This is a genomic window from Kocuria tytonis (genome assembly GCF_003226895.2).
Lineage (GTDB): Bacteria > Actinomycetota > Actinomycetes > Actinomycetales > Micrococcaceae > Kocuria > Kocuria tytonis.
In genome coordinates, this window is record NZ_PNJG02000004.1 from 172,686 (window position 1) to 219,874 (window position 47,189).

Annotated in this window: 46 protein-coding genes and 1 tRNA gene (1 of these 47 only partly in view); 21 read left to right on the plus strand and 26 right to left on the minus strand. The window is 71.9% G+C overall.

The window, feature by feature from the left end; genetic code table 11:
* Positions 1 to 73: the 3' end of a type 1 glutamine amidotransferase domain-containing protein gene (locus C1C97_RS10980; protein ID WP_121031835.1), read on the plus strand. Its footprint begins 482 nt before the window's first position; 73 of the gene's 555 nt are visible here — the last part of the coding sequence; the start codon falls outside the window, past its left edge; its stop codon occupies positions 71 to 73.
* A 210-nt stretch (positions 74 to 283) separates the two neighbouring features.
* Here the strand turns inward: C1C97_RS10980 and C1C97_RS10985 are convergent, their stop codons facing one another.
* From C1C97_RS10985 to C1C97_RS11020, 8 genes are all read right to left on the minus strand, one after another.
* Complete coding sequence (locus C1C97_RS10985) at positions 284 to 1,378, minus strand: pyridoxal-phosphate-dependent aminotransferase family protein (protein ID WP_110920691.1); 1,095 nt, start codon at positions 1,376 to 1,378, stop codon at positions 284 to 286.
* Positions 1,379 to 1,591: 213 nt separating this feature from the next.
* The gene (locus C1C97_RS10990) at positions 1,592 to 1,783 is read right to left on the minus strand and encodes a hypothetical protein (protein ID WP_121031837.1); all 192 of its coding nucleotides are present in this window, start codon (positions 1,781 to 1,783) and stop codon (positions 1,592 to 1,594) included.
* On the minus strand, positions 1,780 to 1,968 hold the full coding sequence (locus tag C1C97_RS10995) for a helix-turn-helix transcriptional regulator (RefSeq protein WP_110920689.1): 189 nt from the start codon (positions 1,966 to 1,968) through the stop codon (positions 1,780 to 1,782). The genes C1C97_RS10990 and C1C97_RS10995 overlap by 4 nt, the downstream gene beginning before the upstream one ends.
* Positions 1,969 to 2,096: 128 nt before the next feature.
* Positions 2,097 to 3,320: an MFS transporter gene (locus C1C97_RS11000; protein WP_233542903.1), complete on the minus strand. Its 1,224-nt coding sequence runs from the start codon at positions 3,318 to 3,320 to the stop codon at positions 2,097 to 2,099.
* A gap of 269 nt (positions 3,321 to 3,589) precedes the next feature.
* Positions 3,590 to 4,054 (minus strand): SRPBCC domain-containing protein, encoded by a 465-nt coding sequence (locus C1C97_RS11005; protein WP_121031838.1) that lies wholly within the window; start codon positions 4,052 to 4,054, stop codon positions 3,590 to 3,592.
* A 66-nt stretch (positions 4,055 to 4,120) separates the two neighbouring features.
* Positions 4,121 to 4,906 (minus strand): glycosyltransferase, encoded by a 786-nt coding sequence (locus C1C97_RS11010; RefSeq protein ID WP_121031840.1) that lies wholly within the window; start codon positions 4,904 to 4,906, stop codon positions 4,121 to 4,123.
* Complete coding sequence (locus C1C97_RS11015; protein WP_121031842.1) at positions 4,903 to 6,240, minus strand: bifunctional PIG-L family deacetylase/class I SAM-dependent methyltransferase; 1,338 nt, start codon at positions 6,238 to 6,240, stop codon at positions 4,903 to 4,905. The genes C1C97_RS11010 and C1C97_RS11015 overlap by 4 nt, the downstream gene beginning before the upstream one ends.
* Positions 6,234 to 7,535 (minus strand): acyl-CoA dehydrogenase family protein, encoded by a 1,302-nt coding sequence (locus C1C97_RS11020; RefSeq protein ID WP_233542904.1) that lies wholly within the window; start codon positions 7,533 to 7,535, stop codon positions 6,234 to 6,236. The genes C1C97_RS11015 and C1C97_RS11020 overlap by 7 nt, the downstream gene beginning before the upstream one ends.
* Before the next feature lie 97 nt (positions 7,536 to 7,632).
* On the opposite strand from C1C97_RS11020, the gene C1C97_RS11025 reads away from it, so the two are divergent.
* The 4 genes from C1C97_RS11025 (at position 7,633) to C1C97_RS11040 (ending at position 10,535) form a co-directional block, all read left to right on the plus strand.
* Positions 7,633 to 8,001, plus strand: a complete 369-nt coding sequence (locus tag C1C97_RS11025; protein ID WP_121031844.1) for a GntR family transcriptional regulator — start codon at positions 7,633 to 7,635, stop codon at positions 7,999 to 8,001.
* 126 nt (positions 8,002 to 8,127) lie between these two features.
* Complete coding sequence (locus tag C1C97_RS11030; protein WP_110920684.1) at positions 8,128 to 8,520, plus strand: hypothetical protein; 393 nt, start codon at positions 8,128 to 8,130, stop codon at positions 8,518 to 8,520.
* Positions 8,521 to 8,524: 4 nt separating this feature from the next.
* A complete protein-coding gene (mobA, locus tag C1C97_RS11035; RefSeq protein ID WP_121031846.1) occupies positions 8,525 to 9,121 on the plus strand; it encodes a molybdenum cofactor guanylyltransferase in 597 nt (198 codons plus the stop codon).
* A gap of 19 nt (positions 9,122 to 9,140) precedes the next feature.
* A complete protein-coding gene (locus tag C1C97_RS11040; RefSeq protein WP_233542905.1) occupies positions 9,141 to 10,535 on the plus strand; it encodes a molybdopterin molybdotransferase MoeA in 1,395 nt (464 codons plus the stop codon).
* A 123-nt stretch (positions 10,536 to 10,658) separates the two neighbouring features.
* Here the strand turns inward: C1C97_RS11040 and C1C97_RS11045 are convergent, their stop codons facing one another.
* Complete coding sequence (locus tag C1C97_RS11045; protein ID WP_121031848.1) at positions 10,659 to 11,159, minus strand: DUF456 domain-containing protein; 501 nt, start codon at positions 11,157 to 11,159, stop codon at positions 10,659 to 10,661.
* A 179-nt stretch (positions 11,160 to 11,338) separates the two neighbouring features.
* Positions 11,339 to 16,429, minus strand: coding sequence for an NAD-glutamate dehydrogenase (locus C1C97_RS11050; RefSeq protein ID WP_121031850.1), 5,091 nt, complete (start codon positions 16,427 to 16,429; stop codon positions 11,339 to 11,341).
* A gap of 334 nt (positions 16,430 to 16,763) precedes the next feature.
* On the opposite strand from C1C97_RS11050, the gene C1C97_RS11055 reads away from it, so the two are divergent.
* Complete coding sequence (locus C1C97_RS11055; protein WP_121031852.1) at positions 16,764 to 17,615, plus strand: formate/nitrite transporter family protein; 852 nt, start codon at positions 16,764 to 16,766, stop codon at positions 17,613 to 17,615.
* Positions 17,616 to 17,685: 70 nt separating this feature from the next.
* Here the strand turns inward: C1C97_RS11055 and C1C97_RS11060 are convergent, their stop codons facing one another.
* Together C1C97_RS11060 and C1C97_RS11065 are read right to left on the minus strand one after the other, a co-directional pair.
* On the minus strand, positions 17,686 to 18,231 hold the full coding sequence (locus C1C97_RS11060; protein ID WP_121031854.1) for a histidine phosphatase family protein: 546 nt from the start codon (positions 18,229 to 18,231) through the stop codon (positions 17,686 to 17,688).
* A gap of 239 nt (positions 18,232 to 18,470) precedes the next feature.
* Positions 18,471 to 18,917, minus strand: a complete 447-nt coding sequence (locus tag C1C97_RS11065; protein WP_121031856.1) for a YsnF/AvaK domain-containing protein — start codon at positions 18,915 to 18,917, stop codon at positions 18,471 to 18,473.
* A 108-nt stretch (positions 18,918 to 19,025) separates the two neighbouring features.
* Here C1C97_RS11065 and C1C97_RS11070 point away from each other — a divergent pair, with 108 nt between their 5' ends.
* The 3 genes from C1C97_RS11070 (at position 19,026) to C1C97_RS11080 (ending at position 21,282) form a co-directional block, all read left to right on the plus strand.
* Positions 19,026 to 19,661, plus strand: coding sequence for a tetratricopeptide repeat protein (locus tag C1C97_RS11070; protein ID WP_110919942.1), 636 nt, complete (start codon positions 19,026 to 19,028; stop codon positions 19,659 to 19,661).
* Positions 19,658 to 20,611 (plus strand): aldo/keto reductase, encoded by a 954-nt coding sequence (locus C1C97_RS11075; protein ID WP_233542906.1) that lies wholly within the window; start codon positions 19,658 to 19,660, stop codon positions 20,609 to 20,611. The genes C1C97_RS11070 and C1C97_RS11075 overlap by 4 nt, the downstream gene beginning before the upstream one ends.
* A gap of 125 nt (positions 20,612 to 20,736) precedes the next feature.
* Positions 20,737 to 21,282: a DUF2617 family protein gene (locus C1C97_RS11080; RefSeq protein WP_110919941.1), complete on the plus strand. Its 546-nt coding sequence runs from the start codon at positions 20,737 to 20,739 to the stop codon at positions 21,280 to 21,282.
* Positions 21,283 to 21,301: 19 nt separating this feature from the next.
* Here C1C97_RS11080 and C1C97_RS11085 read toward each other — a convergent pair whose 3' ends face one another.
* Positions 21,302 to 21,778, minus strand: a complete 477-nt coding sequence (locus C1C97_RS11085; RefSeq protein WP_110919940.1) for an acyl-CoA thioesterase — start codon at positions 21,776 to 21,778, stop codon at positions 21,302 to 21,304.
* A 117-nt stretch (positions 21,779 to 21,895) separates the two neighbouring features.
* On the opposite strand from C1C97_RS11085, the gene C1C97_RS11090 reads away from it, so the two are divergent.
* The 3 genes from C1C97_RS11090 (at position 21,896) to C1C97_RS11100 (ending at position 23,675) form a co-directional block, all read left to right on the plus strand.
* A complete protein-coding gene (locus tag C1C97_RS11090) occupies positions 21,896 to 22,534 on the plus strand; it encodes a YdcF family protein (protein ID WP_233542907.1) in 639 nt (212 codons plus the stop codon).
* A gap of 117 nt (positions 22,535 to 22,651) precedes the next feature.
* Complete coding sequence (locus C1C97_RS11095) at positions 22,652 to 23,503, plus strand: metal-dependent hydrolase (protein WP_110919939.1); 852 nt, start codon at positions 22,652 to 22,654, stop codon at positions 23,501 to 23,503.
* Between the two features lie 88 nt (positions 23,504 to 23,591).
* Positions 23,592 to 23,675: transfer RNA gene (locus C1C97_RS11100), tRNA-Leu, on the plus strand.
* A 155-nt stretch (positions 23,676 to 23,830) separates the two neighbouring features.
* Here the strand turns inward: C1C97_RS11100 and C1C97_RS11105 are convergent.
* Positions 23,831 to 24,319 carry an Lrp/AsnC family transcriptional regulator gene (locus C1C97_RS11105; protein ID WP_121031858.1) on the minus strand — a complete coding sequence of 163 codons (489 nt, stop codon included), beginning with the start codon at positions 24,317 to 24,319 and terminating at the stop codon, positions 23,831 to 23,833.
* 169 nt (positions 24,320 to 24,488) lie between these two features.
* On the opposite strand from C1C97_RS11105, the gene hisC reads away from it, so the two are divergent.
* Genes hisC through C1C97_RS11120 form a run of 3 tightly spaced genes read left to right on the plus strand, consistent with a single transcriptional unit; the run spans position 24,489 to position 28,780 of the window.
* Positions 24,489 to 25,622 carry a histidinol-phosphate transaminase gene (gene hisC, locus C1C97_RS11110; protein ID WP_199712251.1) on the plus strand — a complete coding sequence of 378 codons (1,134 nt, stop codon included), beginning with the start codon at positions 24,489 to 24,491 and terminating at the stop codon, positions 25,620 to 25,622.
* A 5-nt stretch (positions 25,623 to 25,627) separates the two neighbouring features.
* Positions 25,628 to 27,064, plus strand: a complete 1,437-nt coding sequence (locus tag C1C97_RS11115) for an amino acid permease (RefSeq protein WP_110919938.1) — start codon at positions 25,628 to 25,630, stop codon at positions 27,062 to 27,064.
* A 12-nt stretch (positions 27,065 to 27,076) separates the two neighbouring features.
* Complete coding sequence (locus C1C97_RS11120; RefSeq protein WP_121031862.1) at positions 27,077 to 28,780, plus strand: thiamine pyrophosphate-dependent enzyme; 1,704 nt, start codon at positions 27,077 to 27,079, stop codon at positions 28,778 to 28,780.
* Between the two features lie 258 nt (positions 28,781 to 29,038).
* Here the strand turns inward: C1C97_RS11120 and C1C97_RS12640 are convergent, their stop codons facing one another.
* The 3 genes from C1C97_RS12640 to C1C97_RS11130 all read right to left on the minus strand — a co-directional run bounded on the left by C1C97_RS12640 (position 29,039) and on the right by C1C97_RS11130 (position 31,479).
* Positions 29,039 to 29,617 carry an LGFP repeat-containing protein gene (locus C1C97_RS12640; RefSeq protein ID WP_233542908.1) on the minus strand — a complete coding sequence of 193 codons (579 nt, stop codon included), beginning with the start codon at positions 29,615 to 29,617 and terminating at the stop codon, positions 29,039 to 29,041.
* Between the two features lie 4 nt (positions 29,618 to 29,621).
* Positions 29,622 to 30,470, minus strand: a complete 849-nt coding sequence (locus C1C97_RS12645; RefSeq protein ID WP_233542909.1) for a hypothetical protein — start codon at positions 30,468 to 30,470, stop codon at positions 29,622 to 29,624.
* Positions 30,471 to 30,642: 172 nt separating this feature from the next.
* Positions 30,643 to 31,479, minus strand: coding sequence for an arylamine N-acetyltransferase family protein (locus tag C1C97_RS11130; protein WP_158591151.1), 837 nt, complete (start codon positions 31,477 to 31,479; stop codon positions 30,643 to 30,645).
* 189 nt (positions 31,480 to 31,668) lie between these two features.
* Here C1C97_RS11130 and C1C97_RS11135 point away from each other — a divergent pair, with 189 nt between their 5' ends.
* Positions 31,669 to 32,799, plus strand: coding sequence for a saccharopine dehydrogenase family protein (locus C1C97_RS11135; RefSeq protein ID WP_121031866.1), 1,131 nt, complete (start codon positions 31,669 to 31,671; stop codon positions 32,797 to 32,799).
* 130 nt (positions 32,800 to 32,929) lie between these two features.
* Here C1C97_RS11135 and C1C97_RS11140 read toward each other — a convergent pair whose 3' ends face one another.
* On the minus strand, positions 32,930 to 34,054 hold the full coding sequence (locus C1C97_RS11140; protein WP_121031868.1) for a DUF808 domain-containing protein: 1,125 nt from the start codon (positions 34,052 to 34,054) through the stop codon (positions 32,930 to 32,932).
* A gap of 57 nt (positions 34,055 to 34,111) precedes the next feature.
* The gene (locus tag C1C97_RS11145; protein ID WP_121031870.1) at positions 34,112 to 34,717 is read right to left on the minus strand and encodes a class I SAM-dependent methyltransferase; all 606 of its coding nucleotides are present in this window, start codon (positions 34,715 to 34,717) and stop codon (positions 34,112 to 34,114) included.
* A gap of 306 nt (positions 34,718 to 35,023) precedes the next feature.
* On the opposite strand from C1C97_RS11145, the gene C1C97_RS11155 reads away from it, so the two are divergent.
* From C1C97_RS11155 to C1C97_RS11165, 3 genes are all read left to right on the plus strand, one after another.
* A complete protein-coding gene (locus C1C97_RS11155) occupies positions 35,024 to 35,470 on the plus strand; it encodes a hypothetical protein (protein ID WP_147406076.1) in 447 nt (148 codons plus the stop codon).
* Between the two features lie 140 nt (positions 35,471 to 35,610).
* Positions 35,611 to 36,360, plus strand: a complete 750-nt coding sequence (locus C1C97_RS11160) for a sulfite exporter TauE/SafE family protein (protein ID WP_121031876.1) — start codon at positions 35,611 to 35,613, stop codon at positions 36,358 to 36,360.
* Positions 36,361 to 36,524: 164 nt separating this feature from the next.
* Positions 36,525 to 37,973 (plus strand): MFS transporter, encoded by a 1,449-nt coding sequence (locus C1C97_RS11165; protein WP_233542910.1) that lies wholly within the window; start codon positions 36,525 to 36,527, stop codon positions 37,971 to 37,973.
* Between the two features lie 71 nt (positions 37,974 to 38,044).
* Here C1C97_RS11165 and C1C97_RS11170 read toward each other — a convergent pair whose 3' ends face one another.
* Positions 38,045 to 39,271, minus strand: a complete 1,227-nt coding sequence (locus C1C97_RS11170) for an MFS transporter (RefSeq protein ID WP_121031878.1) — start codon at positions 39,269 to 39,271, stop codon at positions 38,045 to 38,047.
* Positions 39,272 to 39,626: 355 nt separating this feature from the next.
* Entirely contained in the window at positions 39,627 to 40,385 is a 759-nt protein-coding gene (locus tag C1C97_RS11175; RefSeq protein WP_121031880.1) for a rhomboid-like protein, read from the minus strand.
* A gap of 283 nt (positions 40,386 to 40,668) precedes the next feature.
* Here C1C97_RS11175 and C1C97_RS11180 point away from each other — a divergent pair, with 283 nt between their 5' ends.
* Positions 40,669 to 41,208: a gluconokinase gene (locus C1C97_RS11180; RefSeq protein ID WP_121031907.1), complete on the plus strand. Its 540-nt coding sequence runs from the start codon at positions 40,669 to 40,671 to the stop codon at positions 41,206 to 41,208.
* Positions 41,209 to 41,250: 42 nt separating this feature from the next.
* Here the strand turns inward: C1C97_RS11180 and rlmC are convergent, their stop codons facing one another.
* Positions 41,251 to 42,387: a 23S rRNA (uracil(747)-C(5))-methyltransferase RlmC gene (gene rlmC, locus C1C97_RS11185; RefSeq protein WP_121031882.1), complete on the minus strand. Its 1,137-nt coding sequence runs from the start codon at positions 42,385 to 42,387 to the stop codon at positions 41,251 to 41,253.
* A 229-nt stretch (positions 42,388 to 42,616) separates the two neighbouring features.
* On the opposite strand from rlmC, the gene C1C97_RS11190 reads away from it, so the two are divergent.
* Positions 42,617 to 43,528: a hypothetical protein gene (locus C1C97_RS11190; protein WP_233542911.1), complete on the plus strand. Its 912-nt coding sequence runs from the start codon at positions 42,617 to 42,619 to the stop codon at positions 43,526 to 43,528.
* A gap of 138 nt (positions 43,529 to 43,666) precedes the next feature.
* Here C1C97_RS11190 and C1C97_RS11195 read toward each other — a convergent pair whose 3' ends face one another.
* The 4 genes from C1C97_RS11195 to C1C97_RS11210 form a co-directional block, all read right to left on the minus strand.
* Positions 43,667 to 44,764 (minus strand): PrsW family intramembrane metalloprotease, encoded by a 1,098-nt coding sequence (locus C1C97_RS11195; RefSeq protein ID WP_110920523.1) that lies wholly within the window; start codon positions 44,762 to 44,764, stop codon positions 43,667 to 43,669.
* A gap of 104 nt (positions 44,765 to 44,868) precedes the next feature.
* Positions 44,869 to 45,288 (minus strand): hypothetical protein, encoded by a 420-nt coding sequence (locus C1C97_RS11200; RefSeq protein ID WP_147406077.1) that lies wholly within the window; start codon positions 45,286 to 45,288, stop codon positions 44,869 to 44,871.
* 107 nt (positions 45,289 to 45,395) lie between these two features.
* Positions 45,396 to 46,334, minus strand: coding sequence for a cation:proton antiporter domain-containing protein (locus tag C1C97_RS11205; protein WP_110920525.1), 939 nt, complete (start codon positions 46,332 to 46,334; stop codon positions 45,396 to 45,398).
* Positions 46,331 to 47,101 (minus strand): LssY C-terminal domain-containing protein, encoded by a 771-nt coding sequence (locus C1C97_RS11210; RefSeq protein WP_233542912.1) that lies wholly within the window; start codon positions 47,099 to 47,101, stop codon positions 46,331 to 46,333. The genes C1C97_RS11205 and C1C97_RS11210 overlap by 4 nt, the downstream gene beginning before the upstream one ends.
* Between the last annotated feature and the right edge of the window lie 88 nt (positions 47,102 to 47,189).

Below are 47,189 nucleotides of genomic sequence, written 5' to 3' on the forward strand. Positions count from 1 at the left end.
GCTCATCACGTCCCGCAACCCCGGTGACCTGGACGCGTTCGTGGGCGCCATCGAGGAGCAGCTCACCGCCTGATCCGCGCCCCTTCACACCGCACGACGACGGCGGGCCCCACCTTCCCGGTGGGGCCCGCCGTTCGCACGTGGTGCCGACGACGTGGTGCCGTGGCGCCCAGGTCGCCCGGGGTCCGACCCGCGCGCCGGCTGGCCGACGTCACGCACGGGCCGGCCGGGCGGCCGGCTGAAGGGCGCCCGGCCGGCGCGACCGCTCAGCCGCTGGGGGCGATCAGCGGCCCAGCACGTTCCTCAGCGCACCGAGGACGAGGGTCACGGACTCGGGGCACGCGTTGGGGCCCATGAGTCCGATGCGCCACACGGTGCTCGCGTACTCCTTCACACCGGGGCCGATCTCGATGTCGTAGGTCTCCAGCAGCTCCTTGCGCACGGCCGCGGAGTCCACACCCTCGGGGACCTTCACGGTGGTCAGCTCCGGCAGGCGGAACCCCTCCCGGGCGAAGAGCTCCAGGCCCATCTCCTGCAGGCCGTCCTGCAGCGCCCGGCCCGCGGCCTCGTGGCGCTCGCGGACGGCGTCCAGCCCCTCCGCCAGAATGCGGCGCAGCCCGGCCTCGAGCGAGGCGACCATCGCGACCGGCGCGGTGTGGTGGTAGGTGCGGGTGGCCCCGGACGCCTCCCCCACGTAGCCGCCGAGCATCCCGAGGTCCAGGTACCAGGAGCGTGGCTTCGCCACGCGGCGCTCCCACGCCCGCTCGGACACCGTGAACGGCGCCAGGCCGGGGGCCACGCCCAGGCACTTCTGGGTGCCGGCGTAGCCGATGTCGATGCCCCACTCGTCCGCCTTCAGTTCGATGCCGCCGATGGAGGTCACGGCATCCACGAGCAGCAGCGCATCCCCCTTGAGCGCGCCGAGAGCGGCGATGTCCGAGCGGACACCCGTGGAGGTCTCCGCGTGCACGGCGGCGATGATCTTCGGGGAGGGGTGCGCGGCGGCCACCTTCTCGGGGTCCACGGGCTCGCCGAACGGGAAGTCCACCCGGGTGACCTCGGCGCCGCAGCGGGCCGCGACGTCGCACATGCGCTCACCGAACAGGCCGTTGACCGCGATCACCACGGGGTCCCCCGGGTTCACGAAGTTCACGAACGCCGCCTCCATGCCGGCGGAACCGGTGGCTGAGAGCGGGAGCGTGCGGCGGTTCTCGGTGCCCCACACTTTCCGGAGGCCCTCGCAGGCGCTGTCCATGACGGTGAGGAACTGCGGGTCCAGGTGACCGAGCAGCGGGCGGGCCAGCGCCTCGGTGGCCTCCGGGTACGGGTTGGTGGGGCCGGGGCCGAACAGGTGGCGGACGGTGAGGATGTCGCTCATGGAAGGGTCTCCTGACTGCGCCGGCCGAACTCGCGTCCTCACGGGGCGGTGCCCGCGGGAGCACCGGCGGACGGCGGCGCGCGTTGGTGTGCGGGGCCGCCTCCAGCGTAGAGCCAGATCACACGAGGCGCGATCCCCGCGCGTGCCGGTGCAGGCAGGGCCGCGGCGTCGTCGCATCCCCCGCTCCGCAGGACCCGGGCGACGCCGCCGGGCTCAGTCCGTGAGCTCTGAGCGCCGCTGGCGCAACTCGCGTTCCGCGAATCGCAGGGGCGACCCGTGGAACGGCAGCGCCTCGAGGTCAACGGTGCTCGCCCCGTCGCCCCGTTCCAGTCGAGCCGCCAGCCGCCCGGCCTTGTAGACGTCCGCCGCGGGGACCGAGCGCAGGCGCTGCACATCGGCCGTCATGCCACGCTCACCCGCAGACCGAGCACACCGGCGGTGGCGACGAGGGCGGCCACCGTGGGATTGCCCCGTCCCGTCTCGATGGCGCGCGCCGTCCTCTCGGAGACGCCCGAGAGGTCCTTCTGGGTGAGTCCCGCCTCGCGACGGGCTCGCCGGATGGCCTCGCCCGGCTCCGCGATTCGCTGCATCCGTCTCTCCTCCGGCAAGAAGTTGCCGATTTCGGTGTATTGGACCCCATCCTGCCGCCCAACCCCATAGACCGGCAAGATGTTGCCTTTCTGGGTTCCACGGCGTCGTCGCACTCGTCCGAATCGACCTATCGGCAGGATGTTGCCGCTCGCGGCAGGAAGGTCAGTGCGAGCACCACGGCCGTTACGATCAACCCCGCAATGCACAGCACCGCGCCGTTCCACCCGGCGGCGGTGAAGGGGACGCCCACCGCGTACCCGAACACGGATGAGCCGCCGTAGTAGAGCAGCGTGTAGAGGGAGGATGCCTGCGCCTTCCCCTCCGTTGCGAGCGCGGGGACCCACCCGTTGGCCACGGAGTGCGCCGCGAAGAACCCGGCCGTGAACACGAGCAGCCCCGCCACGATCACGGGCAGCCACGGCACGGTGGTGAGCAGCAGACCCGTGAGCATGACCAGCGCGGAGCCGAGCAGCACGGGGCGGCGTCCGAACCGCCCCGCGAGACCGCCGGCCCGTGCGGAGGACCACGTGCCGGAGAGGTACGCCAGGAACAGCACGGACACCACGCTCTGGGGCACGTTGAACGGCGCCTCGCCCAGGTGGAAGCCGATGTAGTTGTAGACCGCCACGAAGCCGCCCATGAGCAGGAAGCCCTGCAGGTACAGCGTGAGCAGCCGCCGGTCCCGGAGGTTGCGCCACAGGTGGGAGAGCAGTCCCTGCTCCCCCGTGAGCCGCACCGGCTGGGGCGTGAACCCGCGCTGCCGTGGCGCGAGCACAATGAACACCACCGCGGCCGCCGCGGCGAGCAGGGCGACGACGGACGTACCCACCCGCCAGCCGAAGAAGTCCGCGAGGGGTGCGGCGACGATCCGCCCGAACAGTCCGCCCAGGCTGGTCCCGGAGATGTAGGTCCCGGCGGCCACCGCGCCGTAGCGGGGGTTGACCTCCTCCGCGAGGTAGGCCATGGCCACCGCCGGGATGCCACCCAGTGCCATGCCCTCCACGAACCGCAGGGCCACCAGCGCCTCGAACGAGGGCATGAACCCCATGAGCACACCCAGACACGTGGCCGCCACGACGGCGATCACCATGGCCCGCAGCCGCCCCCACCGGTCCGAGACGAGCGACCACGGGATCACTCCCACCGCAAGCCCGAGCGTGGCCGCCGAGACGGCGAGCGCGGACTGGGCGGCGTCCACGTTCAGGTCCTCGGCCATGATGGGCAGCACGCCCTGCACCGAGTACAGCTGTGCGAACGTGGCCACGCCCGCGCACAGCAGCGCCACGAGAATGCGCCGATAGCCCGAGCTCCCCTTGTCGTAGCCCTCCCACACCCTGCGCGACGACCCCATACCCGGGTGCACCTCCTGCTGCGATGGTCCCGCCCGGGCAGCTGCATCTTCCCGGACCCGGCCGTGCCACGCGTGCACGACCCCGGCCAGGCTACGCCCGGTGGGCACCCGCGCCCGGGCCGCTCGCGCGCGAGGTTCCCGTGCGGCGTCGTCCGGGAGTCGCCCGGAAAGGGCGGCACCGCACCCGGACACGACGACGCCCGCGCCCTCCCCGGGGAAGGCGCGGGCGGTCGGTCACGAGCCGCGGGGGCGAGAGCCCCGGTGCGGGATCAGGCCCCCGAGACGGACGCGGCGAGCTTCTCGAGGGACTCCTCCAGGACCTTCTCGCCGAAGAGCGGGAAGCTGATCTTCTTCGTCACCTTGGGGTTGGCGTGCTCCCACGAGTAGGTGAGGGTCACGGTGGTGGAGTCCGAGCCCTCGGGCTGCAGCTCGTACATCCATTCCCAGCCGTTGTCCTCCACGGAGGTGCCCTCGGGGCAGGGCTTCCACGCGATGAGCTTGTTGGGGTCCAGACCGGTGACGTGGTTCTCCGTCTTGTAGTCCCCGCCCATCATCTCGGCGTGCATGTTCATTACGAACACGTCGCCGACGTTCTGGATGCGCTGGTCCGTGCCGGAGACCACGGTGCCGGAGGCGTCCAGGCCGGGGTGCTTGGCGGGCAGGGTCAGGACCTCGAAGATCTCCTCCGCCGGGGCGTCGATGACACGGCTGACCTTGATGCTCTTCTCACTCACGAGTTACCTCCATGTACGTCGGATGGTGCTTTCCCCCACACCGTAGACAGCAACCGGGGTGGCGGATCAAGCGTTTTTGCGGTGGGCGAAGCGTCTCGGCCCGGGCGCCCCGCAGGGGGTCTCCTCATCCTGGGCCAGCTGCGCGAGGCTCAGCAGGTGGTGCGCGAACCCCAGTTCGGCGCGGCCCTCCAACCGCCCGGAGGTGATCGCCCGGATCCGGTCCGTGGCCTCGATCCGGGCCCCGGCGGCCCGCAGCCCGGCCACCAGGGCCTCGTCCTCGCTGCACGCCACGGGCGGGTAGCCTCCCACCCGCTCGTAGAGCGCGGCACGCACACCCATGTTCGCGGCGTGGATGTGCGGGTGGCCCTCCGCGAGGGTGTGCTCGCGCTGCCACAACCGGTACACCGCTTCCGGGCACTCGACGGGGTCCGGTTCCACGGTGCCGAGAATCGCGTCCACTCCGTGGGCCGCCCGCTCCACCTGGTACGCCAGCCAGTTCCGCGGCACGGCGGTGTCCGCATCCGTGGAGGCGAGCCACTCCGGGTGCCGTCCCGCGGTCAGTGCGTGGTGCGCGGCGGCGGCACGCGCCCCGCCCGCGCTGCACCACCTCCCGGCAAACACCTCCAGCCGGGCCGCGCCCTCCGGGAGGCCCGACGCCGCCCACGCCGCCCGCGCGCGCTCCACCGTACGGTCGGTGCACGAGTCCGCGGCGAGCACCACGGTCACGGTCGGCGCGTCCTGGCCGGCGGCACCGTGCAGCGCCGTGACCGCCGCCGCCACCGAGGCCGTGCAGCGCCCCACCCGCTCCTCCTCGTTGCAGGCCGGCACGACCACGGCGAGCCGGCGGATCACCGCTGCCCCCGCGGAACGGGGGCGAAGACCTCGAGGTCGAAGTCCCGTTCCCGGTGACTCACGACGCGCCGCAGGTCCGCACGCCGTCGCGCCTCACGGTGCACGTCCGCCCCGTCCAGGGGCCAGCCCTCGATGGGGTGGCGCCAGTGGCACAGCACGAGGTGGCCCTCCGGCTCCAGTGCGGCCACGCAGCGGTCGAGCAGCTCCTCCCACTGTTCGGGCGAGCAGAAGTACCCCATCTCACTGACCACGATCAGCTCCCGGCCGGCCCAGCGGTCCTCCCAGCCCGCGGGCAGCACGGCGTTGACGAGCTCCACGTTGGTCACCCCCTCGCGGTCCAGCCGGGTGCGGGCGGCCCGCAGGGCGACGTCGCTCGCGTCCACCGCGACCACGCTCCCCGCCCGCCCAGCCAGGGCCACCGTGAGGGCGCCCGTGGAGCAGCCGAGGTCCAGGACCGTGCCGTAGCGCTGCCGGGGCAGGCACCCGAGGAGCACCTCCCGCTTGCGCCGCTCGTACCAGGAGGTGTCCACGTCCCAGGGATCCTCGGCCGCCGTGTGCACGCGGTCGAACACGGTCTTCTGGTCCGGGGCGCTGAGCACGAAGAACTCCGCGGAGCGCTCGAAGTGGGCCAGCACGTGGGGGCCCAGCAGCACCTCGTCGCCGGGGCGGTCCGAGAGCGGGCGCACCTGGGTGGCGTGGTGCTCGAGGGCGGCGCGCTTGGCGGAGCGGGCGGCGTCGTCCAGCGGGATGCGCACCAGCCCGCGCGGCAGGCGCGTGGGTGAGCCCCAGTGCCAGAACCAGATGGGGAACTGCGCGCAGCGCAGACCACGGGCACCGGCGGCGCGGGTGACGGTGCGGGCGAGGACCTCGTGGTCGGTGTGCCCGTCCCGCTCCCACGTGACGAGCACGAGGGGGTTCTCACCGCCCTGCACCCAGTCGAGGTGCTCCGCGACCGGACCCCGCAGCTCGTCCTCCGCGAGGGCGCCGTCCGTGAGCGAGAGGAAGACCGGGGCGGCCCGGTCACCGGCGAGCGCCCGGACCGCCGCCACCATCTCCCCGTGCCGCAGCTCGGCCAGCTGCTGCGGGGTGTGGGTGCTCGATCCGGGGTGGGAGTTCTCCCCGAGGGTGGCCACGACCACCCGCACCTCGGCCCCGGCACGGGCCAGCCGGTGCACCGTGCCGCCCGCACCCAAGGTCTCGTCGTCGGGGTGGGCGGCGAACACCACGGCGCGGTCCGCGCCGGTCAGCTCCAGCTCCGGGGCGCGGTGCAGGGCGCCGCAGCGGGCCCAGTCGCTCTCGGCGGTGCCGGGGTCGCGGTGGTCGAAGGTCACCACGGTGTGTCCTCGGGGTGCGCGGTGCCGCCCTCCCGCGGGATGTCCGTGGCGCGCTCGGGGTGGGTGCTGCCCCCGGCGCGGGCGGTGTCCTCGGCGAGCGCCAGCAGGGCGCGCCCCAGTGCCGCGGTGTCCCGTTCGGCGTGGTCCTGGCGGATGTAGACCTGCAGGGACTCCACGCGGCGGATGTGCGCGGGGTCCCCGGTGAGCGGCCCCGGCCCCGTGGCGCGGGAGACCACGCGGACCACGGTCTCGGCGGCGTCGGCCACGGTGCGGCGCACGCGCAGGGCCCAGGCGGCGCCGACCTGCCCGGCGGCGTCGCCGTGGTCCACGGCCACCGCGGCGCGCTCCAGCACGGCGCGGGCCGCGCCGAGGGTGAGGTCCAGCTGTCCGAGGGCGGTCAGGGCGGCGTCGTCCACCGGGCGGCGGGGATGGCGCAGCTGGTCCCAGAGCAGGTCCGCGACGGCCTGTGCGCCGCCCAGCCAGATCGCGGCAACCCCCATGCCGCCCCACGCGAAACCGGGGCGGGTCAGGTACCACTCGTCCGCACCGAGCGGCTCGGCGGGGACGTCCTCGAACGTGACGGGCACGGTCACGACCTCCGCGAGCCCGTGCGACGCCCACTGCGTGACGGGTGCGGGCCGGAATCCGGGGTGGTCGGTGGCGACCACGAACGTCCGCCGGTGGCCGGTGGGCGCACCGTTCTCGTCCGCGACGTGCGCGGTCACGATCGCGCGGGACACCGCGTCCGCGAGCGAGCACCACGGCTTGGTGCCGGTGAGCGTCCAGGTGGCGGCCGGGCGGTCGTCCGCCGCGGAGGCACCGGGCGACGACGTGCGCGCCGCTCCCTCGCTCCCATCCCCCGTGAGCCCACCCGGTTCCACGGACGACGACGCCGTACCGCCCTGGCCCGCCCCACGGTCCCGGTCCGGCACGGCGTCCTGGTCCGGCCCGCGGTCCCGCCCGGGCGCCGTGGGCGTGGCCAGCAGCGGCTCTCCCGGCCCCTCGGCGGCCCACACGGCCCACGTGTCCTGGGTAGTGACGAGGTCCTCACGACCGGCCTGGCGCAGGATGGCTAGGGCGTCCAGGTGGGGCTCGATGATGCGGGCGTGCGCGAGGTCGGCGCGGCCCAGGGCGCTCAGTGCGCGCCACAGCTCGGGCGTGGCACCCTCCCCCGGGAAGGGGAGCTGCCTGCCGAGGTCCCGGGCCCGGTCCAGGGCGTGGTCGGTGAAGCGCCGGACGGCCTGCGCGTCCGGGGCGGCACCGGCAGGAATGGGAAGGTCAGCATGCTCGGACACGACCACAAGCCTACGTGCAGTGCCGGGCCGCACCTGGTGCGCAGGCCACCGGTGCCGCGGGTCCTACGATGAGGGCACACGACGGAAAGGCTCACCCATGTTCACGGTCGACCCCCACTCCACAACCCCGGTGTACGAGCAGCTCGTGGAGTGCGTGCTGCGGGACGTCGCCGGCGGGGAGCTCGTGGTGGGAGACCGCATCCCACCCGTGCGGACCCTCGCCGGGGAGCTCGGACTGGCCGCGGGAACCGTGGCCAAGGCCTACAAGGAGATGGAGGCCCGCGGTGTGATCGAGACCCGCGGCCGCGCGGGCACGTTCATCGCCCAGAGCCGTGACGACCGCGAGACCGCCGCGGCCCGGGCCGCCGCCCGCTACCTGGACGAGGTGGCCGGGCAGCTGCACTACTCCCCGCAGCAGTGCGTGGCGCTCGTGGAGCGGGCGGTGCGCAAGCGCGCGGGGGACTGACCGCACCGCGCGGCCCGGGCGGACCAGCGCACCGCCGCGCGCGCCCACGACCGCCGACGGTCGGTGTCGACCGCGGCGCACTCGCCCCGCACCGGCCCCGGACCACCGCGCTTAGACTGGTGAGTCATGAAGTCGTTCGTCGCGCCCGTGCTGCTCGTGGTCACCGCCGTCATCCAGTCCATGGGGGTCTACCCCTACGTGCAGGACGGCATCACGCTCGCGGGGCAGCTGCTGTTCCCCATCCTCTTCGCGCTCACCGCCATGTACCTCTCCCGCAAGGGCCGCCCGGGGGTCTTCGGCACCGTGCACATGGTGGTGCTGATCCTCTCGGTGCTGGTGCTGCTGCTCTCCCTGGTGGGGATGAGCCAGCAGATCCCCACGCTCTACCCCACGATGATCCTGTACTACGCCGCCTTCGTCCTGCTCGCGGTGGAGTGCGGGCTGCGCATCGCCGGTCTTCCCAAGAAGCAGCGTCCCGCGGACTCGGAGCTCGACGACGACGCCGCCACCACCCGCTGAGCCCGTGGTCACCCCCGCGGGTCCTCGCTTCGACACGGTGATCGTGGCCGGGGGCCACTCCTCTCGGCTCGGCGGCACACCCAAGGCGCAGCTGCCCGTGGCCGGCTCCACGCTGCTGGCCCGCACGGTGGAGGCGGTGCTGCCCTTCGGCACCGTGGTGGTCGTGGGCCCCGAGGATCCCACCCTGCCCGCCCGGGTGCTGCACACCCGTGAGGACCCCCCGTTCTCGGGCCCGGCCGCCGGGGTGGCTGCGGGCGTCGTCGCCCTGGCACCCGTGGCGGACCGCCGGGACTGGACGGCCGTGCTGGCGTGCGACATGCCCGGCGTGGACCGCGCGCTCCCGGTCCTCCTCGCGGCGGCCGGGCGGGCGGCGTCGGACGTGGACGGGGTGATCGCGACGTCGCGGGAGGGGCGCCGGGAGAACCTCGCGGTGCTGGTCCGCACGGGCGCGCTGACCCGCGTGCTCGCGGAAGTGCCCACGGCGGACGCGTCCGTGCGCTCCGTGTGGCGCCGGCTGCGGCTCCAGGAGACCCCCGTCCCCGAGGACAGCACCGCGGACGTGGATACGTGGGAGGATGTTCGCAGGCTCGATCTGTACTGAATCAGCACGCTGAGGAGACATGATGCCCGGACTTCCGCACCCGCACGACCCCTCCGTCCGCGAGGACGAGGACCAGCCGCAGCACCGCGGTGAAACTCCGGAGTCCACCGTGCGCTGGGCGCAGTGGGACGAGGCGCGGCGGCTGGCGTACGGCGTCCCGCAGCCGCTGCCCAACATCCTCCTGCCGCTCGCGCAGTGCCTGGACGAGACCCTCGCGGAGTCCGTGACCGCCGAGATGCCGGTGCCCCACTACGCCTCCGCGGCCGAGGACGGCTGGGCCGTGGCCGGTGAGGGACCGTGGCGCATCCGCACCCCGCAGCCCGCGGAGACTGACGAGCGGCTGCTGCTGACCCTGCCCCCGGACCGGCGGATGCTGCCGGTGGTGGAGCTCACGCCCGGTGAGGCCACCCACGTGAACAGCGGGGACCCGGTGCCCTACGGAACGCGTGCCCTGCTGGAGGCCCACCGCGGCCATGTGGTTCCCGCCGACCCCCACGCCGAGGTTCCCGAGGGCACGGAGCACGGTCGCAAGGCCGTCGAAGGGGACACCCTGGAGGACGCCACCCCCGCAGCCGCCCTCGTGAAGAACCAGGGCGTCCGCGCGGTGGGTGAGGAGATCGAGCAGGGAGACCTGCTGCTGCGCGCGGGCCGCCGGCTCAACCCGGTGCACCTGGGCCTCGCGGCGAGCGCCGGCCACGATATGCTCCCCGTGCGCCGCCGCCCGCGCGTCACCGTGCTGCTCGGCTTCACCAACATGGTGGAGGACGGCATTCCTGGTCCCGGCGAGGTCCGGGACTCGCTCGGGCTGCAGCTGCCCGCCGTGCTGCGGGAGCTGGGCGCGAACGTGGACCAGGTCCGCCGCGTGGCCGACGGCTCCGACGGCATGGTGCATGCCCTGACAGAGTCCCCCATGGGCGCCAACTCCCTGTTGGACGCGCGCGTCGAGATGGTGGTCACCACGGGCGGCACCGGTCACGGGGAGGACGACCACGTGCGGCAGGCGCTCGAGGAGCTCGACGCCCACCTCATCCTGGACGGTGTGGCCCAGGAACCGGCCCACGGCGTGATCCTCGCGCAGCTGCCGGACGACGGTCCCGTGGTGCTGGCCCTGCCCGGCTCCCCGCTGAGCGCCATGACCGGCCTGCTCACCGTGGGCCACGCGCTGATCGCCGGAGCCACGGGTGAGACCCTGCCGCTGACCCGGCGCGTCACCGCGGGCCGGGCACTTGAGCCCACGGGTCACACCCGCGTGATCCCCGCCTACATCCAGGACGGCCGGGTGATCCCGGAACCCGCCGTGGGCCCGGCCATGCTCTCGGGTCTCGCCCACGCGGACGTGCTGCTAGTGGTCCCGGAGGACGGGATGCACGCGGGTCAGGACATGGAGGTCGTCCCGCTGCCCTGGCGGGCGTGAGCCGCGGACCGCACGAGCGGGTCGACCCCAGGCCCGGAGCAGGGTTCCGCAGCGCGCAGGTGAGCCGTTGCCCAGCGGGCCGCGACGTCAGCGGGACGCCGCGCGCTGGGGCCACGCGGCCGGTCAGCCCATGGTGAAGTGGACGATTGCTCCCACGATGAACGTCAGGGAGGCCAGCAGCGCGCAGGACAGCTCCACCAGCATCCCCAGGCCCATGGCCTTGGCGGCCGCCCACGAGGTGGCCAGCGCGGTGCTGAAGTTGCGGTTGCGCACGGTCTCGGACAGCAGCAGCCCCACGATGAATCCGATGAACAGCCCCACCACCGGGATCACGAACATCCCGACCACCGCGCCCACCACACCGAAGACCAGTGTGCGGTTGGGGATGGCACGGCGTCTGAGCCGCCTCCCGGTCAGTACCAGGCTCGCCGACATGCCGGCGATCAGCAGGGTGCCACCCAGCGCGAGGACCACCCACCCCTCCGGGGCGCGCACCACGAATGCCCAGACGACGAGCCCGATCAGCGCGGTGATGGACCCCGGCAGCACCGGGATCACGATTCCCAGGCAGCCGATGATCACGAGCACGGCGGTCACGACGGTGGCGATGATGTCTGCGGTCACGGGCCCATCGTACGGTGGCGGCCCCGCGGACGACGGCGTTCCCGCACCGGGGCGGTGAGGTCCGGCCCTCGCGTTCGCCCTCCGGGTGCACGACCGCGCCCCCGCCGCCCGGCACGCGAGGTGCGAGGGGCTGCAGGGGCGCGGTGCGGCGTCGTCGTCGGACGGGCCTGCGGCGGAGATCAGTCCATGAGCGCCCCGCGCAGGGTGCGCAGCGCCACGGACAGGGCCGCGAGCTCACCCCCGGCGTCATCACCGGACATGGACTCGATCTCGTCCAGGACCGCGCGCAGCCGCTCCAGCCGGTCCGCGTTCTCCTGCTCCCACGCCTGCACCTTCTCCTGGGCGTTGGCGCCCGGGTGCTCCAGCGCCTGCGCGGCGAGCGCCACGAGAGTGGAGTAGAGGTCCTCGCGCATCGCGATCCGCGCCATGTTCTCCCAGCGGGTGGTCTGCGGCAGGGCGCTGATGCGGTTGAGCAGGTTCTCCAGGCCGTAGCGGTCGAACAGGGCGAAGTACACGCGCGCGATCATCTGCACGCTCACCCCGTTCTCGTCCGTCCCGGTCGCGAGGTCCACGGGCGACGACGCCGCCGCGGCACCGCCCTGCTCCTCGCTCACCGGGTCCGTGCCCGTGATGCCCTGCGACTGCGCGAGACGGGCGACGTCCAGCAGCGCGAAGGCGTCCAGCAGCTCCGCCCACTCCACCGCGAGGTCCCGGGGCACCCCCTGGCGCTCGGCGAGGTCCGCCTCCGCCTGGGTGCGCTCCTCGGACTCCGTGCCCATGAGGTGGTCGGAGCCGAAGCGCAGCGCCACGATGGGCCGGTAGGTGTCCACAAGGTCCTGGATCTCCGTGTCCGTCTCCTGGCGGTGCAGGAACCACCGGACCACGCGGTCCAGCAGCCGCCGCATGCGCAGGGACATCCGGTTCCACAGCTCCAGGGGCACCTCCGCACCCAGGTGGGCGTGGCGCGCGGCGTAGCTCTCCAGCTCGAAGATCTCCATGGCCGCGGTGAACGCGCGGGCCACGTCCGCGAGGTCGGAACCGGAGTCGTCCACCACGCGGTACGCGAACGCGATGCCGCCGTAGTTGATGATCTGGTTGGCCACCACGGTGGAGATGATCTCCTTGCCCAGCGGGTGGGTGTCCAGCTGGTCCCCGAAGCGCTCCCGGATCTGCGCCGGGAAGTACTGGGAGAGCGTGCGGTGGTACCACGGGTCGTCCGCGAGGTCGCTGTCCACGAGGGCCGCGGTGAGCTGGATCTTGGCGTACGCCGTGAGCACGGACAGCTCCGGACCGGTCAGTGGCTTCCCCTGCGTGGCCCGCTCCCGCAGCTCGCGGTCCGAGGGCAGGAACTCGAGCTCACGGTTGAGGTCCGCCGTCTCCTCCAGCCAGTGCATGAGCCGGATGAAGGTCTCGGTGAACTCCACGCCGCGGGCGCGCTCGGTGGTGAGCAGCACGTTCTGCGCCACGTTGGTGCGCAGCACCAGCTCGGCCACCTCGTCCGTCATGGACTCGATGAACTCCGCGCGCTCCTCCGGGGAGAGCAGACCGGCCTGGACCATGCCGTCCACGAGGATCTTGATGTTGACCTCGCGGTCCGAGGATTCCACGCCGCCGGAGTTGTCGATCGCGTCCGTGTTGACCAGGATCCCGTTCTGCGCGGCCTCGATGCGGCCGAGCTGGGTGGCACCCAGGTTCCCGCCCTCACCGATGACCTTCACGCGCAGCTCCGCGCCGTTGACGCGGATGGCGTCGTTGGCCTTGTCCCCCACGTCCTGGTGGGTCTCGGAGGAGGCCTTCACGTAGGTGCCGATGCCGCCGTTGTACAGCAGGTCCGCCGGCGCCAGCAGCACGCGCCGCACGAGCTCCTGCGGGCTGAGCGACTCCACGCCCTCCTCGATGCCCAGCGCCTCGCGCACCTGCGGGGTGAGGGGGATGGACTTCTCCCGGCGGGAGTACACCCCGCCGCCCTCGGAGATCACGCTGCGGTCGAAGTCCTGCCACGAGGTGCGCCCGGCGGTGAACAGCCGCTCACGCTCCCTGTAGGAGGCCGCGGCGTCCGGGGTGGGATCCAGGAAGACGTCCCGGTGGTCGAACGCGGCGATCAGGTGGATGTGTTCGGACAGCAGCATGCCGTTGCCGAACACGTCACCGGACATGTCCCCCACACCCACCGCGGTGAACGCCTCGGACTGGGTGTCCACGCCGAGCTCGAAGAAGTGGCGCTTCACGGACTCCCACGCACCGCGGGCGGTGATGCCCATGGCCTTGTGGTCGTAGCCCACGGACCCGCCGGACGCGAACGCGTCCCCGAGCCAGAAGCCGCGCTCCAGGGAGACCGCGTTCGCGGTGTCCGAGAACGCCGCGGTGCCCTTGTCCGCGGCCACCACCAGGTAGGAGTCGTCGCCGTCACGGCGCACCACGTTCTCGGGGTGCACCACGGTGTCCCCGGCCGCACCGGAGGTCTCGGCGGCCTCGCTCGCACCGCCCCCGGATCCCGGGGTGGCGTCCCCGCGGGACGACGACGCCGTGTCCTGCGCGGTCCCGTCCTGCGCGGCGCCCGTCTCGGCCTCGCGCTCGATGTTGTCGGTGACGTCCAGCAGGGAGGCGATGAACAGCTTGTAGGCCTCCCGCCCCTCGGTCAGCCAGCCCTCACGGTCGGTCGCGGGGTCCGGCAGCTGCTTGGGGAAGAACCCACCCTTCGCACCCGTGGGCACGATCACCGCGTTCTTGACCATCTGCGCCTTGACCAGGCCGAGCACCTCGGTGCGGAAGTCCTCGCGGCGGTCGGACCAGCGCAACCCGCCGCGGGCCACCTGGCCGAAGCGCAGGTGGGTGCCCTCCACGCGCGGGGACCACACCCAGATCTCGTAGGCCGGGCGGGGCTGCGGTGCGGCCGGGATGGCCGTGGGATCCAGCTTGAACGCCATGGTGGGGCGGTTCTGGAACACGTTGGTGCGCAGGGTGGCGGTCACCACGTCCGCCATGGCCCGGAACAGCCGGTCCGCGTCCAGGCTGGGGACCTCGTCCAGGACGGCGCGCAGGCGCTCGAGCGCCGCGTTGCGCGCCTCCTCGCGGGCGGCGTCGTCGTCCCCGAACCGTTCGGGGTCGAAGCTCGCCGAGAACAGCTCGGAGAGCTCGTGGGTGGCCCGCGGGTAGTCCACCAGGGTGTCCGCGATGAACTCGAACGAGTTGGGGTGGCCCAGCTGCAGCAGGTAGCGCACGTAGGCGCGCAGCACCGCGACGGTGCGCCAGCCCATGCGCTCCGTGAGCACCAGGCGGTCCATGGTGTCGGACTCGGAGCGGCCGGAGAGCACCGCGCAGAGGGTGTCCTCGATGAGGTCCTCCGTCTTGGCGTCCTCGGGACCCTCGGGGTCCACGCCCTCGGGCAGCTCCACGCCGAAGTCGTAGAGCTGGAACTCGCGGCCGTCCGCGGGGGTGACCGTGTACGGGCGCTGGTCCAGCACGCGCAGGCCCATGTTGTGCAGCAGGGGCAGCAGCTCGGTCAGGGACAGGGACTGCGTGAGGTAGATGTTCAGGCGGACCTGGCCGTCCTCGGTCTGCGCCACGCGGACCTCGGCGGGCAGGTTGGGATCGCGGCCCCACAGCTCCTCGCAGCGCTTGAGGTCCTGGATGGCCTCCGCGATCTCGTAGTCCTCGCGGTACGAGCCCGGGAACGCGTTCTCCCACACGGGGCCCAGCGCACTGGCCTTCTCGTCCTCGAACTCCAGAGCGATGGCCCGACCCAGGGACTCCGGCCAGGACCGCACCGCGGCGCGCAGGCGGGCCTCGAGGTCCTCGTGGTCGAACTCCCGCACCTCGCCCGTGTAGGGCAGGCGGATCCGGAAGAACAGCCGCGCCAGGGAGGAGGAGGTCAGACGGACCTCGAAGTCGATGGCCTCCGCGCCGAAGACCTCGAACAGCTGGGACTCGATGCGCTGGCGCACCGAGGTGTTGTACCGGTCCCTGGGCAGGAAGACCACGGCGGACATGAAGCGGCCGAACGTGTCCTGGCGCAGGAACAGCCGGGTCTGGCGGCGCTCGTTGAGCCCCAGCACACCACCGGCGGTGTCGTGCAGCTCCGCCGCGGACATGTGGAACAGCTCGTCGCGCGGGTAGTCCTCGATGATGCCCATGAGGTCGCGCGCGGAGTGCGAGTCCGGCAGGAAGCCGAACTGCTCCACCACGGCGGCCACCTTCTCCCGCACCAGGGGGGTCTGCTGCGCGGGGACCGAGTAGGCGTGGCGGGAGAACAGCCCGAGGATCAGGTGCTCCCCGTCCACCTCGCCGTTCTCGGAGAACGTGCGCACCCCGATGTAGTCCAGGTACTCCCGGCGGTGGATGGACGAGCGGCGGTTCGCCTTGGTCACGAACACCACCTGCGGGTCCCGGGCGTGCGCGCTGCCCAGACCCGTGAGCTTCTGCGCGTGGCCCGCGGAGCCCTTCTCCCGCAGCAGGCCCAGCCCGGTGTCCGGGCGCGAGTGCAGGACGGCGTCCTCGCCGTCCGCCTCGAGGTCGTAGCGCTTGATGCCCATGAACACGAAGTTGCCGTCCCGCAGCCACTCCAGGAAGTCCTTGGCGGCACGCACGTCGGACAGGCGGGAGCCGTCCGCGCACGTGAGGTCCGCCAGCGCGCTCAACGAGTCCGCGATCTGCTGCGCCTGCCGGTGCATGGCCTCCTGGTCCTCGGCCACGCGGCTCACGTCCGCCACCAGGTTCTCGATGTGCTCCGCGAGCTCGGTCCGGGCGTCCGCGTCCAGGGAGCGGTGCAGCTCCATCCGGATCCACGACTCCACGGTGGTCTCGCCACCGTGGCCCGCGGCGGCGCCGGTCAGCTCGTCCGTGAGGGGGATGGCGGTGGTGTCCCCGGAGGAGACCGCGGAGATGTTCGGCACGCGGTCCAGGGAGTCGAGCTCACCGCCGCGGCGCACCGCGAGCAGCAGGGGGTGCAGCACGAGCTTCGCACCGCCCCAGTTCGCGGCGATCTCCGTGGTCAGCGTGGACACCAGGAACGGCATGTCCGTGGTGACCATGTACAGCACGGTGTCCCCGTGGTCCTCCCGGACCTCGATGCGCAGCTCGTCGGCGCGCCGGGTCCGCCCCACCTCCCGGTGGGTCTGGGCCCGTTCCGTGAGCACCGCCTGGCCGGTGGCCGCCATGTCCGCGTCCGGGGCCGAGCGGTAGTACTCGTTGATCCATGCCTGCGCACCGCTCCATTGCGGTCGCTGCCAGACCGTGGGGATGGCCTGGGTGGTGGCTCGGGGAGAGGTCACTGCTGCATCACGCCTTAGCTGTCGTTGAGTCGGGTGGGAACTCCACGGCGTGGCACGCGATGCCCGGATGGGGCTGCACCGCACAGACCCCCGGACGCGCTTCCCGGAACCACGGCGTCTGCACCGCCCACGGCCACACTGCCGCACAGTCCCCCACCATAGGACCCCGGGGGCGCGGGGACCAGAACCGGCGCGTGTTCGGGGCCCCCGTTGCAGGGACCTACACTCGTGCGGTACCACTTTTCGTCTTCACCCCCCTCGCGCACCACCCGTCGAAGAACGCTGCGGCACCCCGGTGGGAGGTCACGGACCGAGCAGAGAGAACAGACCTTCCATGAGCAACGTGAAACCAGCGGACGTGGTGGAGGAAGCCATCGTCTCCGGAAAGACCAAGGCCACCGCGCCGTCCGGCGCCCTCGTGCTGCGCGGCGTCCTGGGTGGGGCCGTGCTCGGCGCCACCACGTCCTTCGCGGTCTCCGCGGGCGTCAGCTCCGGGTCCCCCGTGGTGGGTGCCCTGCTCTTCCCGGCCGGCATCACCATCGTGATCCTCATGGGCATGGAGCTGGTCACCGGCGGTTTCGCGCTGACCCCCATGGCCGCGCTGCGCGGTCTCGTGCCGTGGTCCGCCGTGGGGCGCTACTGCCTCATGGTCATCATCGGGCACATCATCGGGGCGCTCGCCTTCGCCCTGCTGTACGCGGCCGTGCTCACGGGCTTCGGCTCGCACGACGCCGGCGCGCTGGGGCAGAAGTTCATCGACACCGCCCAGGCCAAGACCACCGCCTACCAGGCCCTGGGTCTCGCGGGGATGGGCACCGTGTTCGTGAAGGCCATGCTGTGCAACTGGCTCGTGTGCCTGGGCGTGGTCATGGGCATGGTCTCCAAGGACACCATCGGCAAGATCGCCGCCATCTGGCTGCCCATCATGGCGTTCTTCGGCCTGGGCTTCGAGCACGCCGTGGTGAACTTCTTCATGATCCCCATGGGCATGCTCCTGGGCGCGGACGTCTCCCTCGGCGACTGGTGGTTCTGGAACCAGATCCCCGTGCTGCTGGGCAACTTCGTGGGGGGCTTCGTGTTCACCGGGCTCGCGCTGATGTACGCGCACCGCCCGGCCCGCGCCCCGCACGACGACGCCGCCCCCGCCGCGCGCACCACCGGTTCCACGGCGGGCACCGAGCACTGAGCCCGGACCCCCGCCGCTGAGCAGGGCCCTCGCACCGTGCGGTGCGAGGGCCCTGCTCCTCTGTGCCCCGTCAGTGGGCCGCTGCGACCTGGTCCGCGGTGACCGTGAGCACCTGGCCGTTCTCCAGGCTGGGCAGCTCCGTGTCCAGCACCCGGTCCAGGGTGAGGCGGATGAGCGTGCCGTGGGCCACCACCATCACGTCCTCGCCCGGGAAGTCCGCGATGATCCGGCGCAGCACCGAGAGGCCGCGCTGCACCACGTCCTCCGCCACCTCCCCGTGCTCCTCCATGAGGGCGTGGCGTTCGTCGTCGGTGGTGCCGGTGCAGTCGTAGCCCTCCACCTCGCCGAAGGCGCGCTCCACGAGGTCGTCGTAGGTCCGGGACAGCGGCAGCCCGATCTGCTCCCCGATGATCTCGGCGGTCTCACGTGCGCGCTGCAGCGGGGAGGAGACCAGCGCGTCCCAGTGCTCGCCGGAGGCCGCCAGCTCCCGGCCCACGGTGCGGGCCTGGTCCCGGCCGGTGTCGTTGAGGGGGATGTCGGAGCGGCCCTGCAGCTTGCGCTGCAGGTTCCAGTCCGTCTGGCCGTGGCGGATCAGGGTCAGGGTCGTTTCACTCACCCGCCCAACCTACTCCCGCACGGGAGCGGCCCGGCACCGAGGCCCTGCCGTTCCGCACCGGCCCGCTCCCGGGCGGGTGCGGGGCGCAGCTGGTGGCCCCGCTGGGCGCCCTGCCCGTCACCCTGCGGAGGAGTGGACACGCCACGGGCCGGCACCCCCGCGGTGGGGATGCCGGCCCGGTGGAGCAGGAGGGGTGCGGCGGCGTCGTCGACCACGACGGGCGTCGCGCGCCCGGGAGGTCAGCGGCGGGGCTCGTCCTGGGTCTCGATGTCCACGCGCTCCTTGCGCAGGGTCTCCTCGACCACCTCGGTGCGCTCCACGCGCCTGGTCACCAGGCGCACGCGCTGGTAGGGCACACGGACGGTCTGGACCACGGGCTCGGATCGGTAGAGGATCATCTCGTCCTCCCCCACGGGCAGTTCGCGCCCGTCCAGGAACGCCTGCCGCTCCTCCTCGGAGATCGGGGTGCGCACGACGTCGGGTTCCTCGGCGCCCAGGGTGACCTCCTGGCGAACGGGTTCCGTGACCACGTACTTGCGCAGGCGGGCGCGGCCCGTCTCCTCCTGCTCGCGGTTGATCACCAGACGCTCCTCGTGACGGATCACGGAAGCACGGTCGTCGTCCTGGACCGCTGCGTGTCGCGGATCGCGCGGGTTCTGCTCCGACGCGGTGTTCTGTACTGCCATCCTGACCTCCTGAGAGAGTGTGGGACTGAGATTATCAGCCGGGTGTGTGCTGCGACCCACCGAGTAGCATGAGGGGACTGTCGACTCGGCCCCCGGGAGGATGAGCTGATGAGTTACGCGGATGACGGCAACGGCTACTTCACACGCGCTCTGGACGCCGAGGACCGCGGCGACCACGTCCTGGCGGAGACGGCGTACCGGCAGGCCATCGAGCTGTTCCACGAGTCCGGGCCCGCGGACAAGGAACTTGCGGCGTGCCACTACAACCTGGGCCACATCTACGTGGTGATGGACCGCACCAGCAAGGCCGTGGCGGAGTACCGCAGCGCGCTGGAGCACTTCGCCCGGCTCGAGGGCAGCGGCAAGCACAAGGCCCGGGCCCACCTCATCCTGGGGTCGCTGCTCGTGGAGACGCGTGAGCTGCCTGCCGCGGAGTCCCACCTCCTGGATGCCCTCGGCCAGTACCTGGACGCCCCGCACGACCCCCGGGACCAGGCGGACTGCTACATGAACCTCGCGCGCGTGTACCGCGAGACCCGCCGGAGCGCCCAGGCCGTCACGGCGTACAACCGCGCCGTGGACTTCTACGAGGAGGACCCGGACTCCTTCCGGGACCGCTCCGACTGCTTCACCGAGCTGGGCGCCCTGTACGAGAGCACCGGCCGGCTGGACGAGTCCGCGGCCGCCTTCGCGGAGGCCGCACGGCTGCGGCGCGCCGCGGAGCAGCAGGGCGGACCCGCGTGAGCTCACCCCTGATCCAGGGGTGCATGACCCTGGGCGGTTCGTGGGGTCAGGACCGCATCCCGGCCGCCCGGTACGACGCCGCCCGGGACGCCATGCATGCCGCCCACCGCGCCGGGATCACGCTGTTCGACCACGCGGACATCTACATCGGCGGGGACTCCGAGACCGTGTTCGGCCGGATCCTCGCGGAGGACGCCGAGCTGCGGCGGGACGTGCAGGTGCAGACGAAGTGCGGGATCCGGCTCCCGGGGAACACCGCCCCCGAGGGCTCCCCCGTGCACTACCGGCTGGACCGGGACACTGTCAGGTCCTCCCTGGAGGGCTCCCTGGAACGGCTCGGGTTGGACCGGGTGGAACGGCTGTTCGTGCACCGCCCGGACCCCCTGACCCCCGTGGCTGCCACCGCCGCGGCGCTGGACGAGCTCCACGACGAGGGGCTGATCGGCTCGGTGGGACTGTCCAACGTGACGCCCCACCACGTGGTGGCCTTCCAGCACCACCTGCGGACCCCCGTGACGGCGGTGCAGCTGCAGCTGAGCCTGGCGCACCGGGACTTCGTGGAGTCCCAGGTGCTCGCCAACCACCCGGACGGCACGGCCGTGTCCTTCCCCGGCGGGCTGCTCGCGCAGTGCGCGGCGGAGGAGATCGAGATCCAGGCGTGGGGCGCCCTCGCCGGGGGGATGTACTCGGGCGCTCCTGCAACCGGGGGCACGGCCGGGCACGGCGCCGCGGCCCTGGTGGCGGAACTCGCGGAGCGCATGGGGCTGCCCCGCGAGGCCGTGGTGGTGGGGTGGCTGCTGCGGCACCCGTACGGCATCCGCCCCGTGGTGGGAACGCTGGACCCGCAGCGGATCGCCGCGTGCGCGCAGGCCCCGCGCGCCGCGGAACTGATGACCCACGAGGACTGGTACGCGCTGTGGACCGCGGCGCGGGGGCGGCCGCTGCCCTGACCGGACCCCGCGGCCGTCACCGAACGGTGACCATTCGGTGCTTGCCTGTCCCCGCTCCCGGGGATATTTTCTTCTGTGAAGCCACCGCGGCGGGCTGCCGCGGAGCCGACAGGGAGAGACCGACCATGGAGCATGACTGGCTCACACACGTACCCGGGCACATCGACTGCGATCCGGAGCGCTTCGGCTACCGCACCGATCTCGGCGTCACGGACGCCCTCGCCGTCCGCTCACTGCGGGTGGACGACCTCACGCAGGTGCAGCTGCGGGTGTCCCCGGGCCACCACCAGTTCGTGCTCGAGCACGCGGGACAGCAGTGGGTGGAGACGGTGGGGATCTTCGACGACGCCGCGGAGCTGCCCGTCCTGCGCAGCGTCGCCCGTCCCACGCCGTTCGCCTCACTGGTGGAGGTGGGCTGCACCGTCACGGAGCACTCGGCGCGGGGGCTGCGGAAGGAGCTGCGGCGCGTGCGGGAGACCCTCGAGAACGCACCGCTCGCGGTGTGCGTCCAGGACCCCGAGGAACCCACCGCGGTGACCGCGGCCGCGTGCCACGTGGACGCGGAGTCCCGGGCGCTGATGTGGCGCACCTGGCGGGTGCTGCCGGAGTCCGGGGCCGTCCTGCGCACGCGCGCCGAGCTGCAGCTCAGCACCGCGCCGCTCGCCGCCTGATCCCCGGCCCCCGGACCGCTCAGAACGGCGACGGCGCCGTGTAGCCGTCCAGCAGCTCCCGCTGCTGCGGGGTGAGGCGCACCACGGTGCGGGAATCCGGGACGAAGAACGCGAGCTGGGTCTGCGCGCGGACACAGGGAGCGCCATCGGCGGAGTCCAGGATCTCGAAGCCCAGCACCAGGGTGGCGGCCCTGGCGGCGACGACCCACACGCGCACGTCCACGGGGACGTTGCGGTACTCCAGCGGCCGCAGGTACTTCACCCGGTGCTCCGCGATCAGCGCCTGCGTGCCCTCCGGGAGCACCGAGAACAGCGGGATCCTGGCGGGCACCACCTGCTCACCCGTTCCCACGGGGACGCCGAACGCCGCGATGCGGGCCTCCTCCAGGACGCGGATGACCTCCACGTTGTTCACGTGGCCGTACGGGTCCATGTCCCCCCAGCGCAGCGGAACCGGGCAGGTGACCGCGCGCTCGAGGTGTTCATCCGATCGCATGCACTGACTCCTTGCTGGGTGTTTCCGGATCCGGGTGCCACCCCGGTGGGCGTTGCCGCACCGGGTGAGATGATATCGGCGGCACTCCCGCCGAACGGACTCATCGAGAGGATCCCCGTGGCAGACACGGCCCCCGGGCGCGCGCACACCAGGAAGCGGCGCTGGCCCCTCGTGGCTCTGATCGCACCGGTGCTGCTGATCACACTGTGGCTGGCCGTGTGCCACGCCGTGCTGGACGACCCGCGCGTTGACGCGCCCGAGACCTCCGACGCGCTGATCGTCCTGGGCCCCCCGGACCCCACCCGCGTGGAGTACGCACAGGACCTCGTCTACAACCAGCACGTGGCGAAGACGCTGGTGGTCTCCGTACCGGATCCGCAGCCGTTCGACTCCCCGCAAATGGTGGAGTACTACAAGGCACGCTCGTTCTGCCAGCCCCGTGACGGTGTGGAGGTGCTGTGCTTCAAGCCGGACCCCTCCACCACCCAGGGCGAGGCCATGAAGCTGAAGGAGCTCGCCGCGCAGCGCGGCTGGAACCGGGTGACCGCGGTGACCTTCACCCAGCACACCTCCCGCTCCCGGCTGATCCTCTCCCGCTGCTACCCGGGCGAGCTGCGGATGTCCGCGGTGGACTTCCACATCACGGGCCGGAACCTGATCGGGCAGTACGTGCACCAGAGCGCCGGCTACGTGAAGGCGTGGCTCACCCCGGGGTGCGACCAGCAGCTCCCGTGGAACCCGAAGTCCTCGGACTGACGCCCACGGAGGGCTGAGCCGGGGGTCGCTTATGCGGGTCGGAACCCGTTCCTAACCTGGGGCTCTGCCACTTCCCCGAGGTCTGGAAAGGACCACTCCCATGCCCAGGCTCCCCCGATGATGGGCCCCAGCCACGCCGCCTGCGGTGCCGCCGCGTGGGTGGCACTGACCGGCACCTACACGCTGCACCTGGCGGACGTGTCCCTCCCCGTGGGGCTCGGCCTGATGCCCGTGGGACACCCCGGTGTGATCACCGGGGCCCTGATCTGCGCAGGCGCCGCGCTGCTGCCGGACCTCGACCACCCCGGTGGCACGGTCGCACGTTCGCTGCCCCCGCTGTCCACGTGGCTGGCCCGAGGGGTCAGCAGCCTCGGCGGCGGCCACCGCCGGGCCACGCACTCGCTGCTCGGGCTGCTCCTCGTCGTCGTCCTCGCGCTGCTGTCCCAGCGCGCCTCCGTTCCCGTGGGGGACGCACTGCGGTGGGACGGAGCGTCCGGGGCCGCCGGCGGGCACGTGGCGGGCGCGGCGGCGTCGCTGCCCGGGCAGGTGTGGCCCCTGGCCGCGGTGCTGTCCGTGCTGCTGATCGCGTGCGCCGTGAAGGTGCTGGCGTTCGTCCCGGACCGGCTCGCGCACGCCAACTGGGTGGTGGGCATCCTGCTGGGCACCTTCGTGGCCACCCACCCCCCGGACGATCCGCGCTGGTTCGCCGTGGCCGTGGGGCTCGGGTGCGCCGTGCACATGCTCGGGGACCTGCTCACCACGCAGGGCATCCACCTGCTGTGGCCGCTGCGCCCGCCCCTGCCGCTGCCCACCGCGTTCTACCGGCGGCGCTCGTTCGTGCGCTTCCCGGTGCTGGGCAACGCCGGGTCCGGGCGGGAGGTCCTGCTGCTCGTGCCGATCACCCTCTACGCACTGACCGGGCTCCTGTGCGCAGGCATCGCGTGGGCGGGACTCACGGTGAGCATGTGAGGGGAACCGGGAGCCGATTCGCCAACCCGTCACGGGTGGGGTAGGCTTTTCGACGTTGCTCACGGGCGTACGCCGAGTGGGACAACGAGCGCGAGTGGCGGAATAGGCAGACGCGCACGGTTCAGGTCCGTGTGCCCGAAAGGGCGTGGGGGTTCAACTCCCCCCTCGCGCACCGCTGGAGGATCCCGTTCGACCGAGAGGTCGGACGGGATTTTTCATGTCCGCACCGCGGCCGGACCTGAACCGCGTCCGATGCCCCTCCGTCCGGTGCACGCCGCCTGCGTCTCCCCTGACGACGCGCGCCATGCCGCCGCGTCCCGCCGCACCTCACTCGGCGTTCCGCTCGGCGGCACCGCCCACGTGCGCGAACAGCGGCAGCACCCTGTTCTGGAAGTGGGTCTGCAGCACCACCACGCTGCGCGTCCGGTTCACGGCGCTCGCGCTGGAGACGGAGTCCAGGACCCGCTGCAGGTCGTCATTGGACCTGGCGACCACGCGCACCATCACGTCGTGGTCGCCGGAGACCGTGTACATCTCCACGATCTCGGGAATCTCCCGCAGCGCGGTCCCCACGGGGACGTGACCCATCCCCTGCACGATCTCGATGGACACGATGGCCATCACGGGATAGCCGAAGTTGGCGGGGTTCAGCGTGGGTGCCATGCCCTGCACCACTCCCGCGGCCCGGAGCTTGTCCAGGCGGGACTGCACCGTGGCACGGGCGACCCCCAGGAGCCGGGAGGCCGCCAGCACGCCGATCCCGGCGTCCTCGCTGAACAGCTCCACGATCCGGACGTCGAGCTCGTCGATCTTCATCTTCACACCTCGTACGGTCTGTGACGGCTTGGGGGTGGCACATTGTGCAGTGTTCCGCGGCACGCACCGGGGAACGTGAGCATTGTGTTCAGCCTATGGTGGTTCAGTTGTGCCGTCCCGTGCCGTATGTCACTGTGACTGCCACCACAAATCCGTCAAGGAGTCATACGTGACACATCATGCCTCGGAGGACGCGGCCCGATCCGCCGTGTCCCTGCGCTCCGCACTGCAGGCCCTTCCCCCGTACAAACCCGGGAAGTCCGCAGCCCAGTCCGACGTCATCCAGTACAAGCTCTCCTCCAACGAGAACCCGTATCCGCCCCTGCCCTCCGTGCTGGACGCCGTCAACCAGGTGTCCCCGGAGATGAACCTCTACCCGGACATGACCTGCCAGGCCGTCACGCAGGCCGTGGCGAACCGGTGGGGCGTGAAACCGTCCTGCGTCAGCTTCGGCAGCGGTTCCGTGGAGGTCGCCTCGCAGATCATCCGCGCCGTCTGCGAGGAGGGCGACGAGGTCGTCTTCGCGTGGCGCTCCTTCGAGGCCTACCCCATCCTGACCGGGCTGGCCGGTGCCAGCGCCGTGCACGTGCCGCTGGACGAGAACGAGCGCCACGACCTCCCGGCCATGGCCGCCGCGATCACAGATCGCACCAGGGTGGTCCTGGTGTGCACCCCCAACAACCCCACCGGCACCTCCGTGACCGCGGACGAGCTCCACGAGTTCATGGAGCAGGTCCCCCAGAACGTCCTGGTGGTGGTGGACGAGGCCTACGTGCACTTCAACGTGGACCCCGCCGCGGCTCGCGGCATCGACTTCTTCCGCCAGTACCCCAATGTGGTGGTGCTGCACACGTTCTCCAAGGCCTACGGGCTGGCCGGGCTGCGCATCGGCTACGCGATCGCACCGGACTACATCAGCGCCGCACTGCGCGCCGTGGCCATCCCGTTCGGCGTGACCAACCTGGCCCAGCAGGCCGCCCTGGCGAGTCTCGCGGCGGAGTCCGAGATCGAGGAGCGCATCACCGCCCTGGTGGAGCAGCGCGACCACGTCTTCCGGCAGCTCACCGAGCAGGGCTGGGGCGTCGTGGAGTCCCAGGCGAACTTCGTGTGGCTGCGCACCGGTGAGCACACCCTGCAGGCGGAGGAGATGTTCACCCGGCACGGCGTGATCGTGCGGGCCTTCGGGGACGAGGGCATCCGCGTGAGCGTCGGCTCACCCGCCGGGAACCAGGCCTTCGTGGTGGCCGCACAGGACGTGCTGAACCACATCCACGCCGCATCCACGCCTCGGAACGGGAGCTGACTCAGATGAGCACCACCACCTCGCACACTCCGGAACACGCACCGGACACCTCCACCAAGACCGTCCGCGGCCTCAAGCCCCGTCAGCTCACCATGATGGGTCTGGGCGGGGCCATCGGCGCAGGACTCTTCCTGGGCAGCGGCAAGGGCGTGGCCGTGGCCGGGCCCGCCATCATGGTCTCCTACATCGTGGCCGGTGCGCTGGTCATCCTGGTGATGTGGATGATCGGCGAGCTCTCCGCCGCCAACCCCACGAGCGGCGCGTTCTCCGCGCACGCGCAGAACGCCTTCGGCCCCGTGGCCGGCTACACCGTGGGCTGGATCTACTGGGTGCAGCTCGCGGTGGTGACCGCCGCGGAGGCCAACGGTGCGGCCACCATCCTCACCGGCATCCTCAAGAACACCATGGGTGACGTGGCGGTCCCGCCCACCTGGGTGCTGAGCCTGATCTTCATGGCTCTGTTCACTGTGATCAACATGTTCGCGGTGAGCAAGTACGGCGAGTTCGAGTTCTGGTTCGCGTTCATCAAGGTGGCCGTGATCGTCGCGTTCCTGGTGGTGGGTCTGCTCATGCTGATCGGCGTGCTCCCGGGCCACGAGGGCGGACTGTCCAACTTCACGGACTTCGCCCCCACCGGTGTGGCCGGTGTGGGTGCCGGTCTGCTGATCGTGATCTTCGCCTTCGGCGGCACCGAGATCGTGGCCATCGCCGCCGGCGAGACCGCGGACCCGCAGAAGAGCGTGGCCACCGCCATCCGCACCGTGGCGTGGCGGATCTGCCTGTTTTACATCGGTTCGGTGTTCATCATCGTGGCGGTCCTCAAGCCCTCCCAGGCCGATCCCGCCGAGGGCCCCTTCGCCGCCGTGCTGAACGTGGCCGGTCTGCCGGCAGCGGGCAACATCATGGCGCTGATCGCGGTCTTCGCCCTGCTCAGCGCCCTGAACGCGAACATCTATGCCGCATCGCGCATGATGCACTCGCTGGCCCAGCGTGACTACGCTCCTGCCGCCATCAAGCGCACCGCGCAGAACAGCGTGCCGCGCCGCGCCGTGCTGCTCACGGTCACGTTCGGTTTCGTGGCGAGCATCCTGGAGGCCGTCTTCCCCGGCAAGGTCCTGGACACCCTGCTGTCCATCGTGGGCTCCACGATCATCATCATCTGGATCTCCGTGGCCGCTTCGCAGATCGCCCTGCGCCACCGCCGGGACCGGGAGAACCCCGGGGTGCGCTCCACCACGTACCGCATGCCGCTGTTCCCGTTCCTGTCCTACCTCACGGTCGCGCTGCTGGTGCTGATCGTGGCGGTCGCCATGTTCGACCCCGCGGCCCGCACGCAGCTGCTCCTCACGCTCGGCGCCACGGCCCTGATCGCGGTGACCGGTGTGTTCGTGACGCGCCGCACCACGCAGCCCGCCACGGTCCACGCCGAACTCGACGACTGAGGGACTCCCACCATGACAGCACCCGTCGCCGCGGCGACCACCCCCGCTCCCGCTTCCCGGAACGACTCCGCCGCGTCCCGTGGGCTCACTGCCGGTCAGGCCGTGGTGGCCGGACTGCGGGAGCGGGGGGTGGACACCGTGTTCGGCATCCCCGGGGTGCAGACCTACGAGCTGTTCGACGCACTGCGCACCACCCCGGGGATCGAGGTGATCGGCACGCGTCACGAGCAGGCGTGCGCCTACATGGCGCTCGGATACGCCCAGTCCACCGGGCGGCCCGGCGTGTACAGCGTGGTCCCCGGTCCGGGTGTGCTCAATGCCGGTGCGGGCATGCTGACCTCGCTGGCCACGAGTACGCCCACGGTGTGCCTCACGAGCGAGATCCCCACCGAGTTCATCGGCCGGGGCATGGGGCACCTGCACGAGATGCCGGACCAGCAGGCCACGGTGTCCTCGTTCAGCAAGTGGGCCACCACCGTGACCGATCCGGCCGAGGTGCCCGCAGCCATGGCGGAGGCCTTCGGGCAGGCCACGGGCGGGCGGCCCGGGCCCGCCGTCGTCGCCGTCCCGTGGGACGTGCTCACGCAGAAGGCGCTCATGGAGCCCGTGGCGGCACCCGCCGCACCGGCGGCGGGCGCCGAGGCGGAGGACGTCGCCCGCGCGGCGGAGTTCCTGGTCTCGGCCCGGAACCCCATGATCATGGTAGGCAGCGGCGCCCGGCACGCCGGGGACGGGATCCGCGCGCTTGCCGAGAAGCTGCAGGCACCCGTGGTGTCCCTGCGCGGAGGGCGCGGCATCGTCTCGGACGAGCACCCCCTGGGGTTCACCAGCGCGGAGGGCTTCGAACGCTGGGCGGACACGGACGTACTGCTGGGCATCGGCACCCGCCAGGAGCTCGTGTGGTTCCGCTGGCCGGACGCCCCCGAGGGGCTGCGCACGGTCAACGTGGACGTGGACCCGGCGCAGCAGGACCGGCTGGTGCCGGACGTCGCACTCACCGGCGACGCCCGGCTCGTCACCGCGCAGCTGCTCGAGGCCCTGCATAACGTGCCCGCGCGGCCGTCCCGCACGGCGGAGCTCGCGGCCGTCAAGGCCGCCACCCGCGCGGAGGTCGCCGAGCTGCAGCCCCACAGCAGCTACCTCGATGCCATCCGGGAGACGCTTCCCAGGGACGGGTACTTCGTGGAGGAGGTCTCGCAGATCGGCTTCGCGTCCATCTTCGCGCTGGAGATCTATGAACCCCGCCACTTCATCACCAGCGGCTACCAGGGCAACCTGGGCTACGGGTTCCAGACCGCCCTGGGCGTGCAGGCCGCGCACCGGGACAGCGTGGTGGTCTCCGTGACCGGTGACGGCGGGTTCATGTACGGCGTGCAGGAGCTCGCCACGGCCGTGCAGTACGGGCTCAACGTGATCACGGTGGTCTTCGACAACCACGCGTTCGGCAACGTGCAGGCGGACCAGGTGCGGATCTACGGGCACGGGTCCGCCACCGAACTGGCCAACCCGGACTTCGTGGCCCTGGCCGAGTCCTTCGGGGCCCTGGGGCTGCGTGCCACCACCCCGGACGAGCTGCGCGCGGCCATGGCGGAGGCCGTCGCGGCGCGGCGGCCCACGGTCATCGAGGTGCCCATGCCGCTGTCCCTGGAGCAGAGCCCGTGGAAGTTCCTCATGCCGGCGAGCCGGGCGAAGGCGGCGCAGCCGGAGCGCCCCTGAGACCGCGGCAACCACGGGAGGAGCAGTGCCCGCCGGGATCCGATCCCGGCGGGCACTGCTGCGTTCCGGGGGAGCGGAGCGGTCCGCCCTCGTGGACCGCGGGTCCCCCGCCCGGACCGCGGTGACGCACCGCCGCGTGGGCGCAAGTTGCCGCGTGGGCGCAAGTTGCCGCGTGGGCGCAAGTTGCCGCGTGGGCGCAGGTTGCCTCGTGAGCACAGGTTGCCTCGTGAGCACAGGCTCCGCACGACGCCGCGGCGCTCAGCCCTTTGCGACCGTCACCTTCCCGGTGGCGCGGTGCCACGTGGCCACGTACCCGTTGGAGAACTTCTGCGCCACTCCCCCGGTCACGGCGTACTCGTCGGTGCGGGGAAAGCCCCAGCCGTGCTCGTGGCCGGCCTTCTGCCAGGCCGTTCCGATGCCGCCGGTGAGCTTGACCGCGTGGGTCCCCGTGCGGGGCGAGTACAGGGCGCGGACGCGCGCGTCGCCCCGCCGGAAGTCCTGGTACGCCCCGCCGGCGAGCTTGCGCTCCGCCATCACGGGGTACCCCCACGCCCGTTCGAACCCCGCGGCCCGGTACGCGGTGCCGATGCCGCTGCCCCACCTCACGGGGTGCGCTCCGGTCTGGGGGCTCCAGTAGTACGTGTGGTTCCGGGTGAACCCCTGGTACACCCCGCCCGGCACCGCGGCAGGCTTCTCCGGGGACGTGGGCTGCCCGTAGACCGCAGCCCCTCCCGTGGCCAGGTAGTCGCTGCGGATGGCGCCGCGCAGCCAGGACGCGGGCGGCGTCGTGACCGGGGCCGGCGGCAGCTGCGCGAGGTCGCGGCGCAGCAGGCCCACGATGTCATAGTCGTCGTGGTCCAGCCCGGGCAGCGTGGTGAGGGACGTGCGGGTGAAGCCGTCCCGTGCGTAGCTTCCTGCCCTGGTCCGCGGTCTTGGACGCCGACCACGTGGGCGGGTTGGTGCTGCCCGCGCCGTCCTCGGAACCCACGTACCAGGAGAGCGGGAGCGAGCGCACGGCCGCCCCGGGAGCGGTCTGCATCCCGGAGGAGCCGCCTCCCCCGATGATCGTGGCGCCACCGCCGCGGATCCAGCCCTGCCGGTCCGCCAGCAGCTCGTAGGTGATGAACTCCGCGCCGCCCGAGTACCCCGTGAGCCACACGCGGGAGGTGTCCAGGCCGTAGCGGGTGACCAGGGAGTCCTGCAGCGCACGGAACCAGTCGCCGTTGCCGTCCGCGTCCTCCCACCAGGTGATGCCGTCGCCCGTGGCGTCGTGGTCCGGGGAGATCGGGACCACCAGGACCATGTTCTTGCTGCGGGCATCCGCCGCCATGGCGGTGAGGTGCGGTCCGCCGGGGTTGTGCACCCACGTCTCCCGGGTGCTGCCGTAGTCACCGCCCAGGTAGAACACCACGCCCACGGCCTTCGAGGGATCCACGCCCGCCGTGTACACGTGGTACGAGGACGTCATCCCCGCCGCGGTGAAGCTCTGGGAGTAGGTGGTGGGCGGGAGCGCGGCCTGTGCCGCCGGCACCGGGGCCTGGTGGGGTTGGGACAGGGCCTGGTGGGGCTGGGGCGGCGCCAGCCGGGGCTGGGGTGGCGCGGCGGCCGCGGGGGAACCCGCGGACAGGGCCAGGGCGACGGCCGTGGCCACGGTGGCCGCGGGCACGCGGACATGACGGAAGAAACGCATGGGGGGCTGCTTTCTCAGGGGGTATGCGGTTGTGGCCCGCCCGGTCAGCTCGAGTCCGGGCGCGGCGGGGCCCGGACACGAGGGGGGTGCATGTCCGGCCAGTGCCCGATCATGTCATCACCGCGGCGGTCCACGGCGCAGGCCGGACGGTGGCGCGGTGCGTCGGTGCCCGTCAGCCCCGCAAGCGGGTGACCGTGGTGACCAGGGTTCCCGCCTCGGCCTCCGTGAGGCGGACCCCCAGATCGCGGACCCGGTCCACCACCTCCCGCGCGGACAGCTCCCGGTGCCGCGTGTCCCTGCCCGGTGGGCGTTCCGTGACCCCGCGCTCCGTGACCGTCACGTGGCCGCCCGGAGTGTGCTTCATGACCATGAGGTGGTGCCGGAACACGGAGTCCGCGTCCGTGGAGGTCATCAGGTGGCCCATCCGCACGTCCGCCGGGTGGACGGTGGACTCCTCCAGCACGTGCTCCATGGTCCCGTCCCGGCTGAGGGACCACAGGGGCCAGCCCTCGTCCCGGACCCGGCCCACCGTGAAGGTGCGGTCGCCCTCCACGCGGCGGGCGCCGTCGTGCAGCGGGACGGGCCCGGTGATGCTGAACCCGAAACCGGGATCGCACAGGTACCGGGCACCCGCGACGTCCACGAGGACGGTCATGTGGGTCCGGGGACTCTGCAGCGAGCGGACACGGCCCAGCGCACGGCGCACGGTGAAGCCCAGGGTCTCGAGGGCCGCGGCGAAGAGCTGGGAGTGCTCGAAGCAGTACCCGCCGCGGCGGCGTCGCACGAGCTGGTCGAAGACCGTGGCCGGCGCCACCCCGGGGTGCTCGCCCAGCAGCACGCCCACGTTGCCGAAGGGGACCGTGGACACGTGGGCGCGGTGGAGCCGTTCCAGCAGATCGAGGTCCCGCGGCACGCCGGCGAGGGCCGCGGCGTCGAGACCGAGGGCATGCAGGTAGGCGGGGACGTCGATGTCCGCGATCTGCCACTCGGACGCGGTCGTGCTGTTCACGGGGTCCTCTCGTGCCGTCACCGCGGGTGCGTACCGGAGACGGCACCCCGGTGTCATCGTGGCACACACCGGGGCGGAGCCGGTCCCGCGGTCGCGACCAGGGGCCGGAGGCGAGGCACCCCGGGGGTGCCGCCGCGCGGAACGGTCCAGTAACGTGACGAACTGATCCCGTCACCCGTAGGAGGACCCATGAACGCACGTGCCGTGGTTTTCGGCGCCACCGGATACACCGGCCGCCTGGTTGCGCAGTCCCTCGTGGAACGCGGTCTGCGCCCCGTGCTCGCCGGGCGGCGCGAGAGGGAGCTGAACCGGCTGGCCTGCACCCTGGGCGGTCTGGACGTGCGCACCGCCGACCTCGCGGACCCGGACTCCGTACGCTCCCTCGTCACCGAGGGGGACGTGCTGATCACCACCGTGGGCCCGTTCGACCGCATGGGGGACGTGGTCGCGGACGCCGCGGCCTCCCAGGGGGCGCACTACCTGGACTCCACGGGTGAGGTGGGCTTCGTGCGTCGGCTGCAGGAGCGTCACCCCTCCGCGGTCCCCGGGGGCGCCGACGACGCCGCCCACGCCCGAGCGCCCCGCGGCACCATGCTGCCCGCGTTCGGCTACGACTACGTGCCGGGGATCCTCGCCGGCGCCCTCGCGCTGGACCGCGCCGGGGCTGCCGCGGAGACGTTGCGGGTGGGGTACTTCGCCCCCGGGGACGGCCGGGCCGGGCTGAGCAAGGGCACCATGAACACCCTGCTGGAGCAGCTGAGTCAGCCGTTCCGCGTGTGGCGGGACCACCGCCTGGCCAAGCCCGGCTCCATCGGGCAGCAGCACACGTTCACGGTGGACGGCAAGCAGCGGAGCGCCATCATGTTCCCGGGCACCGAGGTGCTCTTCCTCCCGGACGCATTCCCGCGGGTGGCGAACATCGAGGTGTTCAACGGCTGGTTCTCGGGAGCCGGCCCGGCGGTGAAGGCCGCCATGCCCGCCCTTGCGGTGGCCGGTTCCGTGGCTCCGATCCGCAAGGCGCTGGCGCAGGGCATCACCCGGGTGGCGGGGTCCGAGGGCGGTCCCGGCGCCGAGGAACGCGCCAAAACCACCTCCCACGCGGCGGCCGTGGTCACGGACGCGCAGGACCGGGTGGTCTCCGAGGTGCACGTGACAGGACCCAACGTCTACACCGTGACCGGCCACCTGCTGGCGGCCGGTGCCGAGTACCTGCTCGCCGGGCGTTCACAGGCCCGCGGTGTCGTGGGGCCGCTGCAGGCCTTCGGGCTGGACGGGCTCGTGGAGCTGTGCGCGTCCGCGGGGCTGCGGGAGACGACCTGAGGGAGCACTGCACACCGGCTCCGCGGCCGAGCGGGTCGAGAACGCCGACCGCTCGGCAGGGCCGGGATCCGTAGAGCATTCGGAGTCACCATCATGAAGGCGGGCACCGCCAAGATCCCGGTCCGGCACCTCAGCCGCGCCGGGGGTCTTCTGCTGCGGTCGAACCGCCCTGCACGGTGTGCTGGTCCGCGTCCGCCCCGGCCGGTTCCCCTGCGTGACCCGGGGCAGTCGCCCCGCGCCCGGAGCCGACGACGTCGCCCGCGTCCTCGTGCGGCTCGGGGGCCGCGCCGCTCTCGGAACCGGTGGACGCGCCGTCGTCGGAGCCGTGCTTCTTGCCGAACGGCAGGACGTGGATGACGCCGACCACGACGGAGCCCCAGATGACCCCGAGGACCAGCGCGAAGAACGTCTCAACGAGCCACGCGAGCGCGGGACCCACGGCGGGGACGTGGTGGACACCCTCGCCCAGGTGGTGCACCCAGTCGTAGAGGGGGGTGAAGCCGAGTTCCGCCATCCCCACCAGGATGATGTGGCCACCCACCCACAGCATGGCGAAGACGCCCACGATCGAGATCACGTTCAGCACCCGCGGCATGGCAGTGACAAGGGCCCGACCGAACTTCTGCGTACCCGCCGAGTCCTTCTTGGCGAGTGCCAGGCCGATGTCGTCCATCTTCACGATTAGCGCTACCACGCCGTAGACGGCGAGGGTGATGAAGATGGCCACCACCACCAGGATCAGCAGCCGTGACAGGAACGGCTCGTGGGACACCTCGTTGAGGGCGATCACCATGATCTCCGAGCTGAGGATCAGGTCCGTGCGGATGGCGCCGGACGTGATCTTCTTCTCGGCGTCGGGGCCCCGGTCCGTGGCCGGTTCCTGCGCCGCGTGGTCCTTGGAGGAGAAGTGCTCGATCACCTTCTCCGCACCCTCGAAGCAGAGGTACGTCCCACCGAGCATGAGCAGCGGTGTGAGCAGCCACGGGGCGAACTGACTCAGGATCAGGGCCACGGGGAGGATGATCAGCAGCTTGTTGCGCAGCGAGCCGATCGTGATCTTCTTGATGATCGGCAGCTCCCGCTTGGGGCTCACTCCCTCCACGAAGCGCGGGGTCACCGCGGTGTCGTCCACGACGACGCCCGCGGCCTTGGCGCTCGCCCGCCCGGTGGCTCCCGCGACGTCGTCCAGACTGGCGGCGGTCATCTTGGCGAGTGCTGCGATGTCGTCCAGCAGCGCAGCCAGTCCAGCGGACATGCGAGTACCTCTTCCTGTTCACCCGGCGCACGTGTACCAGGTCAAGCGTAGAGGGTCTCAGAGGCCTCCCACGGCCAACACCGCCACCAGGAAGTCGCTCTCCTCGCGCCACGGCCGCACGTCCCACCCGGAAAGGGTGAGTTGCGGCGCGAGACCCGCCGCGGCGGCGTCGGCGAGGAAGTCCGGGACGGGGTAGCCGCGGTCCGCACCGAAGCCCACCACGGCGCGACCGTCCCGAGCGAGGTGCGCCCGGAATCCGCGCAGCACGTCCCGGCGGGTGCTCTCCGCGAGGAAGGTGACCACGTTGCCGGCGCACACGATGGCGTCGAACGGATCCCCGAGGTCCAGTTCCGTGAGCGTGGCGAGGTCCGCCTCCACGTAGTCGGGGCCGGGGTGATCAGTGCGGGCCGCGCGGATCAGCTCCGGGTCCACGTCCACCCCCGTCACCCGGTGTCCTGCGGCGTGGAGGTACCCCGCCAACCGGCCCGCACCGCACCCGGCGTCCAGGATGCGAGCGCCGCGCGGGACCATGGCGTCGATCAGCCGCGCCTCCCCCACGATGTCCTGGCCGCGCCGGGCCATGGTCCGAAACCTGTCGATGTACCACTGCGAGTGCCCGGGGGTCTGCGCCGCGTGCGCCATCCACTTGCTCTTCTCCACCATGGGTCCAGGGTAGGTGTGGACGAGACACGGACACAGACGAGGCCAGGTCGGGCAAATTCCAAAAATAATGCGTACGCATACTTATTGTCGTACCTGCGCACAATCCGTGCCGCCTCCACCACTCACGAAAGGTTCCCCGTGAAGCGTCTTCCCTACCTGGCCCTCGTACCTGCGATGACGGCTTGCCTCGTTGGATGCACCGCCGCGAGCAGCAGCATGACCGCACCCACATCGGCCGGGGTCACAACCAGCTCGACCACCGCGGAAGAGCCATCGTCGTCCTCGAAATTGTCCGACCGGGGAAACGTGCAAAAGAAGTTCGGGGAACCTGCCGGGATCACTGTCTCAGGACAGAATGAGAAGCCCGAACCCGTCCTCGACTTCACCGTGAAGTCTGTCGACCTCAACACGAAGTGCACCAGCCCCGTGGCCATGCCCGCAGAGAACGGGCACCTTGTCTCCGTGAACGTGGAGGCGAAGACCGGAGCCGCCGCGCCCTTCAAAAAGGCGTTCTACGGTCAGGACTTCTCGTTCAACCCTGCGGACTGGAAGTTCGTGGACGACAAAGGAACGACCGCAAACTCTGTCATGACCAATCCCGTCTTCAACTGCCTCGACCCGAAGGAACTCCTCCGAGACATGGGGCCGGCGGAGCGCGCCTCTGGCAAGATCGTGCTGGATCTTCCGAGCACCAAGGGGACCCTGATCTATGCCCCGTCAATTCTGGACCAGGCCTGGGAGTGGACCCTCTGAACACGGGAGGTGGGGCATGTTCGCCGCCCCCTCTCGAACCTCCTGGGCCGCGCGTCTGACACCATTGGTGGACTCGCTCCCTGGCACGTGGCCAGCCCCTCCGGCAGCCACGAGCCGAGCACCTCCACTCGAGGAGCACCATGACCGTTCTTCTCTTCGCGCTGACCGCGGTCCTCGTGGGCACCGTCCTGCAGCGGGTCTCCGGCACGGGCGTGGGTCTGGTGGTGGCGCCCGTGCTGTCCCTGCTCATGGGGCCCGGCGCCGGTGTGCTGGCAACGAACGCGGCCACCACGTGCTCGGGATTCCTGATCACCCTCTCCGTGCGGCGGCTCGTGGAGTGGCGCCACGCCGCGGTCCTGGTGGCATCCGCGCTGCCGGGGATCGTGGCGGGCGCCCTGGTGGTGCGCCTGGTTCCCGCCGGATGGCTGCAGGTGGCCGTGGGGCTGGTGGTGCTCACGGGCCTGGCCATCACACGGTTCTCGCCCGCCACCCCCTACGCCACCCGCAGGGCCACCGCGGTTCCTGCCGGGGTGGTCGGCGGGTTCTGCAACGCGACCGCGGGTGTGGCGGCACCGGCCATGGTGATCTACTCCCGGGTGACCCGGTGGGACCAGGTCCGCTTCGCCGCGACCATGCAGCCGGTGTTCATGAGCATGGGGCTGCTCTCCGTCGTGTCGAAGCTCGTGGCCGGGGTGCACTTCGCGCTCCCGGTCCCCGGGATCGTGGCCGTGGTGGCGCTCGTGGTCACGGTGCTGCTCGGGATCGTCCTGGGAACCTGGCTGGCACGGCACCTCTCCAAGGCCGTCGCGCAGAAGCTGGCGATGGCGCTCGCCACGGTGGGCGGCGTCGTCGTCCTGGTGCGCGGCCTGCTCACCCTGCTGAGCGGCTGAACCGCAGCAGACCGGCCCCGTTCGGATGCCGTGGGTGGCGGGCACCTGCACCGTCCGGGGTGTGCCGCGGGCCTGGCCCGGACCGCGGCAAGCCGTGAGTAGCATGGGCCTTTTGCCTGCTCGACGTGCAGCGGGCCTTCCCCACGACCCGAGAGGTGGAGCGCATGTCCGCACCCTCACAACCGCGCCCCGCGGCGGACCCTGCCGCCGGAACACCCCGCGCCCTGCGCTGGATGGCAGCCCCCGCCGCAGCCCCACGACTGCCCGAGCAGGAGATCACCCGCCGGTACCCGCGCCTGCGGCTGCAGGTGTTCATCGGGATCTTCCTGGGGTACGCGGGCTTCTACCTGATCCGCAACAACATCTCGCTCATCGCCCCGCTTCTGCTGGCGCAGGGAACCATCAACACGGTGGGCATCGGCATCATCAGCAACGCCGTGCTGCTGGCCTACGGCTTCTCCAAGTTCTTCTCCGCGACCGTCTCGGACCGCTCGAACGCCCGGTACTTCCTGCCCATCGGCCTGGCCCTGTCCGCGGTGGCCAACCTGGTGGTGGCGTTCGTGCCGGCCGTCTCCGCCTCCGTGGCCCTGTTCGCCACCGTGATGTTCCTCAACGGCTGGGTCCAGGGCATGGGGTGGCCGCCGTGCGGGCGCGTGCTCGTGCACTGGTTCTCCACGAACGAGCGCGGCTGGAAGACCGCCATCTGGAACACCGCCCACAACGTGGGCGGCATGGGCGTGGGCGCCCTCGCGGCCCTGGGCCTGGCCCTGACCGGGGACACCTGGCAGTCCGCGTTCTGGGTTCCCGCCATCGGCGCGCTCGTGGTCGCCGCCGTGGCGTTCGTGCTGGTGCGCGACCGCCCCGAGGCCGTGGGACTGCCGCCGATCGAGGAGCACCGCAACGACCCCGCCAAGGTGGAGACGGACCTCGGTGAGCTCGAGCAGTCCTCCTACTGGGGCGTGATCGTCAAGCACGTGCTGCTCAACCGCACCATGGTGTTCCTGGCGCTGGCCAACGTGTTCATTTACTCCCTGCGCTACGGCGTGCTCAGCTGGGCACCCACCTACCTGGCGGAGCACCACGGCATGTCCCTCGCGCAGGGCATCGCGGGGTTCTCGCTGTTCGAACTGGCCGGGATCTTCGGCACCCTCGCGTGCGGCTGGGTCTCGGACAGGGTGTTCCACGGCAACCGCAGCTGGACCGGCATCGTGTTCATGGTGGGCGTGGGCGTGTTCCTCGTGGCCTACTGGCTGGCCCCGGTGGGCACCCCGTACTGGCTGCTCATGGTGTTCCTGTTCTTCATCGGCGCGTTCATCTACGGGCCCGTGATGCTCATCGGGCTGCAGGCGCTGGACATGTCCGCCCGTCACGTGGCGGGCACCGCCGCGGGCTTCACCGGCCTGTTCGGCTACGTCTTCGGCGCCACCCTGGCCTCCACCGGTGTGGGGTGGGTGGTGCACCAGTTCGGCTGGGGCGCCACGTACGGGCTGCTGACGGTGTCCGTGGTGCTCACCGTGGTGCTGCTGCTGTGCGTCCTCCCCCGGGAGCGGCAGCTGATGGCGCACCACGACAGCCTCCGCGCGGGCTCGTCCCCCGGGGACACCCGCGGCTGACACACCGTGCTCAGAGCATGACGATGGCCGGGGCGTGCGCCCCGGCCATCGTCATGCTCCCGCCGAAATGCTCAGGCCCCGACGACGCCGCTCCGCTCGGCATCCAGGTCCCGCACCTCGTGCCGTCGGCCGTAGACCATGACGCCCAGGCACAGGGTGGCGATCACCGCCCCGGAGGCGAACAGCCACGGGTAGCTGGTGAACTCGGAGACCAGCGCGAGGATCATGGGGATGAAGAAGCCCACGTAGGTCAGGGAGTAGAAGACGGCGGTCAGACCGGCGAGGTCGTCCGGGCGGGCGATGCGCTGGACCTCCTGCAGACCGGAGACCAGCACCAGTCCGTAGCCGCAGCCCAGCACGGCGGCGGCCACCAGGACCACGGCCAGGTTGAGCGTGGCGGAGGCGAGCACGGCGGCGAGCATCCCCAGGATCACGGCCACCATGCCCACGGCCAGGGAGCGGATGGAGCCCTCCCGGTCCAGCCGCTTGCCCAGGGGCTGGATGAAGAACCCGCACCCCAGCCCCACCAGGCACATCAGCCCGGAGAAGGCGATGCCGTAGCGCGGTCCCACCACGTCCGCCATCAGGGCGGGCAGGATCGCGTACGCGGAGGCCGCGCAGCCGAAGACCCACGGGGCGGAGGGCGCCACCACGAACCAGAAGCGGTGCTGCCGGGTGGCCGGGATCTTCAGGTCCGCCACCAGCGGGCCGTGGGGAGCGGAGGCGTGACGGGTCTCGGGTGCGCCCGCCACGAGGAACACGGCGGGCACGCAGATCAGCAGGTTGATCATGTAGGGCAGCACGGTCTGCAGCGGGGCGAACTGCGCGAGCGCCGCGGCCGCGGCGGCACCGAGGGCAAAGCCCGCCGTCAACGACAGCGAGGCACGCCGCGCGCCGGACACCGTTTCCGGGTGCTCCTCGTGCGGCCGCTCGGAGAGCTCCTTGATCCACGAGGTGCCCACGGCCATGCCCAGCCCCAGGGCCAGTCCGGAGAACACCCGGCCCACGAAGAGCATGAGCAGACTCTCCGCGCCCACGGCCAGCAGGACGCTTCCCACCATGGCCAGCACGGGAGCGGGGATCATGAGCGTGCGCCGACCGTGCCGGTCCGAGAGCGGGCCGCCGATCAGCAGGGCGGGCACGATCCCCAGCACGTACGCCGCGAGCAGCATGTCCACGGCGACCTGCTGGTAGCCCTCCACGGTGCGGTACATGACCAGCAGCGGGGTGAACTCGTTGCCGCCCCAGGCCACCGCCAGGAGTGCGGAACTGACCCTCATCCAGGGTTTCAACCTCATGACACCATTCCCTCGTCGGCGCGCTCGCAATGTCCGGTCCACGCCGTTGTCGTGCGCTTGCGGGCGACCGGTGCCCGTGCCACCCACGAGGGTCCGCGGGGGCGAGGATCCGATCCGGAGGTGTGACCGGTGAACATCGAGTCGCCCTGTCAGGACCATCCGGTCGCCCGGCCCGATCGGACGGATCACGCCGACGTCCGGGGCCACCGGGATACAGGATGCATGCTAGGGCAGGGTGGGGCGGGTCACAAAACCCGCGAGTAACCAGATCGGCGCGCGTGTGCCCGGAGCCCGAGAGGTGTTCGGGAGGGAGTGCCCGGCCGGTGCGACGGGCTGGGTGCCGGGCAACGGCCCGTCAGCCGCCCCCGTGCTCCATCTCGTAGAGGTGCCGCGCCCGGATCCGCGCCTCGTGGTGCACCGCGGCCTCGGGCCGCACCAGGCGGTAGCTCGCGAAACCCACCAGGGCGGCCACAGCGTGCCCCATGGAGGTCCAGTCGAAGTCCAGCAGGAGCAGGCCCCCGAGGACCGTCACCACCGCCCCCGCCCACGTGAGCCGGCGTCTGAGCGAGCCCTGGTAGGTTGCCAGCGCCGCGAGGGCGCAGAACCCGTAGCTCGCCCCCACGTCGACCAGCACGGGTGCGGGAACGGGCAGAGCCGCGGCCCGGAAGAGCCACACCTGCAGGCACGCGACGGCCACGGTGGCCGCCACGTGGCCCAGGGCGAATCCCGCGAGCATCCGCTGCCACCCGAACCTGCGCTCCATGGGTGCGACCACCAGGCTGAACGCCACCCACCAGATCAGCAGCTCCATGAACGAGACGTACATGGCGCTGCGCACCAGCACCGTCACCGGGTTGGTGCGCAGCTCGTGCAGGTTCGTGGACTGCTCCGCGAGGAAGGCCCGGCGCAGCGGTTCGCTCGTGTTCGCCAGCAGCCAGGTGGTGAAGGTCAGCAGCACCAGGTACAGGTAGGTCAGCGGGGCACGCCGCACCCTGTTCTTGAGGGGCTCACCGCGCCGCACCCACCACGCGCCGATCCTGCGGAAACCCGGCCAGGAGTGCTCCACGGCGTAGAGGAACCCCACGACCAGCAGCAGGAGGGCGAGAGTGATCACTGGGAAAGTATGCGCCCCGGGGGGACACGCGCGGGCACCAGGCGATGTGCGCCCCGCCCCGACCCTGCGGCGCCCCGCCGTGGCGGGGCCCGGACCACCCGGGGTGGAGCGAGCACCCCGGGATCACGTGGCATTGTTCATCCGTGATCTGTGCACTGCCCGTTTCGGAGAGGAACACCATGTCATTCCACGATGCCGCCCGCTCGGGCGGGTCACCCACGGACCGGCCGGCCCAGGGACCGTCGAGCGCACCCACGGGTGCCGCGAACCCGGCGTGCGCGGCGTGAGCCCGGCGCGGGAGGAGCTCGCACCGCTCGTGGTGGTCATGGGGGTCTCGGGTTCCGGCAAGACCACCATCGGCACGCTCGTGGCCCACGAGCTCGGCGTGGAGTTCGTGGACGGGGACAGTCTCCACCCCATCGAGAACGTCCAGAAGATGGCCTCGGGAACCCCACTGGAGGACGCGGACCGGTGGCCCTGGCTGGAGATCGTGGGCCGCACCCTGCACGAGCACGGTGAGCGCAACGACGGGCTCGCGGTGGCGTGCTCGGCCCTGAAACGGGCCTACCGCGAGCGCATCCGCTCCCAGGCGCCGTCCGCGCTGTTCCTGCACCTGGACGGCTCCCTGGAGGTGCTGACCCGGCGCATCGAGGGGCGCAGCGGCCACTTCATGCCGGCCTCCCTGCTGCAGTCGCAGATGGCCACGCTGGAACCCCTCGCGCAGGAGGAGGGCGGGTACGTGCTGGACATCGACCAGCCCGTGCCGGACATGGTCACCGAGGCGGTCACCCGCCTGCGGGGTCTCGCCGCCGCCCAGTCCTGACCCGGACCGCAGTCCTGAACCGGATCGCCGCCCCGCACCGGGTCACGCCCGACGCAGCAGCACGGCCACCTCGTAGTGGCCGGTGTGGGGGAACATGTCCAGCAGCCGTGCCTCCACGGGACGCAGGGACGGCATGCGGGCGAGGTCCCTGGCCAGGGTCCGCGCGTTGCAGGAGGAGTACACGGCGTGGCGCACGGGAGAGCCCTCGAGCCACGCGCACAGGGACGTGTCCAGTCCGCGCCGCGGCGGGTTGACGATCGCGAGCTCCGGGGTGCCGGGCAGGTCCGCGGGGGTCGCGGCGGCGTCGTCGGCGAGGAAGCGCACGGAGCCGGGGCCGCTGTCCGGCAGGCCCAGGGAACGGGCGGTGTCCCGCGCGGACGCCACGGCCTCCTCCGAGATCTCGGTGCCCACCACCTCGCGCGCGGGGTCCGCCACGTGCAGCGCGAACCCGCCCACACCGCAGTACAGGTCCCACACGCTCGCCGGGTCCGCGGCGCGCACCCAGTCGGCCGCCTGCGCGTACAGCCGCTCGGTGACCGCGGTGTTGGTCTGGAAGAAGGAGCGCGGACGCACGCGCAGCCCGATCCCGTTGACGCTCATCACCAGCTCGGACCGCTCCGTGAGCAGGATCTCCTCGGGGCCCTCGATCACGGCCTTGTGCTCCGGCTGCAGGTTCACCGAGACCACGCTCGCCGCGGGCACCAGCTCCCGCAGCAGGTCCATGCTGTCGCGGATCTTGGGCAGCTGGCGGGTGCTGCGCAGCACGAAGCGCACCATGAGCCGACCCTCGGGGTTCACGGTCACGAGGAGGTGCTTGAGCTCGCCCCGCCGTCTGGCCACGTCGTACGGGAGCAGGCGCACGCGGGCAACGAACTCGGCGAGCGCGTGCAGGGCGCGGGTGAGCGGCTCGGGGTACAGCGGGCAGTCGCGCAGGTCCGTGCCGCGGGCCCCGTCCAGGATCCCCAGGGTGGGTGCGCCCACCGTTCCGGCCACCACCATCTTGGCCTTGTTGCGGAAACCGGCCTCCGCCGACGCCACGGGCTCCAGCCAGCGCGGAGCGCCGTGGGGGTCCACCAGGTCCCGCACGAGCCGCTGCTTCCGGTCCAGCTGCCGCTCGTAGGGCACCTCGATCACCGTGCAGGACCGGCACAGGTCACGGTCGTAGTATCCGCATTCCACCCGCCCGAGTGTACGTCCGGCCCGCTCCCGGGGGCACGACGCCGCGGGGCCGGCACCCGCGGGCGGCCCCGGTTCCGAAGGTGGGCGGAGACGCGGGCACCCCGGCCCGACTCGGCCCGGGCCGGGCGGTGGCATGGGCGCTGGGCGTGTGGCGCGCACCGCGAGATCGTGGCACGGTGACAGGGACGTTCGACCACCGGCACCCTCCCCACAGCACAGGACCACCACCATGAGCACTCCCCGCCCCTCCCCCGCCGTGATGCGGGGCCGCACGGACCCCGCGCTGGGCGTGCGCCCGGTGGACTACTCCTCGTGGCGGCCCGGTCCGGCCGCGGACGCACGAGGCCGCGCGGACCCTGCGGCGGTCGACGGGACCCCGGAGGTGGAGGGCGCGCGGGCGGCGTCGTCGTCCGTGGGGCGTGCGGAACCCGCGGTCCACGCGGCACCGGACGGGGCGCCCCGGCCCGGACCCGGACCCCGGAGGATCCCCGCGACCGGGACCACGGCGGAGGACGCCGCGCGCGAGCTGACCGTGGACCCGCAGCTCGCGGAGTTCGTCGCACGGCTGCGTGCCGGGGTGACCCCCGGGACCGGGACCCCGCAGAACGCCCTGTACACCGTGGACTCGGCCGCCGCCCACGCACCCGAGCTGGACGTCCCCGCGGAGGGCGTGCACGTGCAGGGCGTGTGGGACGTGAGCGAGGCCGCGCTGCGCACCGTGGTGGCCGATCCCGAGGACACGTGGACCGCGGACCTGGGGCGCACGGACTACTACGTGCGCGGGCAGCTGTGCGTGCAGGTGACCCGGGCGGAGCACCGCGTGGTGGGGATCTACCGCAGCGGGTGGGCCATCGCCCGCCGCCCGGACGAGACCTGGGCGGACACCCCGGACTCCCTGGACCGCACCGGCGCCAAACCCGGTGGCGGCGGAACCCGCTACCCCACCAACCGCAGGGAGCTGCTGCGGCGGCTGCGCGGCGCGGGCTTCGAGGTGACCACCTCCGGCCCCACCCACGGGAAGATCACCCACCCGGACGTGCCCGGGCGCTTCCTGCCGTTCTCCTCCACGCCGTCCTCCCAGCGCTACGGCCGTCACGTGGTCACGGCCGTCAAGCGCGTGTTCGGCATCGACGTGCGGTAGGCCGGGCCCGGGGAGCATCGTGCTCCGTCCGGACCCGGCCCGTGCCCCGAGCGCATCCGCGCCGTCCCGCCCCCGCGGGGCGCAGTCACCCGCTCACGGGGCTCCCGCGACGGGGACCCGCTCGTCGGGGCGGCGGACTCACGGCACGAGCGGCCGCTCGTCCACGCCGGTCCCCCTCCGACCCCGGGCCTGGAGCGCATCGAGGTACCCCACGCGCGCCCGCTTGACGCGCTTCCTGTTCTTCCGCCCACCGGCCCTGCGCGCGTCCTTGAGCCCACGACGGCGCTGCGCGCGCGTGCCCGCGGCACTGGTAACGGCGTCGTCGTGCGCGCCTTCGAGCCGGGACGCGGCCGGGGAGGCGAGCACCTCGTCGTGGGCCGCGGCCAGGTATGCGCGCTCCTGCCGCCAGGCCACGCGCGTCACGAGGACGAAGCACACCAGCGCCACGGCGATCTTCGCGGGAATGGCAAGAACCGAGAGTTCCTCCGGGGCCGGGGAATTCCACAGGAAGTGCAGACCCCACCCGAGGACGTACGAACCCGCGAAGGCGCCCACGCGGAAAACCATTGAATGACGTCTGACGGTGCGACCCAGCAGACAGGCCACGCCCACGCCGATGATTCCCGTGTAGAGCCAGTGGGACGAGATGCCGATGACGCTGCGCAGCACCGTGACCCCGAAGGCACCCGTGAAGTCGTCGTTGGCGTCCGTGGGGGCGTTGTTGGCCGCGTAGGAGATGTTCTCGAAGACCTGGAAACCCAGGCCCACGAACGCACCCACCAGCAGCCCGTGCATAGGACGGCGCAGCGTCCGGGAGGCCACCAGCATGATGATCACCACGCCCAGCGTCTTGCCCCACTCCTCCCTCGTGGGCCCCGCCACGGCGGCACCCCAGTCCGCGCCCGCGCCGGGCGGCAGCAGCTTGGCCGCCACCGCGAAGAGGCGCTCGTTCGCGTGCACCGCGAGCCAGGTGGGAACGGTGGCCCCGAACACCGTGGCCAGCGCCAGGGTGACCACGAAGATCGGCGCGACCTCGAACAGGGCGTCCTTGGCCGCGGTGAAGGTCTGGGAGACCGCCAGCACCACACCGGGGGTCCCCACGGCCACCGTGGCGCAGTACAGCCACCACACGGCGGAGCGGGGGCGGAAGAACTCGTGCCCGTACCCCGGCCCGTCGGTGTGACCGGGGGTCCGGTGATCTCCCCGGTTCGCAGCGGGAGCAGCCACGGAGCTCATACGGGATCCTCCTTGGTCATCTCGAGGCTGTCCAGCAGAGCCTGCAGGTCGGGCGCCTCGTCCTTGCCGGTGCTCGTGGCGGTCACCACCACGACCGTGTCCTCCTAGTGCACCACGGCGCACGGACCGGTGGCCTTCTCGGCCGACTTGATCGCCACGCAGCTCTTGCCGCTGAAGCCGCTCCGGGAGGTGATCCGCCCGCCGTCGAACGCCGCGGACGTCCCGGACAGGGACTTCTGGCGCAGCACGCGGTCGGCGGTGGTGTCGAAGTCCTCGCTGCCCTCGATCACGGACAGCGTGAGCACCTGGTCGTCCTCGGTCCTGGTGTAGGCGGTGGAGGTCCGGCTCGTGGACGGGGTCGTGGACCACCTCCGGGGCGCATCGAAGCTCACCGTGGTGCCGGAGGCGGTCGTGAGGGTGCCCTTCTCGTGGGCACCCACCGAGGTGGTGGGCGCGGGCACGGCCCACGTGCCTGCCAGGAGAACCGCGATCACCGCGGCGGGCAGGGTCTGCGTCAATTTCATGCGTGCTATCCCTTCCTTTCGGGGAGGGACAGCGAAATTTTAACAGCCAGGCGTATTAGTTTTATGTGGCACACATTACTGAATTGTATTTTGGCTAGCGAACAAAACTATTGGTCGCCAGACCCGGTGCCGGGTTCCCGGGAGCGTGTCAGACGTCGTGCGATCAGCGGGGCGGACACCCCGTGGACCACCGCGGAGAGCACCACGGTCAGGCTCACCACCTGGATCACCAGCACGAAGTCGTCCCCGTCCACGTGCTGGATGGCCAGCAGGGCGAACACGATGGAGGCGATCCCGCGGGGCCCCAGCCATCCCACGAGCAGACGGTCCCGCCACGTGAGGGACGAGAACAGCAGCACCACCAGCACGGGCAGCACGCGGACCACGGTCACCGCGGCCACCGCGAGGACCACGGCGCGCAGGTCCAGTCCCGCGCCCACGGGCGCGCCGATCCCCACGGCCCAGGTCGCCGCGGGCACCATTTCCGCGAGGGCCTCGGCGCCCTTCTCCGTGACGTCGTGCCCGCCGGCGAGGAACGCGATGCCCAGCAGGAAGAACGGGGCCACGATGCCGTCGTTGTACCCGCTCTCGGTGTTCAGCACGTCGCGGACCCGCCGGGGCAGGCGCCGGTCCTTGACCACGGCCGAGGCGGGCGCCATGTCCGTGGGGACGACCACGCACGCCAGCACGAAGCACAGGGCCACGCGCATCTCGGGGTAGAGCCACCTGATGACGACGGTCCCGGTGAACAGGGACAGCGGCACGCCGATCAGCACGAGCCGCACCAGGACGCCCGCGTCCCGGCGATGCACCCTGCCCACCTCGGTGGCGTCCAGGAACAGCAGCAGGGCGAGCACCACCTCCACGGTGCGCTCCAGCAGAGGGTCGGTGAGGTGGTCGAAGATCGCGGACGAGCTCTCCCACCCCACCGCGATCCCCACCGCGATCAGGGCGAGCGGGAGGGTGATGAACATCGACTCCACCCGCTTGGCCACCACGGACCAGAGGATGACCACCGCCAGGACCACCGCGAGGGCCAGGATCATCGAGCGGACTCCTCACGGGCGCTCGTCGCCCCGCCACGCGTCCACGCACGCGCGGACAGGCTGGTGAGGGCGTAGACCGTCAGGAGGTCGATCGAGGCGGAGAGCAGCGCGCCCGCGGTGGGCCGGGCACCCTGGAAGAAGCCGGCGATCTGGATGGCCTGGGACAGGGTGACCAGCACGATCATGGTGAGACGGGACCGCTGGCTGCCCTGGAACGTGCGCCACCCCAGGAAGAGGATGGCGCCCAGGAGCAGGACGATGAAACCCACCATGATGCTCCACGTGACCACGTTCTCCAGCGGCGAGGCCGTCTCCAGCTCCAGGTCGCTCGTGAGCTCGTCGGGACGCAGCAGCAGACCGAGTGCGAAGGTGAGAGCGGAGACGAGGGTCAGGGCCCAGGCCGCCACGATCGAGAACGGCCGGCGGGCGACGTCCTGGAGGACGTCCTCGGCGGAGGTGGCGTGCGACGTCGCCCGGCCCGCCTGGGACGTGGCGGCGGGAGTGGCCGCGGCGGGGACGTCCTCGAGCAGCGGGACGGGGAGGTCGCCGTCCGTGCGCACGGCGTCCCCGCCGCCGTTGCGGCTGTGGTAGCCGGTGGAGAAGTCCTCGATCACGGCCACTTCCGCCTCGGGGACGGCGTGGAGCACGGTGTCCACCACGTAGTCGCGCTCCACATCGATGTCGGCGTCGATCTTGTGGGTCACCTGCAGGGTGAACAGGGACAACCCCACGGCGCGGTCGTAGGTCCCGGCTGCCAGCCACTGCACGCGGTGCCCCCCCCCCCGGCCGCGGGGGAGGAGAACCCGGAGAAGGCGCCCCGCGGCGTCGGCCACAGCATCGTGGCGGCCCCGGACG

What these genes read in the sequence shown, in the direction of transcription:
- C1C97_RS10985 (WP_110920691.1), bottom strand. Translation starts at nt 1,378, where the DNA reads ATGAGCGACATCCTCACCGTCCGCCACCTGTTCGGCCCCGGCCCCACC.
- C1C97_RS10990 (WP_121031837.1), bottom strand. Translation starts at nt 1,783, where the DNA reads ATGACGGCCGATGTGCAGCGCCTGCGCTCGGTCCCCGCGGCGGACGTC.
- C1C97_RS10995 (WP_110920689.1), bottom strand. Translation starts at nt 1,968, where the DNA reads ATGCAGCGAATCGCGGAGCCGGGCGAGGCCATCCGGCGAGCCCGTCGC.
- C1C97_RS11000 (WP_233542903.1), bottom strand. Translation starts at nt 3,320, where the DNA reads ATGGGGTCGTCGCGCAGGGTGTGGGAGGGCTACGACAAGGGGAGCTCG.
- C1C97_RS11025 (WP_121031844.1), top strand. Translation starts at nt 7,633, where the DNA reads ATGTTCACGGTCGACCCCCACTCCACAACCCCGGTGTACGAGCAGCTC.
- C1C97_RS11030 (WP_110920684.1), top strand. Translation starts at nt 8,128, where the DNA reads ATGAAGTCGTTCGTCGCGCCCGTGCTGCTCGTGGTCACCGCCGTCATC.
- C1C97_RS11040 (WP_233542905.1), top strand. Translation starts at nt 9,141, where the DNA reads ATGATGCCCGGACTTCCGCACCCGCACGACCCCTCCGTCCGCGAGGAC.
- C1C97_RS11055 (WP_121031852.1), top strand. Translation starts at nt 16,764, where the DNA reads ATGAGCAACGTGAAACCAGCGGACGTGGTGGAGGAAGCCATCGTCTCC.
- C1C97_RS11065 (WP_121031856.1), bottom strand. Translation starts at nt 18,917, where the DNA reads ATGGCAGTACAGAACACCGCGTCGGAGCAGAACCCGCGCGATCCGCGA.
- C1C97_RS11070 (WP_110919942.1), top strand. Translation starts at nt 19,026, where the DNA reads ATGAGTTACGCGGATGACGGCAACGGCTACTTCACACGCGCTCTGGAC.
- C1C97_RS11080 (WP_110919941.1), top strand. Translation starts at nt 20,737, where the DNA reads ATGGAGCATGACTGGCTCACACACGTACCCGGGCACATCGACTGCGAT.
- C1C97_RS11085 (WP_110919940.1), bottom strand. Translation starts at nt 21,778, where the DNA reads ATGCGATCGGATGAACACCTCGAGCGCGCGGTCACCTGCCCGGTTCCG.
- C1C97_RS11095 (WP_110919939.1), top strand. Translation starts at nt 22,652, where the DNA reads ATGATGGGCCCCAGCCACGCCGCCTGCGGTGCCGCCGCGTGGGTGGCA.
- C1C97_RS11105 (WP_121031858.1), bottom strand. Translation starts at nt 24,319, where the DNA reads ATGAAGATCGACGAGCTCGACGTCCGGATCGTGGAGCTGTTCAGCGAG.
- C1C97_RS11115 (WP_110919938.1), top strand. Translation starts at nt 25,628, where the DNA reads ATGAGCACCACCACCTCGCACACTCCGGAACACGCACCGGACACCTCC.
- C1C97_RS11120 (WP_121031862.1), top strand. Translation starts at nt 27,077, where the DNA reads ATGACAGCACCCGTCGCCGCGGCGACCACCCCCGCTCCCGCTTCCCGG.
- C1C97_RS12645 (WP_233542909.1), bottom strand. Translation starts at nt 30,470, where the DNA reads ATGCGTTTCTTCCGTCATGTCCGCGTGCCCGCGGCCACCGTGGCCACG.
- C1C97_RS11135 (WP_121031866.1), top strand. Translation starts at nt 31,669, where the DNA reads ATGAACGCACGTGCCGTGGTTTTCGGCGCCACCGGATACACCGGCCGC.
- C1C97_RS11140 (WP_121031868.1), bottom strand. Translation starts at nt 34,054, where the DNA reads ATGTCCGCTGGACTGGCTGCGCTGCTGGACGACATCGCAGCACTCGCC.
- C1C97_RS11145 (WP_121031870.1), bottom strand. Translation starts at nt 34,717, where the DNA reads ATGGTGGAGAAGAGCAAGTGGATGGCGCACGCGGCGCAGACCCCCGGG.
- C1C97_RS11160 (WP_121031876.1), top strand. Translation starts at nt 35,611, where the DNA reads ATGACCGTTCTTCTCTTCGCGCTGACCGCGGTCCTCGTGGGCACCGTC.
- C1C97_RS11165 (WP_233542910.1), top strand. Translation starts at nt 36,525, where the DNA reads ATGTCCGCACCCTCACAACCGCGCCCCGCGGCGGACCCTGCCGCCGGA.
- C1C97_RS11170 (WP_121031878.1), bottom strand. Translation starts at nt 39,271, where the DNA reads ATGAGGTTGAAACCCTGGATGAGGGTCAGTTCCGCACTCCTGGCGGTG.
- C1C97_RS11190 (WP_233542911.1), top strand. Translation starts at nt 42,617, where the DNA reads ATGAGCACTCCCCGCCCCTCCCCCGCCGTGATGCGGGGCCGCACGGAC.
- C1C97_RS11195 (WP_110920523.1), bottom strand. Translation starts at nt 44,764, where the DNA reads ATGAGCTCCGTGGCTGCTCCCGCTGCGAACCGGGGAGATCACCGGACC.
- C1C97_RS11200 (WP_147406077.1), bottom strand. Translation starts at nt 45,288, where the DNA reads ATGAAATTGACGCAGACCCTGCCCGCCGCGGTGATCGCGGTTCTCCTG.
- C1C97_RS11205 (WP_110920525.1), bottom strand. Translation starts at nt 46,334, where the DNA reads ATGATCCTGGCCCTCGCGGTGGTCCTGGCGGTGGTCATCCTCTGGTCC.